Annotated in this window: 48 protein-coding genes, 6 tRNA genes and 1 rRNA gene (1 of these 55 running past the window's edge); 37 read left to right on the forward strand and 18 right to left on the reverse strand. The window is 40.0% G+C overall.

Annotated features, from left to right (window positions below; genetic code table 11):
• Positions 1-104 precede the first annotated feature (104 nt).
• Both PVK71_RS15745 and rrf read left to right on the forward strand, forming a co-directional pair.
• Positions 105-181: transfer RNA gene (locus PVK71_RS15745), tRNA-Thr, on the forward strand.
• A gap of 17 nt (positions 182-198) precedes the next feature.
• Positions 199-314: ribosomal RNA gene (rrf, locus tag PVK71_RS15750) — 5S ribosomal RNA — on the forward strand.
• 50 nt (positions 315-364) lie between these two features.
• On the opposite strand, the gene ilvY is transcribed toward rrf, so the two are convergent.
• On the reverse strand, positions 365-1,249 hold the full coding sequence (gene ilvY, locus PVK71_RS15755) for an HTH-type transcriptional activator IlvY (RefSeq protein ID WP_130045637.1): 885 nt from the start codon (positions 1,247-1,249) through the stop codon (positions 365-367).
• A gap of 127 nt (positions 1,250-1,376) precedes the next feature.
• On the opposite strand from ilvY, the gene ilvC reads away from it, so the two are divergent.
• Positions 1,377-2,861 carry a ketol-acid reductoisomerase gene (ilvC, locus tag PVK71_RS15760; protein WP_274419853.1) on the forward strand — a complete coding sequence of 495 codons (1,485 nt, stop codon included), beginning with the start codon at positions 1,377-1,379 and terminating at the stop codon, positions 2,859-2,861.
• Positions 2,862-2,941: 80 nt separating this feature from the next.
• On the opposite strand, the gene ubiK is transcribed toward ilvC, so the two are convergent.
• From ubiK to PVK71_RS15780, 4 genes are all read right to left on the reverse strand, one after another.
• On the reverse strand, positions 2,942-3,193 hold the full coding sequence (ubiK, locus tag PVK71_RS15765; protein WP_274419855.1) for a ubiquinone biosynthesis accessory factor UbiK: 252 nt from the start codon (positions 3,191-3,193) through the stop codon (positions 2,942-2,944).
• 110 nt (positions 3,194-3,303) lie between these two features.
• Positions 3,304-6,375 (reverse strand): multidrug efflux RND transporter permease subunit, encoded by a 3,072-nt coding sequence (locus tag PVK71_RS15770; protein ID WP_274419857.1) that lies wholly within the window; start codon positions 6,373-6,375, stop codon positions 3,304-3,306.
• An 11-nt stretch (positions 6,376-6,386) separates the two neighbouring features.
• On the reverse strand, positions 6,387-7,493 hold the full coding sequence (locus PVK71_RS15775) for an efflux RND transporter periplasmic adaptor subunit (protein WP_274419859.1): 1,107 nt from the start codon (positions 7,491-7,493) through the stop codon (positions 6,387-6,389).
• An 18-nt stretch (positions 7,494-7,511) separates the two neighbouring features.
• Positions 7,512-8,078, reverse strand: coding sequence for a TetR/AcrR family transcriptional regulator (locus tag PVK71_RS15780; protein WP_130048598.1), 567 nt, complete (start codon positions 8,076-8,078; stop codon positions 7,512-7,514).
• Between the two features lie 187 nt (positions 8,079-8,265).
• Between PVK71_RS15780 and rep the strand changes: the two genes are divergently transcribed.
• A complete protein-coding gene (rep, locus tag PVK71_RS15785) occupies positions 8,266-10,281 on the forward strand; it encodes a DNA helicase Rep (RefSeq protein ID WP_274419862.1) in 2,016 nt (671 codons plus the stop codon).
• Between the two features lie 74 nt (positions 10,282-10,355).
• Here the strand turns inward: rep and PVK71_RS15790 are convergent, their stop codons facing one another.
• Positions 10,356-10,763, reverse strand: a complete 408-nt coding sequence (locus tag PVK71_RS15790) for a c-type cytochrome (RefSeq protein WP_130048596.1) — start codon at positions 10,761-10,763, stop codon at positions 10,356-10,358.
• 280 nt (positions 10,764-11,043) lie between these two features.
• Between PVK71_RS15790 and PVK71_RS15795 the strand changes: the two genes are divergently transcribed.
• From PVK71_RS15795 to PVK71_RS15840, 10 genes are all read left to right on the forward strand, one after another.
• Positions 11,044-11,120, forward strand: a tRNA-Arg gene (locus PVK71_RS15795).
• Between the two features lie 33 nt (positions 11,121-11,153).
• Positions 11,154-11,229 (forward strand) — tRNA-His (locus tag PVK71_RS15800).
• Between the two features lie 72 nt (positions 11,230-11,301).
• Positions 11,302-11,378 (forward strand) — tRNA-Pro (locus PVK71_RS15805).
• A 43-nt stretch (positions 11,379-11,421) separates the two neighbouring features.
• A tRNA-His gene (locus PVK71_RS15810) sits at positions 11,422-11,497 on the forward strand.
• Between the two features lie 71 nt (positions 11,498-11,568).
• Positions 11,569-11,645 (forward strand) — tRNA-Pro (locus PVK71_RS15815).
• Positions 11,646-12,205: 560 nt separating this feature from the next.
• A complete protein-coding gene (locus tag PVK71_RS15820; protein ID WP_274419866.1) occupies positions 12,206-13,921 on the forward strand; it encodes a dipeptide ABC transporter ATP-binding protein in 1,716 nt (571 codons plus the stop codon).
• A 64-nt stretch (positions 13,922-13,985) separates the two neighbouring features.
• Positions 13,986-15,539, forward strand: a complete 1,554-nt coding sequence (locus PVK71_RS15825; RefSeq protein WP_274419869.1) for an ABC transporter substrate-binding protein — start codon at positions 13,986-13,988, stop codon at positions 15,537-15,539.
• 142 nt (positions 15,540-15,681) lie between these two features.
• Entirely contained in the window at positions 15,682-16,659 is a 978-nt protein-coding gene (locus PVK71_RS15830) for an ABC transporter permease (protein ID WP_274419871.1), read from the forward strand.
• 2 nt (positions 16,660-16,661) lie between these two features.
• Positions 16,662-17,603 carry an ABC transporter permease gene (locus tag PVK71_RS15835; protein WP_274419873.1) on the forward strand — a complete coding sequence of 314 codons (942 nt, stop codon included), beginning with the start codon at positions 16,662-16,664 and terminating at the stop codon, positions 17,601-17,603.
• A 237-nt stretch (positions 17,604-17,840) separates the two neighbouring features.
• A complete protein-coding gene (locus tag PVK71_RS15840; RefSeq protein WP_274419875.1) occupies positions 17,841-19,427 on the forward strand; it encodes a BCCT family transporter in 1,587 nt (528 codons plus the stop codon).
• A 57-nt stretch (positions 19,428-19,484) separates the two neighbouring features.
• Here PVK71_RS15840 and PVK71_RS15845 read toward each other — a convergent pair whose 3' ends face one another.
• Both PVK71_RS15845 and PVK71_RS15850 read right to left on the reverse strand, forming a co-directional pair.
• Complete coding sequence (locus tag PVK71_RS15845) at positions 19,485-20,201, reverse strand: 3'-5' exonuclease (protein ID WP_274419995.1); 717 nt, start codon at positions 20,199-20,201, stop codon at positions 19,485-19,487.
• Positions 20,202-20,210: 9 nt separating this feature from the next.
• On the reverse strand, positions 20,211-22,091 hold the full coding sequence (locus PVK71_RS15850; RefSeq protein ID WP_274419877.1) for a DUF294 nucleotidyltransferase-like domain-containing protein: 1,881 nt from the start codon (positions 22,089-22,091) through the stop codon (positions 20,211-20,213).
• Positions 22,092-22,278: 187 nt separating this feature from the next.
• Here PVK71_RS15850 and PVK71_RS15855 point away from each other — a divergent pair, with 187 nt between their 5' ends.
• The 6 genes from PVK71_RS15855 (at position 22,279) to PVK71_RS15880 (ending at position 28,043) form a co-directional block, all read left to right on the forward strand.
• Positions 22,279-23,160, forward strand: coding sequence for an SPOR domain-containing protein (locus PVK71_RS15855; protein ID WP_274419879.1), 882 nt, complete (start codon positions 22,279-22,281; stop codon positions 23,158-23,160).
• Positions 23,144-23,407, forward strand: a complete 264-nt coding sequence (locus PVK71_RS15860) for a hypothetical protein (protein ID WP_151655712.1) — start codon at positions 23,144-23,146, stop codon at positions 23,405-23,407. Before PVK71_RS15855 ends, PVK71_RS15860 begins: the two co-directional genes overlap by 17 nt.
• A gap of 174 nt (positions 23,408-23,581) precedes the next feature.
• Positions 23,582-24,172 (forward strand): hypothetical protein, encoded by a 591-nt coding sequence (locus PVK71_RS15865; protein ID WP_274419882.1) that lies wholly within the window; start codon positions 23,582-23,584, stop codon positions 24,170-24,172.
• 526 nt (positions 24,173-24,698) lie between these two features.
• Positions 24,699-26,795: a protein-disulfide reductase DsbD family protein gene (locus tag PVK71_RS15870; protein ID WP_274419885.1), complete on the forward strand. Its 2,097-nt coding sequence runs from the start codon at positions 24,699-24,701 to the stop codon at positions 26,793-26,795.
• Complete coding sequence (locus PVK71_RS15875; protein ID WP_060994030.1) at positions 26,795-27,292, forward strand: protein disulfide oxidoreductase; 498 nt, start codon at positions 26,795-26,797, stop codon at positions 27,290-27,292. Before PVK71_RS15870 ends, PVK71_RS15875 begins: the two co-directional genes overlap by 1 nt.
• A gap of 22 nt (positions 27,293-27,314) precedes the next feature.
• Positions 27,315-28,043 carry a DsbA family protein gene (locus PVK71_RS15880; RefSeq protein ID WP_274419888.1) on the forward strand — a complete coding sequence of 243 codons (729 nt, stop codon included), beginning with the start codon at positions 27,315-27,317 and terminating at the stop codon, positions 28,041-28,043.
• A gap of 105 nt (positions 28,044-28,148) precedes the next feature.
• Here the strand turns inward: PVK71_RS15880 and gorA are convergent, their stop codons facing one another.
• Together gorA and PVK71_RS15890 are read right to left on the reverse strand one after the other, a co-directional pair.
• Positions 28,149-29,504 (reverse strand): glutathione-disulfide reductase, encoded by a 1,356-nt coding sequence (gene gorA / locus PVK71_RS15885; protein WP_274419890.1) that lies wholly within the window; start codon positions 29,502-29,504, stop codon positions 28,149-28,151.
• A gap of 215 nt (positions 29,505-29,719) precedes the next feature.
• A complete protein-coding gene (locus PVK71_RS15890; RefSeq protein WP_061005491.1) occupies positions 29,720-30,559 on the reverse strand; it encodes a 23S rRNA (adenine(2030)-N(6))-methyltransferase RlmJ in 840 nt (279 codons plus the stop codon).
• A 152-nt stretch (positions 30,560-30,711) separates the two neighbouring features.
• Between PVK71_RS15890 and prlC the strand changes: the two genes are divergently transcribed.
• On the forward strand, positions 30,712-32,754 hold the full coding sequence (gene prlC / locus PVK71_RS15895; RefSeq protein WP_274419894.1) for an oligopeptidase A: 2,043 nt from the start codon (positions 30,712-30,714) through the stop codon (positions 32,752-32,754).
• Positions 32,755-32,855: 101 nt separating this feature from the next.
• Here the strand turns inward: prlC and PVK71_RS15900 are convergent, their stop codons facing one another.
• Together PVK71_RS15900 and cyaY are read right to left on the reverse strand one after the other, a co-directional pair.
• A complete protein-coding gene (locus PVK71_RS15900) occupies positions 32,856-34,007 on the reverse strand; it encodes an iron-containing alcohol dehydrogenase (protein ID WP_274419897.1) in 1,152 nt (383 codons plus the stop codon).
• Between the two features lie 400 nt (positions 34,008-34,407).
• Positions 34,408-34,722: an iron donor protein CyaY gene (gene cyaY / locus PVK71_RS15905; protein WP_274419899.1), complete on the reverse strand. Its 315-nt coding sequence runs from the start codon at positions 34,720-34,722 to the stop codon at positions 34,408-34,410.
• Positions 34,723-34,803: 81 nt separating this feature from the next.
• Between cyaY and lptM the strand changes: the two genes are divergently transcribed.
• The 5 genes from lptM to xerC all read left to right on the forward strand — a co-directional run bounded on the left by lptM (position 34,804) and on the right by xerC (position 38,759).
• A complete protein-coding gene (gene lptM, locus PVK71_RS15910) occupies positions 34,804-34,923 on the forward strand; it encodes an LPS translocon maturation chaperone LptM (protein WP_274419901.1) in 120 nt (39 codons plus the stop codon).
• Positions 34,924-34,992: 69 nt separating this feature from the next.
• The gene (gene lysA / locus PVK71_RS15915) at positions 34,993-36,246 is read left to right on the forward strand and encodes a diaminopimelate decarboxylase (protein ID WP_274419904.1); all 1,254 of its coding nucleotides are present in this window, start codon (positions 34,993-34,995) and stop codon (positions 36,244-36,246) included.
• An 80-nt stretch (positions 36,247-36,326) separates the two neighbouring features.
• Positions 36,327-37,157 carry a diaminopimelate epimerase gene (gene dapF / locus PVK71_RS15920; protein ID WP_274419906.1) on the forward strand — a complete coding sequence of 277 codons (831 nt, stop codon included), beginning with the start codon at positions 36,327-36,329 and terminating at the stop codon, positions 37,155-37,157.
• Entirely contained in the window at positions 37,154-37,855 is a 702-nt protein-coding gene (locus PVK71_RS15925; RefSeq protein WP_274419908.1) for a DUF484 family protein, read from the forward strand. The genes dapF and PVK71_RS15925 overlap by 4 nt, the downstream gene beginning before the upstream one ends.
• Positions 37,848-38,759, forward strand: coding sequence for a tyrosine recombinase XerC (gene xerC, locus PVK71_RS15930; protein WP_274419909.1), 912 nt, complete (start codon positions 37,848-37,850; stop codon positions 38,757-38,759). Before PVK71_RS15925 ends, xerC begins: the two co-directional genes overlap by 8 nt.
• A 47-nt stretch (positions 38,760-38,806) precedes the next feature.
• Here the strand turns inward: xerC and PVK71_RS15935 are convergent, their stop codons facing one another.
• A complete protein-coding gene (locus PVK71_RS15935; RefSeq protein WP_274419911.1) occupies positions 38,807-39,604 on the reverse strand; it encodes a Cof-type HAD-IIB family hydrolase in 798 nt (265 codons plus the stop codon).
• Between the two features lie 120 nt (positions 39,605-39,724).
• Positions 39,725-40,702 (reverse strand): alpha/beta fold hydrolase, encoded by a 978-nt coding sequence (locus PVK71_RS15940; protein ID WP_274419914.1) that lies wholly within the window; start codon positions 40,700-40,702, stop codon positions 39,725-39,727.
• Between the two features lie 340 nt (positions 40,703-41,042).
• On the opposite strand from PVK71_RS15940, the gene PVK71_RS15945 reads away from it, so the two are divergent.
• Positions 41,043-42,266 (forward strand): EAL and HDOD domain-containing protein, encoded by a 1,224-nt coding sequence (locus PVK71_RS15945; RefSeq protein WP_274419916.1) that lies wholly within the window; start codon positions 41,043-41,045, stop codon positions 42,264-42,266.
• A gap of 104 nt (positions 42,267-42,370) precedes the next feature.
• Here the strand turns inward: PVK71_RS15945 and PVK71_RS15950 are convergent, their stop codons facing one another.
• The 4 genes from PVK71_RS15950 to hslR form a co-directional block, all read right to left on the reverse strand.
• Positions 42,371-44,344, reverse strand: coding sequence for an AsmA family protein (locus PVK71_RS15950; protein ID WP_274419918.1), 1,974 nt, complete (start codon positions 44,342-44,344; stop codon positions 42,371-42,373).
• Positions 44,345-44,523: 179 nt separating this feature from the next.
• The gene (gene pckA, locus PVK71_RS15955; RefSeq protein ID WP_274419920.1) at positions 44,524-46,149 is read right to left on the reverse strand and encodes a phosphoenolpyruvate carboxykinase (ATP); all 1,626 of its coding nucleotides are present in this window, start codon (positions 46,147-46,149) and stop codon (positions 44,524-44,526) included.
• A 342-nt stretch (positions 46,150-46,491) separates the two neighbouring features.
• A complete protein-coding gene (gene hslO / locus PVK71_RS15960) occupies positions 46,492-47,367 on the reverse strand; it encodes an Hsp33 family molecular chaperone HslO (protein ID WP_274419922.1) in 876 nt (291 codons plus the stop codon).
• A 51-nt stretch (positions 47,368-47,418) separates the two neighbouring features.
• Positions 47,419-47,820: a ribosome-associated heat shock protein Hsp15 gene (gene hslR, locus PVK71_RS15965; RefSeq protein WP_274419924.1), complete on the reverse strand. Its 402-nt coding sequence runs from the start codon at positions 47,818-47,820 to the stop codon at positions 47,419-47,421.
• A 276-nt stretch (positions 47,821-48,096) separates the two neighbouring features.
• Between hslR and gspC the strand changes: the two genes are divergently transcribed.
• From gspC to gspL, 10 genes are all read left to right on the forward strand, one after another.
• Positions 48,097-49,005, forward strand: a complete 909-nt coding sequence (gene gspC, locus PVK71_RS15970) for a type II secretion system protein GspC (RefSeq protein WP_338000088.1) — start codon at positions 48,097-48,099, stop codon at positions 49,003-49,005.
• 32 nt (positions 49,006-49,037) lie between these two features.
• On the forward strand, positions 49,038-51,071 hold the full coding sequence (gspD, locus tag PVK71_RS15975; RefSeq protein ID WP_274419928.1) for a type II secretion system secretin GspD: 2,034 nt from the start codon (positions 49,038-49,040) through the stop codon (positions 51,069-51,071).
• Positions 51,071-52,570, forward strand: coding sequence for a type II secretion system ATPase GspE (gspE, locus tag PVK71_RS15980; protein ID WP_274419941.1), 1,500 nt, complete (start codon positions 51,071-51,073; stop codon positions 52,568-52,570). The genes gspD and gspE overlap by 1 nt, the downstream gene beginning before the upstream one ends.
• Positions 52,571-53,788, forward strand: coding sequence for a type II secretion system inner membrane protein GspF (gene gspF, locus PVK71_RS15985; RefSeq protein WP_274419943.1), 1,218 nt, complete (start codon positions 52,571-52,573; stop codon positions 53,786-53,788).
• Positions 53,789-53,852: 64 nt separating this feature from the next.
• Positions 53,853-54,305 carry a type II secretion system major pseudopilin GspG gene (gene gspG / locus PVK71_RS15990; protein WP_274419945.1) on the forward strand — a complete coding sequence of 151 codons (453 nt, stop codon included), beginning with the start codon at positions 53,853-53,855 and terminating at the stop codon, positions 54,303-54,305.
• Between the two features lie 23 nt (positions 54,306-54,328).
• Positions 54,329-54,931 (forward strand): prepilin-type N-terminal cleavage/methylation domain-containing protein, encoded by a 603-nt coding sequence (locus PVK71_RS15995; RefSeq protein ID WP_443111730.1) that lies wholly within the window; start codon positions 54,329-54,331, stop codon positions 54,929-54,931.
• Positions 54,921-55,298 carry a type II secretion system minor pseudopilin GspI gene (gene gspI, locus PVK71_RS16000; protein WP_274419947.1) on the forward strand — a complete coding sequence of 126 codons (378 nt, stop codon included), beginning with the start codon at positions 54,921-54,923 and terminating at the stop codon, positions 55,296-55,298. Before PVK71_RS15995 ends, gspI begins: the two co-directional genes overlap by 11 nt.
• Positions 55,285-55,962 (forward strand): type II secretion system minor pseudopilin GspJ, encoded by a 678-nt coding sequence (gene gspJ, locus PVK71_RS16005; protein WP_338000089.1) that lies wholly within the window; start codon positions 55,285-55,287, stop codon positions 55,960-55,962. The genes gspI and gspJ overlap by 14 nt, the downstream gene beginning before the upstream one ends.
• Positions 55,962-57,002, forward strand: coding sequence for a type II secretion system minor pseudopilin GspK (gene gspK, locus PVK71_RS16010; protein WP_274419997.1), 1,041 nt, complete (start codon positions 55,962-55,964; stop codon positions 57,000-57,002). Before gspJ ends, gspK begins: the two co-directional genes overlap by 1 nt.
• A protein-coding gene (gene gspL, locus PVK71_RS16015; protein WP_274419949.1) for a type II secretion system protein GspL crosses the window boundary here: on the forward strand, positions 56,971-57,671 show its 5' portion. It continues 565 nt past the right edge of the window; 701 of the gene's 1,266 nt are visible here — the first part of the coding sequence; it begins with the start codon at positions 56,971-56,973; its stop codon lies beyond the right edge, outside the window. Before gspK ends, gspL begins: the two co-directional genes overlap by 32 nt.

Below are 57,671 nucleotides of genomic sequence, written 5' to 3' on the forward strand. Positions count from 1 at the left end.
TAGTGTGGGGTTTCCCCATGTGAGAGTAGGACATCGCCAGGCTTGAATTTTAAAAAAGCCATCCAAAGGATGGCTTTTTTTCGATTACATAAGTAAATCGTATTGCTGATATAGCTCAGCCCGGTAGAGCGCACCCTTGGTAAGGGTGAGGTCCCCAGTTCGAGTCTGGGTATCAGCACCATTTACGAATAGATTTTGCTTAGCGACCATAGCGTTATGGACCCACCTGATCCCATGCCGAACTCAGAAGTGAAACGTAATAGCGCCGATGGTAGTGTGGGGTTTCCCCATGTGAGAGTAGGACATCGCTAGGCTCAAATTCTAAAAGGCTTCCCATTGGGAAGCCTTTTTTCGTTTTTAACCATCAAATAAATGTATTTTCGGCTACTTGCCATAGCGCCTGAATGACTGAGTCATTTAATTTTGACTTCTTACAGCATAAGCCCAATTTAAAAGGCGCTATTGGTGATATGTTTAAACGCTGAACCTTATCTTTTACTGGACTGTTATTTATTACTACGTCTGGTGCTATACCAATTCCACATCCTAATGCGACCATACTGACAATTGCTTCGTGTCCTGATACTTGTGCATAAATAGTTGGTTTAATCTTTTGATCTTTAAACCACTGATTCGCTCTATTTCTTGCAGTTCCAGATTCTGGAAGAATAAATGGTAACGATTTCCAGTTTGTTGTTTCTTTATTTATTTCACTAATAAAATGATTATTGCCTATTGGAGCGATGATGGAGAGTGGAATTTCACTAATAATTTCAAAAGCGAGTTTGTTTGATAATTTTTCAGGTAGTGCAGAAATAGCAATATCAACCTCAGAGGATTCAATTTTATCAATTGCTTGAGCAGGATCTCCAGTAGATAACTTAATATCAATGTGTGGATAGTTAACTTTAAAATCATTTAATAATTGAGGGAGGTGACTGTAGCTAGCTGTCACTGAACAGAATAAATTGAGTTGTCCTTTGAGGGTATTATTTACAATATTGGAACTTGCTTTGTAGCCACTCCATTCTGAACAGATATTCAAAGCTACCGGAATGAGTTGTTTCGCCGCAGTGGTTAATTCAACACTTCGATTATCTCTAATAAATAATGGGTGTCCAATTTCATCTTCTAGCTTTTGAACTTGTCGGCTTAATGCTGAAGGACTCAGGTGCATTGCTTTTGATGTCTGAGTAAAGCTATGACTTTCGCAAAGATGTAGGAATGTTTGTAAAAGTTTTATATTCATTTCGTGTTGTCATTTTTGCAATCATGTATTGCTAATATATCACTTTTGACAATGTTAATCTTTCGTTATTATATTTTTATACACAAGATCATCCTAATGGATTAAATGATATTTATGGAGTTTTATCATGGCTAACTACTTTAATACGCTAAATTTACGTGAACAACTGGATCAACTAGGTCGTTGTCGTTTTATGGATCGCGAAGAATTTGCAACAGAGGCTGATTACCTTAAAGGTAAAAAGGTAGTTATTGTAGGTTGTGGTGCACAAGGCCTTAACCAGGGTCTTAATATGCGAGATTCAGGTTTAGATGTAGCTTATGCATTGCGTCAAGCAGCAATTGATGAGCAGCGTCAGTCATATAAAAACGCTAAAGAAAATAATTTTGTAGTAGATAGCTATGAAAATTTAATTCCTCAAGCGGATCTTGTTGTTAACCTAACTCCTGATAAGCAACATACAAATGTTGTTGAGACTGTTATGCCTTTAATGAAGGAAGGTGCTGCTCTGGGTTATTCTCATGGCTTTAATGTTGTTGAGGAGGGTATGCAAATCCGTAAAGACTTAACAGTAGTTATGGTGGCTCCTAAGTGTCCAGGAACAGAAGTTCGAGAAGAATATAAGCGTGGCTTTGGTGTTCCAACACTAATCGCTGTTCATCCTGAAAATGACCCTAAAGGTGAAGGTTGGGATATAGCGAAAGCTTGGGCTGCTGGTACTGGTGGTCACCGTGCAGGTTGCCTTGAGTCTTCTTTTGTTGCTGAAGTTAAGTCAGACTTAATGGGTGAGCAAACTATCCTGTGTGGTATGTTACAAGCAGGCTCTATTGTATCTTATGAAAAAATGATCGCTGATGGCATTGAACCAAGCTATGCCGGTAAACTTCTTCAGTACGGTTGGGAAACTATCACTGAAGCACTAAAGTTTGGTGGCGTAACTCATATGATGGATCGTTTATCAAACCCTGCAAAAGTAAAAGCATTTGAGCTTTCAGAAGAACTAAAAGACTTAATGCGTCCTCTTTATAATAAACACATGGATGATATCATCCAAGGTGAATTTTCTCGTACAATGATGGCTGATTGGGCTAATGATGACCTAAACCTATTAGGTTGGCGTGAAGAAACAGGCCAAACAGCATTTGAAAATTACCCAGAATCGGATGTAGAAATCTCAGAGCAGGAATACTTTGATAATGGTATTCTTTTAGTTGCGATGGTTCGCGCTGGTGTTGAGCTTGCGTTCGAAGCAATGACGGCTTCAGGTATCATTGATGAGTCTGCTTATTATGAATCTCTACATGAGTTGCCGCTGATTGCGAATACAGTTGCACGTAAGCGTTTATATGAAATGAATGTTGTTATTTCAGATACTGCTGAATACGGTAATTATCTATTTGCTAATGTTGCAACGCCATTACTGCGTGAGAAGTTTATGCCTTCAGTTGAAACAAACGTTATTGGTCGTGGTTTAAGTGAAACATCAAACCAGGTAGATAATGCCACCCTGATTGCTGTTAATGATGCTATTCGTAACCATCCAGTGGAATACATCGGTGAAGAGCTACGTAGCTATATGAGTGATATGAAGCGTATTGCTGTTGGTGGCTAATTAATACCAAATGAATATAAAAATGGCTTAACCAGTGATGGTTAAGCCATTTTTTATGCGTAAATTATGCTTCTATCGAATTACTTTTCTGATAGTTTTTCTTCTAATTCAGTCAGTTTTTGTTCCATTGTGGTCAGCTTTTGGCGAGTGCGTAACAGAACTTGAGTTTGAACATCAAATTCCTCTCTACTTACCACATCAAGCTTGTTTAGTTGCCCTTGGATAACCTGACGTACTTTTTGCTCAACATCGCTACCTAACTCTTTTACTGGTTGCGGCATTGAATCATGAATTTGTTTTGCTACTTGTTCTAATTTTTTTGGATCAAACATCATTTACCCTTAATTGAATACTTTTCTTTATTCTAAGTAAAGCCTTGCCAATTGTCGCTAGTCAAATAAAAAAAAGGCTACCGAAGTAGCCTTTAATTTTTAAATCGCCATTAAGACTCTTTAATATCTTTACCTTCTTCAAAGACTGGTAATGGTTTATGTTCACTAGCTAAGTAGCTGTAGATGACAGGTAGTACGAATAGTGTAAATAACGTACCAATTGCTAAGCCAGCAACGATAACAATACCTATACTGAAACGCTGAGCAGCACCTGCACCTGAGGCGTACATCAGTGGGATTAGACCTGCAATCATTGCCGCAGTCGTCATTAGGATTGGACGTAGACGAACTTTAGCTGCTTCAGTTACGGCTTCCATACGATTCTTAAGGTGATGGAGTTGCTCTTCTTTTGCCACTTCACAAATAAGAATACCATGCTTAGTAATCAAGCCTACAAGCGTGATTAAACCAACTTGAGAGTAGATATTCATTGTTGCTGCGCCCCAAGCAAGAGCGATTAAAGCACCACAAATAGCGAGTGGAACAGAAACCATGATTACTAATGGATCTCGTACTGATTCAAATTGAATAGCAAGGACCAAGAAGATGATAGCTAGTGCCAAACCAAACGTAGCGTATAGTGCGCTGCCTTCAGTCACGTATTGACGTGCTTCACCCATATAATCATGATTATAGCCACTTGGTAGTGTGCTAGTCGCTAAATCTTCAAACCATACAATAGCATCACCCATCGCAATACCTGGAGAGGGTACTGCACCAATAGTGGCTGAGTTTAATTGGTTGAAGTGAGGTAGTGATCTTGGCTCAGCAACAACATCAATAGATATTAAGCTGCCAAGAGGAACGGCTTCACCGCTGGTTGAACGAACATAGTAGTTGTTCATTGATTCAGGGTTAAGACGGTATTTACGCTCTACTTGAGGAATAACCTCATACGAACGTCCACTAAGATCAATTCGGTTAACGTAACCATCTGCCATCATTGTACTTAGTGTAATACCAATGTCTTGCATGGTAATACCGTAAGCACCAGCTTTATCTTTATCTATGTTGATCTTCATTGTTGCTGAATCAAAATTCAAATCAAGATCAGAGTAAACAAACAGTGGGCTACCTTTAACGCTTGTTAGTACTTCAGTTGCGATTTGGAATAAGCTTTCAAAACTATTTGGTGTTGTAATAACAAATTGAATTGGAAGACCAGAACCAGCACCTGGTAGTTCAGGCATTTGGAAGGCTGTTACTGCCATTCCTGGAATATCCTGTACTAATTCACCAACACGTTTAGCTACTTCAGCCTGGCTTGTTGTTCGCTCACTCCAAGGAACCATTGATGCGATACCAAACGCTTGGTTTGCATTAGGCACACCTGTAAATACTTGAGCAAAGGCAACTTCTGGTTGATTTGACAAAATGTTATTTACATCATTCATCGTATTTTGCATGTAATCAAGGTTTGCTGTTGAAGGAGCTGTACCCATCAACATGATTACCCCTTTATCTTCCGATGGTGCTAGTTCACTTGGAATGAACTTAAATAACAATGGAAGGGTAACAAAAACAATAACAGCAAAACCAATAATTACAGGGCGGCGAGTCATGATTGTATTTAGCATAATCTCATAACGATCACTCATACCATCTAAAATATGATGTACTTTTTTCTCAAAGCGATTTGGCTCTTCATTTGCCACTAGCATTTTAGAACACATCATCGGAGACAGTGTTAATGCTACGATACCGGAAACAAATACCGAACCTGCTAGCGTTAGTGCAAACTCTTTAAATAGAGAACCTGTAATACCACCCATCATTGCGATTGGAGCATATACCGCACCAAGCGTTAATGTCATTGCAATAACCGGAACCGCAATTTCACGAGTACCGATAATTGCCGCTCGGAAAGGGGTTTCGCCTAACTTGATATGACGGTCGACGTTTTCTAAAACAACGATAGCATCATCTACTACCAAGCCGATAGCAAGAACCATTGCTAGTAGAGTCATCAAGTTCCAAGAGAATCCCATTGCTTGCATTACCATTGCCACACCAATAAGTGATAATGGGATGGTTACAATCGGGATGATAACTGCTCGGAAAGAACCTAAGAACAACGTAATTACGATCAGTACGATTAATGCTGCTTCAACGATGGTTTTGATTACTTCATGAATAGACTCATTAATCGCAATCGTAGAGTCATACATGATGTTCATTTTGATATTACTTGGTAAGTTCTTCTCTAATTGAGGAAGAAGCTCAAGTACATCAGCAGCAATGTTAATCGGGTTAGCACTTGGCGCGGCATTAATCGCTGCAACAACAGCTTCTTGTCCGTTAGCACTTGCACGGTAAACGTCATGACTCTTTTCAAGGGAGACTTTTGCAATATCGCTCAGGCGAACAATTTCCCCATTAGTCGTTCTGATAACAAGGTTCTCTAGTTCTTCAACATTAGAAACTTGAGTATCAGCACTGCCGTTATAAAGAACAAACTCACCGGTAGCTTGACCTGCAGCAGATTGGAAGTTATTAGCACTTAAAACGCCCATAACATCCGTTGCCGTCATATCAATAGCAGCCATACGTGCTGGGTCTAGCCAGATACGCAGTGCGTACTTCATACCACCATAAAGATCTACTTTTGAAACACCATTAACCGTAAATAGCTGAGGGTTAACCACTCGCTCTAAGTAATCGGTAATCTGACTTGATACTAACTCATCACTTGTAAAGCCAATATAAAGTACCGCAGTGGTTGAGCCTGTAGACATAGTTACTGTTGGATCTTCGGACTCTTTTGGTAGCTGAGAACGTACAGAGTTTGTCTTAGCCAAAATATCAGATAAGGCAGCATTTGGGTCAGTATTTAACTTCATAGTAACTGTAATGGTGGATTTACCCATTACAGATTGTGACGTCATAAAGTCAATGTTATCGGCTTGAGCTACCGCTTGCTCTAAGGGTTGAGTAATGAAACCTTGAATAAGGTCTGCACTCGCACCGTAATAGCTGGTTGTTACCGTTACAACGGTATTCGTCATTTCAGGGTATTCACGGACCTGCATTTTGAAAATTGCTTGAATACCAAGCAAAGCAATCAAAAAGCTGATCGATACCGCTAAAACTGGACGTTTAATAAAAACATCAGTAAAGCGCATAGTTCCTCCGATTACAGCATTGGTGTTTCAGCAGGTGGTGTTGTCGCGTCGCTCTCTACAATACGAACCTTCGCATCATTACTTAAACGAACTTGACCTGTAGTTACAACCACATCGCCAGGTTTAACACCTTCAAGAATATGAGCAATTGCTTCTGAACGCTCACCTACTTTTACTACGTGCTGTTGAACGCGTTTTACGCCATCTTTCTCAGTGACAAGATAAACGTTATCACCATAAAGCGTATAGGTAATTGCAGTTTGAGGAATTACCACTTGGTTTTCTAATGTAGGTAGAATAATTTCAGCACGAGCAAACATACCACTACGTAGTTTCCCACCGTTATTAGGAATATCAGCTTGAACTTCAATTAAACCACTTTGAATATTTACGGCAGGTTCAATAGCACTAATTGAGCCTTTGAAGATATCGGCAGGGTAAGAATCAATAGAAATATCGATTTCTTGTCCAATATTGATGCGTGAGATGTCTGTTTGAGGAACAGTAAAGCGTAAACGCATGATACTTGTGTCTTCTAAACGAACGATGTCAGTACTTGGTTGTAAATATTGACCAAGGTATACGTTACGAATACCAATTACACCGCTGAAAGGCGCTTTGATTTCACGACGATCAATAGATGCTTTCATACCTTCAATATCAGCAGCAAGAGAGAAGTAATTTGCTTCTGCTTCATCGTATGCTTCTTTTGAAATAGAACCTTTCTTGTATAGACCTTTATAACGTTTATATTTAGCTTCAGCTGCAGGAAGGCGCGCTTCAGTACTCTTTAAGTTTGCCTTTTCTACTTTAGAATCAAGAGAAACTAATACTTGGCCTTTTTTTACTTGGCTGCCAGAATCAAACGAAATTTTATCAATGATGCCATTAACTTCAGTTGTTAACGTGACACCTTGGTTAGGTTCAATAAAGCCGATAGCTTCAATAGTTGGAGTCCAATGAGATGAAGCAATGGTTTCTACCGTAACAGGGAACTCAGGTTCTGGTCGGTTAGCCATATATTCAGCGATTTTTTGTTGTTTAAACATGTTAAAACCAATCACACTACCGAAAAGAAGTAGTGCAAGAAGCAACATAAAGAAAGTCCACTTTTTCATTCTGATTAGAACTCCGAATTAGTGTTTGATAATTGCATCCCAGCTGGCTTCAATAGCCGCATCGAGATCATCGTTTGTTAAAGTAAAAAAACCTTGAGCATGCTTACGGGCTAAACAAACACTCGCTTCTAAGCTCAGGCCAGTTAATATTTCTACACTTAGAGGTTTAAATACGCCTTGCTCAAGTCCATCAATAAAGAGTTGGTTTACTTGGGCAAACATTTCTTCCTCTAGTTCCTTAAATTTTACTAGATCAGAAGAAGGGAGTGAGTCGTATTGATTACGATTCAAAAACGTATTCTTCTCTGAAATAGCAAAGTGCCAAATGTTAAGCCACATAGTACGAAATCGGACTTTAATTGGGTCTGAATCTTGTACATTTTCTTGGATAGCAAATGCAACACGTCGCATAACATTCAATTTTATTTCTTCGATTAATGCTTCTTTATCATCAAAGTAGCGATATATCGTGCCTGCAGCAACACCGGCTTGGTTAGCGACTTTCTGCATGGATAAACCACGAAATCCGTCAGTCGCTAATAATTGCTCAGCCGATTCAAGAATAAGCTGACGCTTTTCCTTCATAAACTGATCCTTATGAAATGAATGAACGTTCATTCATTATTTTAGGCTACGATGAATAAAATGTAATCTGTTTTTGTGTCAAGAAACGTAAAGATCACACTTTTTCCTCGATGGTTTGCATGGTATTCCATGAACGACAGCTTTATTATAGGCGCAAATATTCATTAACGATTTATATAGGTGATTAATGAGACTTAATCCACAGCAAGATGAGGCCGTAAAGTTTGTCTCTGGACCATGTTTAGTATTGGCAGGAGCTGGCTCAGGTAAAACTCGCGTAATTACCAATAAAATTGCCTACTTAGTTCAACAGTGTGGCTATAAGGCGAGAAATATCGCTGCTGTGACGTTTACCAATAAAGCAGCTCGAGAAATGAAAGAGCGCGTAGGTCAAACCCTTAGTAAACAAGAGTCTCGTGGATTAATGGTTTCAACCTTTCACTCGCTTGGGTTGGATATTATTCGTCGTGAATACAAAATATTAGGTTTAAAAGCTGGTTTTTCATTATTTGATGATCAAGACCAGCTTGCTCTATTAAAAGAGTTAACAGAAAAACAGATCGATGGAGATAAAGACTTATTACGTCAGTTATTAAGTAGTATCTCGAATTGGAAAAATGACATGCTGACACCAGCGCAAGTCAAAGGTTTTGCGCGTTCAGAGCAAGATCAGTTATTTGCTTTTTGCTATGAAATGTACCTCACTCAAATGAAAGCGTATAACGCTCTTGATTTTGATGATTTAATTTCACTTCCCGTTCTTCTACTTCGTAATAACCAAGAGGTACGAGAGCGCTGGCAAATGAAGATTCGCTATCTTCTGGTTGATGAATATCAAGATACCAATACAAGCCAATATGAATTAGTTAAGTTATTGGTGGGTGAAAGAGGGCGATTAACCGTGGTGGGTGATGATGATCAGTCAATTTACTCATGGCGTGGAGCAAAGCCTCAAAACTTAGTACTTCTAAATGAAGATTACCCGGCTTTGCGTGTCATAAAGTTAGAGCAAAACTACCGTTCAACGAGTCGAATTTTGCGAGCGGCTAATATATTGATAGCCAATAATCCACACGTATTTGAAAAACGTCTATTCTCTGAAATCCCAGATGGAGAGCAGATTAAGGTTTTAACCGCTAAAGATGATGAGCATGAAGCGGAGCGAGTTGTTGGTGAGTTGATAGCACATCGCTTCTTGAATCGAACAGATTACAAAGATTATGCGGTGCTATACCGAGGTAACCACCAGTCACGCTTGATTGAAAAATCATTAATGCAAAACCGAGTGCCCTATAAAATCTCAGGAGGTACTTCATTTTTTGCGCGTGCAGAGATTAAAGACATTATGGCTTATCTTCGTTTGCTAACAAACCCAGATGATGATAATGCTTTTTTACGAGTGGTGAATACGCCTCGTCGTGAAATTGGCCCTGTAACTCTAGAAAAATTGGGTACCTATGCCAATATGAGAGGAAAAAGCTTATTTGAAGCAAGTTTTGAACTGGGTTTAGAGCAAACGCTTTCTGGACGAGGTTTAGAATCTTTACGTCGATTCTCTCATTGGATAGTGTCTATTTCTGAAAATGCTGAGCGAGGTAATACAGTAGAAGCGGTGCGTTCGTTAGTAAAAGACATTCATTATGAAGATTGGTTGTATGAAACATCAACCAGTGCAAAAGCCGCTGAAATGAGAATGAAAAACGTCTCAGATCTCTATTCATGGATTGTTGCTGATTTAGAAGGTGATAATTACGATAATGAAAAGAAGACATTAAAAGAGGTGGTACAGCGCCTTACACTTCGGGACATGATGGAGCGAGGTGAAGACGAAGATGGTGCAGATCAAGTTCAGCTAATGACCTTGCATGCCTCTAAAGGTTTGGAATTTCCATACGTTTATTTAATTGGTGCAGAAGAGGGGATTTTGCCTCACCAAGTAAGCATTGATGAAGATAATGTCGAAGAAGAGCGACGATTGGCCTATGTAGGGATCACTCGAGCCCAAAAAGAGCTCACCTTTACATTATGTAAAGAACGTCGTCAGTATGGTGAATTGATTCGACCAGAACCAAGTCGATTCTTGGAAGAGCTTCCACATGATGATCTGGATTGGGAAATGAAAAAACCAAAGCCGACTCAAGAAGAAAGAATGGAAAGAGGAAAAGCAAACATCGCTAATCTTAGAGCCATGCTTAAGAAGTAAACAGACACAAAAATGCCCACTGATAATACAGTGGGCATTTTTTATGATTGAGCTAAATGAAGATAATAATCAGGTTATAAGCCTTTAATTAAATGCTCAACCGCCGCAATAACTTCATCATCAGAACAATTCATACAAGAGCCGCGAGCTGGCATTGCATTAAAACCATTAAGAGCGTGGTTATTGAGTGTATCGATACCCTTAGCTATACGAGGTGCCCAATCCGCTGCATCTTGTGTTTTTGGGGCACCAGCTGCGCCAGTGGCATGACATGCAATACAAAAAGTACTGTAAACTTGCTCGCCAGAACGAGGGCCCGTTGGCTCTTCAACCACAGGTACGTCACTTGCTAGATAAACTTGACCAACTGGCTTAATTCGCTCAGCAATTGCATCGTCAGAGTTACCTGCTGCAAAAGAGGTAGTTGAAAAAGTTAATGCAGCAACCGTTGCAATAATGATGTTACGAATAGATTTTTCCATAAAGCTCACTTTACACTCCCAGTTATTATTATTGGCTTAAGCCCGTTTTATTGTATTTACCGAGCAGAAAAACGAATTTAGTTAAACAGCTTCGTTAACTTCGTGTAAATATTGAGTGATTATATCTGCTTAAATTGTTGCAATAAACCACTATACCCAAAGAAAATGAGGATAAATACCAAGGAATTGTTGAAAAAGAGACCAAACGACAAAAAAAGTAAAAAAAACACTAGACGAAGGTCACGCAGATCCGTATTATTCCTCTCCGCCGATAGGGTATACGCCCGTAGCTCAGTTGGATAGAGCGTTGGCCTCCGGAGCCAAAGGTCGAAGGTTCGAATCCTTTCGGGCGTGCCATCCGGATTACAAATTAACGGCAAAAAAGTAGTGGTGGCTATAGCTCAGTTGGTAGAGCCCTGGATTGTGATTCCGGTGGTCGCGAGTTCGAATCTCGTTAGCCACCCCATTATTTTGGTAGCTTTTATAAGTTTCCAGTTTTGATTCAAGCAACATCCCAAGAATCGAGACAAAAACAAGTCGGTGAATAGCGCAGCTTGGTAGCGCATCTGGTTTGGGACCAGAGGGTCGGGGGTTCGAATCCCTCTTCACCGACCACTATTTCAATAATCGCGATAAGCGGTTATATAAAAAGTTAGTGGTGGCTATAGCTCAGTTGGTAGAGCCCTGGATTGTGATTCCGGTGGTCGCGAGTTCGAATCTCGTTAGCCACCCCATTAATTTATTGGTAGCTTTTATAAGTTTCCAGTTTGATTTAAGCAACATCCCAGAAATCAAACAAAAACATCGGTGAATAGCGCAGCTTGGTAGCGCATCTGGTTTGGGACCAGAGGGTCGGGGGTTCGAATCCCTCTTCACCGACCACATTAAAAGCCTCGTCAGAAATGACGAGGCTTTTTTCATTTCTGATAGATAGAAAATTCTCACCATCATCACATTATCGCTATTTTATTTTGCTCTTCTCTTCTTCTTATTTAATACGATTAAAGTAGTTATACCATCTTCTTATGTATATAAAATCCATTATATATATCGACACCTTACATATTTGCAAAATGAATTATTGAATAGTTATCTCATATTAAAATATCACACTGTTAAAAATGTTAAGATTAATTATGTAAATCATGCTGGTTTCTTGAATATTTTATCACTGTATGAGTATTTTTATTTTTGTCATTAAGTTGTTGTTTTAACTACATCAGTAATGAGTATTAAGAGTGAGATTGAATGCTTTACTTTTATTCTTCATGATTATTTATTCATTTAATTGGCATTAAATAGGTTAAAGCTCTTTAATTGTTGCTTTTATGTGAATAATTGACTACATTGGTTTCCTAGTTAAGTTACAACATTTATTGTTGTTTCGAATGGAATCAATGTGCAGACAGGGCAGGATGCTGCCGAGTAGTCGGAGTCTGATAATGTCACTTTTAGAAGTTAAAAATTTACGTATCGAATACCCATCTCGTCATGGAGTTCATGCTGCTGTTAAATCATTATCGTTTTCAATAGAACGTGGTGAGATTGTAGGGGTTGTTGGTGAATCTGGAGCGGGTAAATCAACAGTAGGTAATGCTGTTATTGACCTATTAAGCCCTCCAGGTGTTATTGCTAGCGGAGAGGTCTTTCTAGATGGAGAGAAAATATCTGGCCTATCTACAGAAGCGATGCGTAAAGTTAGAGGGTCTAAAATAGGATTCATCTTTCAAGACCCAATGACATCCCTAAACCCTCTATTTACAGTCGAACAGCAAATTACAGAAACCATTCACGCGAATTTAAAAGTATCAGCCGCAGAAGCTTATGAACGAGCTTTGTCTCTAATGAAGCAAGTAGGTATACCACAGCCTGAAAACCGCCTTAAGCAGTATCCACATCAATTTTCAGGGGGTATGCGTCAGCGTGTAGTTATCGCTATCGCTTTGGCAGGTGAACCTGATCTTATCATTGCTGATGAACCAACGACGGCACTTGATGTTTCTATTCAAGATCAAATTCTAACTCTGATCCGAGATCTCTGCATTGAGAAAAATGTAGGCTGTATGCTAGTAACTCATGATATGGGTGTGGTGTCGAACGTTACTGATAAAGTGGCGGTAATGTTCCGTGGTGATCTTGTCGAGTTTGGTAAAACCGAAAAAGTATTGGGAGATCCCGATCATTCTTATACTCGTAGCCTAATTTCTGCTGTACCACGTTCAGATATTAAATTAGATCGTTTTCCATTAGTAAGTTACATCGAAGAAGCCGTTGAGCATGAATGTATCGATGTAAAGACGCACTGGTTAGGGCAAAGTCAAGATCATCGTGAATATTCAGGCCCATTATTAAAAGTAGATAATGTTAGCCTTCGTTTTGTGACGAAAGATTCTATGTTTGAAAGTCGTCGTGAATACGTTCAAGCTTCAAATAATGTTAGCTTTGAGATCCATGAAGGCGAAACTTTTGGCCTTGTAGGGGAGTCTGGTTCTGGCAAATCAACCATTGCCCGTGTTATTGCTGGTTTATATCCGCCAAATGAAGGAACGGTTACCTTTGAAGGTATTGACCTGACCGCATTGAAATCAGAGAAAGAGCGTCGTCCGATGCGCCGTCAGATGCAAATGGTTTTCCAAAACCCATACACTTCAATGAATCCGCGTATGAAAATCTTCGATATTATCGCAGAGCCTATTCGTTTTCATAAGCTAACAGGCTCAGAAGCTGAAACGCAACAGATCGTGAATGATCTTCTTGATCACGTAGGTTTGGGGCGAATGGCTGCATTGAAGTATCCACATGAGTTTTCTGGTGGTCAACGTCAGCGTATTTCGATTGCTCGTGCATTAGCAACGCGCCCACGTCTATTAATTTGTGATGAACCAACCTCTGCATTAGATGTATCGGTTCAGGCACAAATCCTCAACTTATTAAAAGATTTACAAAGTGAGTTAAATCTAACTATGTTGTTTATCAGTCACGATTTACCTGTTATTCGTCAAATGTGTGATCGCGTTGGTGTGATGCAAATGGGAGCCTTATTAGAAGTGGCTCCAACAGAAAACCTTTATACCAACCCTCAGCATGAATACAGCAAACAATTAATTTCACTTATGCCTGAGTTTAAAGGTTTAAGAGAGAACGCAACTGCGGTGTAAACCGTCTAATAATAAGTACAAATACAACAAACTAGGGAAACATTCCCGCATAAGGAGTTATGCAATGAAAACCATGAAGACAAAATTAGCTATCGCATTGATGGCAGCAGGCCTAAGTTTTAGTGCGGCAGCAGCAGATATTACTGTTGCTTATGATGCCGATCCTGTATCGCTTGACCCGCATGAGCAATTATCCGGTGGTACGCTACAGCTTTCTCATATGGTGTTTGATCCCCTAGTTCGTTATACGCAGTCATTCGACTTTGAACCACGTCTTGCTGAAAAGTGGGAACGTATTGACGACAAAACCTTCCGCTTCAATCTACGTAAAGGCGTTAAGTTTCATTCAGGTAATGAAATGACAGCTGATGATGTTGTTTGGACTTTTGAACGTCTAAAAGACTCGCCTGATTTTAAAGCGATTTTTGAACCGTATGAAAAGCTAGTTAAAATTGATGATTACACCGTTGAGCTTGTTTCTAAAGGCGCTTATCCGTTAGTTTTACAGACAGCAACATACCTTTTCCCAATGGACAGTAAGTTCTATTCTGGAAAAACAGAAGAGGGTAAAGATAAGTCTGAAATCGTAAAACACGGTAATTCATTCGCTTCAACGCACATCTCTGGTACCGGTCCATTTGTCGTTAAATCTCGTGAACAAGGCGTAAAAGTTGTTTTTGATCGTTTCGATGGTTACTGGGATACAAACTCACCTGGTAACGTAGATGAATTAACTCTTGTTCCAATAAAAGAAAATGCAACACGTGTTGCTGCTTTACTTTCAGGTGATGTAGATATTATCGCTCCAGTGGCTCCAAATGATCACAAACGAGTGAAAAATACCAAAGGTATCGATTTAGTTACGCTACCTGGTACTCGTATTATTACTTTCCAAATGAACCAGAACAGTAATGAAGCACTAAAAGATGTCCGTGTTCGTCAGGCAATCGTTCATGCAATCAATAATGAAGGTATTGTTAAGAAGATCATGAAAGGTTTTGCAACAACCGCTGGTCAACAAGGCCCTTCTGGTTACTCAGGTTACGATGCTGATTTAGTGCCACGTTACGATCTTAAGAAAGCAAAACAACTAATGAAAGAAGCGGGTTACGAAGAAGGCTTCAAACTTAGCATGATGGCACCAAACAACCGTTATGTTAATGATGCAAAAATTGCTCAAGCAGCAGCAGCGATGCTATCGAAGATTGGTATCAAGGTTGATTTAAAAACATTACCAAAAGCGCAGTACTGGCCAGAATTTGATTTGTGTTCTGCTGACATGATGATGATCGGTTGGCATTCAGATACTGAAGATTCAGCAAACTTCTCTGAGTTCCTAACAATGACTCGTAATGAAGAAATAGGTAAAGGTCAGTACAACTGTGGTCATTACTCAAACCCAGAAGTTGACCGTTTAGTTGAAGCGGCAAATGTGGAAACGGATCCTGCAAAACGTAGCGCAATGCTAAAAACAGTAGAAGATACACTGTATAACGATGCGGCGTTTGTTCCACTGCATTGGCAAAATCTTGCGTGGGGTGCGAAATCTAATATTGATATCAAACCAATCATAAATGCAATGGAGTACCCATACTTTGGCGATTTAGTCGTTAAGTAACTGTTTGTAAAAAGGTTGTCCTGATATTCAGGGCAACCTTTATTCGTCATAAGATATTCATTGATAAAAAAGTAATACCAACAATTTGTTAGATATGGATATATTTTCTATATCATTTTTAGGATTAAGAAGGGGACAAGGAATGTTTACGTTTCTGGTCAAGCGCCTGTTTCAGGCACTGATAGTGATGTTTGTGATCAGTCTGGTTGCGTTTTCCATCCAAGATAATTTGGGTGACCCGTTACGTGAATTGGTTGGGCAATCCGTTTCAGAAGCTGAGCGTCAAGCTCTGAGAGACGATCTAGGGTTAAATGACCCATTTATCACAAAGTACACTCGTTTTATTACTAATGCGGTTCAAGGTGACTTGGGCACGTCATATTTTTTCAAAAAACCAGCGGTAGAAGTGATTCTTGATAAATTAGTAGCGACCCTAGAATTAGTATTAGGGGCGGCAATTATTATTATATTTCTTTCGATACCTCTTGGTGTTTATTCGGCTATTCATCCAAAAAGTATTTTCACAAAAGCGATAATGGCATTCAGTAGTGTTGGTATATCGATACCTGTGTTCCTAACGGCAATTATGTTGATGTACGTATTTTCTATCGAATTAAATTGGCTACCGTCTTATGGACGCGGTGAAACCTATAATTTATTAGGTTGGGAATCAGGCTTTTTTACCATTGATGGATTGGCTCACTTGGTATTGCCTTGTATTTCTCTTGCTTCAATCATGCTTCCTCTTTTTATTCGTTTAGTTCGCTCTGAAATGCTAGAAGTGCTGAGCTCTGAATACATTAAATTTTCTAAAGCAAAAGGCATTGCAACAAATAAAATTTATTACCAACATGCTCTTAAAAATACCATGCTGCCAGTATTAACTGTAGGTGGTGTTCAGATTGGTACCATGGTGGCTTATACCATCCTTACTGAAACCGTATTCCAGTGGCCGGGAACAGGCTTCTTATTCTTAGAGGCTATTAACCGTGTAGATACGCCATTGATTACCGCTTACGTTATCTTTGTGGGCTTAATCTTTGTAGTAACAAACACCATTGTTGATCTGTTATATGGATTAATTAACCCAACGGTAGATATTACAGGGAAAGGAGCGTAATCATGGATACCACAGCAAACCACGTCCCAACACGTTGGGAACGATTTAAGTCATCGGATTTTCTGTATTACTTCTTGCGCGATAAAGTCGCCATGTTTAGCTTTGCCGTATTTTTAACTTTTGTACTTGGGGCGCTATTGTCCCCCGTCATTGCGCCAACCAATCCATACGATTTAAGCGCAATTGATATCATGGATTCAGAACTTCCACCGTCTTGGATGGAAGAAGGTGATGAACGATTCCTTCTTGGAACGGATGACCAAGGGCGTGATGTACTATCAACTATTTTATACGGTTCACGTTTATCATTGACGATTGGCTTCTTAGCGGTAGCGGTACAGTTAACTCTCGGTATTATTATCGGATTGTCTGCAGGCTATTTTGGTGGACGAATTGATAGCTTTTTAATGCGCTTTGCCGATGTGCAATTATCATTTTCAACCATGATGGTAGCGATCATTGTTTCTGCTATCTTTAAGGCCAGCTTTGGAACTGAGTTTTTCAGTCAATATGCTGTTGTGATGCTAGTGGTTATTATTGGTGTTGCTGAATGGCCACAGTATGCACGTACTATCCGAGCATCGGTACTGGCAGAGAAAAAGAAAGAGTATGTAGAAGCAGCAAAAGTGATGGGGTTTCGTTCTCCACGCATTATGTTCCGTCATATTCTACCTAACTGTTTATCCCCCATTTTGGTTATTTCAACGGTACAGATTGCGAATGCGATCATGTCAGAAGCGGCACTCTCTTTCTTAGGGTTAGGTTTGCCAGTTGATCAACCCTCGTTAGGATCATTAATCAGTATTGGATTTAACTACATTTTCTCTGGTTCGTGGTGGATTACCGCTTTCCCAGGGCTTGTTTTGGTGACGTTAGTGTTAGTTATTAACTTGCTTGGTGACTGGTTAAGAGATGTGTTTAACCCGAAAATTTATAAAGGCTAAATAGTATAAAATGAATAAAAAAGCGGTGATTTACTCATCGCTTTTTTTATTTGTAAAACATAAACAATGTCTTACAGATAAGGAAATTTCGCTTGTTTTTCTGTTTTTCTGGCTAATTTACCGCTTTTACTGGTAATAATTTGCTCAGTTGTTAGGATCTAAAGGTGTGTTTAAATATTTTAAAGTGAGTATTTGAATTAAACCAAAACAGAGAGTATTAACTCGAAGTGAGGAATAATGAGTAGAAATAAGGACAAATACAGTATAGATAATACGGACTATACTGTTGGACAGGATAACGTTCAAAAATGGGGGTTTGATGTTCACAATCCCGTCTTCGGCATCAGTGCTGGTCTGATCGCCCTCTTTTTAGTTGCCGTTGCGGTAACTGACCCAGAAGCAGCAAAAACGGTTTTAGATGGCTTTAAATGGAAAATCATCAACGCATTTGATGGTTTGTTTATGTGGTCAGCAAATATCTTTGTTATTTTTTGTTTAGCCTTGATCGTATCACCATTTGGTAAGATTCGTCTTGGTGGGGATAAAGCAAAACCTGACTATTCTATGGTTTCTTGGATAGCAATGCTATTTGCTGCTGGCATGGGTATTGGGCTTATGTTCTGGGGAGTAGCAGAGCCTGTTGCTTACTTTACTGGTTGGTTTGAAACGCCATTAGGTGTTGAAGCAAATACACCTGAAGCTGCAAAGCTTGCGTTAGGTGCAACCATGTTCCACTGGGGTCTTCACCCTTGGGCTATTTATGGTGTTGTTGCTTTGTCGTTAGCATTCTTTGCTTATAACAAAGGTCTACCGCTTTCAATGCGTTCAATTTTCTATCCAATTCTTGGTGATAGAACTTGGGGTATCCCAGGGCATATCGTCGATATTTTAGCGGTATTAGCTACCTTATTTGGTTTGGCGACCTCATTAGGTTTAGGTGCACAACAAGCAGCAAGTGGTTTTCACCATGTATTTGGTATTGATGGTGGTCTAGGGCTTCAAATTGCGATTATTTTTGTTGTTACTTTATTAGCTGTTATCTCGGTAATGCGCGGTATTGATGGTGGCGTTAAAGTGATCAGTAACATTAATATGATCATTGCGATTGTATTGGTGGCTTTTGTTGCCCTAGTAACGTTTGCGGTATCTATGGGTACCATTCCAACAACCATCATGGGGTATGTTGAAAATATTATTCCTCTAAGTAATCCTCATGGTCGTGAAGATGAAGCGTGGATGCACGGTTGGACTGTATTCTACTGGGCGTGGTGGATTTCATGGTCCCCATTTGTAGGTATGTTTATCGCTCGCGTATCTCGTGGTCGTACCGTTCGTGAATTCTTGACTGCTGTCTTGATTGTACCAACGATATTTACTGTGTTGTGGATGTCTATCTTTGGTGGTGTTGCGATTGATCAAGTTGTGAATAATATTGGTACATTGGGCTCTGAGGGCTTAACTGATGTATCTTTAGCAATGTTCCAAATGTTTGATGCACTGCCTATGGGTAATATTCTTTCTATGATCGCGGTTGTTCTTGTTTTGGTGTTCTTTATTACCTCATCAGATTCGGGTTCACTTGTTATCGATAGCATTACTGCTGGTGGTAAAGTGGATGCGCCAATTCCACAGCGTGTATTCTGGGCCTTCATGGAAGGTGCTATTGCAGTCGCTCTGTTATGGGTTGGTGGTACTCAAGCAATTCAAGCATTACAAGCTGGTGCAATCTCAACAGCTCTACCATTCACCGTTATTTTATTAGTAATGTGTGTCAGCTTACTTATGGGTATGAGAACAGAGAAGCACAACAGTTCTTCATATTAAGTAAAAACGAAATAAAAAGCCGATGAAGAATAACTCTCTTCATCGGCTTTTTTGTGTTTATAACCACAGCTTTTTAATTGGGTCACCCGGTGAGAAGTGATAATGAACTTGTGCTTGAAATAGTTCGGCGGTTGCAATTGCATCTGTTAATGCATGATGAGGAGGGTAAGCCGGTAAGCCATAGCGTAAGCGAGTTGTTGCCAAGCGTATTGACTCTGGTCGTCTTCCTTTAAGCCAATTGATTAGGCCCTTTGATTGCTCTTGTTGGTAATTACCTTCGATTTGCATCGTATCAACAACAGGGAAGACAATGCCCTCACCAATCAAATTTTTTAAGTTAATATCAAAGAAATCACGTTCAATTCGTCGATAATGTACCACGACGACTTTTCCAGCCAAGGCGTCGAGTACTTTAACTAAAATACGGCGTAAATCAGGGGCATCTTGTAAATCAGAATGAGTAATACCGTGAATTACCACTGATTCTTCCTCTAAGCTATCTTGTGCTTTTACAAACCAATGTTGCGATTCACGGCAACGAATACGCTTTAGGGTAAAAGGAACAAGGCCAATACTAATAATACTATTTTGATTGGCATCTAACCCTGTGGTTTCAAAATCCAGTGCCACAAAATCAATCTCACTGAGTGGTGTTTCTTCATCGTAAGTACCAGCCTTATAGAAGTTCTTCAGCCTTTTATCTTTACTGATTTGAAATTTGTGATCAAAAAAAGAAGACCAATTTAAAATTTCTTGAGGAGAATGGGGAAACATCATTAACTCCTAAAATTTATTCGCGCTATAGCGATATTTTAAAAAGTTTTGAGCATTACTCAGTACCTGAAACGCATCTTTTAAGTTTCGACGCTCAAAATCCGACATGTTTTCAGGCTCAATATTATTATCTGGCTCATTACCCGCTTCTACATCTAATGCTTGGTGTCGTAAACGAACTAACGAAATTAACTCCATGGCATGGTGAAGATCGCTGCCTTTTGATTTTGGTAAAATACCCGCTTCAATAATATCGTCTAAACGCTCAAATGAGTTTTGAGCTTGAGAGCCAATCGCCAAGGCATGAACACGGATTAAATCCGCTAGCGGAGCAGTACCACGACGTTTTAGATTGATAGAGTTATTATGACGACCATCTTTTTCCATCACAAAATCCTTAAAGAACCCTAATGGTGGTGTTCGACGCAATCCATTTCTAGCAAGACAGGCAAGGAAGCGATTATTCTTTTTCGCTCGACGAACAATAAACCCATTAAGTTGCTCTGCCCATTTTGTACGACCATAAACGCCATTTAAATCAAAGAAAATAGAGCTATTCAATAAGGCTTGAGGATCTGGATTATCAATCCAATCAGCAAAGCACTCTTCCCATTCTGACTGAGTTTTACGCCATTCAGGGTTGGTTGCCATGATATCGCCAGTACAATAGGTGTAACCACAAGCCGCTAAGCCATCGCAGACAAAAGCAGATAACGCTTTGAAGTATTCACCATGTTCTTTTTCGTTGTAGTCATTATCTAAAATAATTGCGTTGTCTTGGTCGGTAACAATTAACTGTTCATCACGGGCCATAGAACCAAGTGCTAAGAAACAATAAGGTATAGGTGGTGGACCAAGCTCTTCTTCAGCGAGTTCTAATAGGCGTTGCTTAAAGCTTCGACCAATCTCAGACATTGCACTGCCAACCATGTGAGAGTTAGCGTCTTCATTTACCATTCGGATAAAGCAGTCTTTAAGCTGAGTCGATAGAATCACCAAGTCTTCAATGGTTTGTTGTTGGAAGATGCTACTTACAAACAACAGACTGTTTTGAGACTCATAGCGAACAATATCGGACACTTCAAGAACACCAATAGGCTGTTTATTTCGTAATACAGGAAGGTGATGGACGTTGTAGCGAAGCATCATCAGCATCGCTTCAAATACATAGGCATTATGGTCGAGTGAGATAAGCTCTGTCGACATTACCTCAGAAACTGGTGTGTTAGAATCCAAACCACAGGCCAATACTTTTGTGCATAAATCTCGATCGGTAATGATGCCCACAAAGTCATTATCTTCTTCGTCAGTATCGATTTCAGGATCGGTAATTAACACCGCAGAGACATTCTCTTCAGCCATGGTTTTTGCGGCAGATTGAATGGTTTCATATTTGGTGATCATAACTGCTTCACGAGTCAGTAAGGTTTTTACTTTCGAAGTGGTTAAATCATTCGCATCATCATGGTTACTTTCTACTGCTTGCTTTAGGCGAGTTGCATCTTCAACTTCCACAAAGTCAGAGAACTCGTCATAACGCTCGCAAAAATCATCAAATACCGACTCGGGGATGCAATACAATAGAGAATCGTTTAGAGCCTTAGCTGGAAAACGAACTTTATTATTCATCAATAGCCCCATTTGGCCAAAGATACTGCCTTCATCTAACCGATTATAGAGCTCGCCGTTTCGACGGTAGACTTCGATAATGCCACTGCGAACCATGTATAAATCTTTGATCTCATCACCAAAGCCAATCACCATGCTTTCTGCACGATAATAAGAAATTTCGACACTTTGGGCCGCTTCTTTTATCGCCTCTTCAGGCAGTAAATTAAAAGGAGGGTATTGGGATAAAAAGTGTTGGATCTCTAGCAGTTCAACTTCCATGTAGGGCTCGATAGTAATATAGAAAGTAAGGATTTAGTGTAGTTTATCATCATGATGATATCTATCTGAATTGCGTTTATATTTTGAAAATAAGCGTGATTTTTAAACAAAAATACACAGTAGAATCTCAGATTTTCAACTGGCTTTTTGCTAACATTAATAGATACATTTCTTTTAAGGTGCTTCCATGATGGCAATCGTTAAAAAAACAAATACGTTAGTAATGCCGTTAATGTTATTGGCGACAATATCTCAAGCCAAGGCGGCTGATGAGTTAACTCAGTATCTTGAGAGTAATAATAGTGCGCTCACTTCTGTTTGTTCCACATCGGGTTATTTGCCTGATTCTTGCCCTATTGGAGAAGCACTTTGGGGTAATCAAGGTGCAAAATTAGCACAAGGTGAGAGTGAGTTTTGGATCCAATGTGGTGTATTTAGTAAACCACTTGGCGCCGAGAAGGTGAATCGAATTCAATCGAAAGTTGATGCGCCAATAAATATGAAAGAAGAAAGTAAAGGTAAGCGTTGTTTAATCGGGCCGTATAACAATTTTTCGGTCGCTAAAAAACAGCTAAAAGCATTACAAAAAGATCCACTATTTAGACAGGCAGCATTAAGAGAAGTCGCTCTTGCTTCGTTGCCTAAGATTGCGTTGAAAGTTGAAAAAAGTGAATTACCTAAAATAGCCGTTGAGCCAACACCTGATCCTGTTACTATTCGCAAACAAGTCATTATTAATGGCGAGCAATTTGCAGTGCCATTTATTCAGAGTGATGATTATGGTTTTTATATGGAAGATTCTCAACCTTGGCTGCGAGCAAGCTCAAAAGGCAGCCAAGAGGTTTGTCAGCGTATAGATATGAATTTAGTATCAAAAGAACAATGGCAAATATTGATTGATTCCAACATCATGAAAGAAGATAAATGGCCAATATTATTACCTTATTGGGGCGCTGATAATTTAGGCCTCTTTAAAGACGGTGCAACAAGAGAATTAAAAAATGCATCCATGTTGAATGTGATGTGTACGAAAAAAGCAGAGGATAAAGTCGTTGGAAATCCAATTTAAAGGTCGCTGGGACAGTAAGTCTCTGGCGGAAAATCTACAAGAAGCATTAGAAACATTAGAAGATGAGTTTGGGGTAAAAGCGCTATCAAATATAACGCTGAATATTTGTTTAGAAGATGAACATAAAGAAGAGTTAGCGTTATTAAGCCCAACAGGAAGAGCATTGGATTTTTTGGTTATTAATAATCCAAAAGACGTCAATGATGGTGAAAAGGCCCCTGTGTTGGAGTTTAAGCCTCGCGGTTAAACATGGTTTTTAACCGTTTGAGTTTGTAGATAAAAGAAACCCCAGCGTGCGCTGGGGTTTTTTATTATTACACTCTCGTAATAGTCATTTGCCCTTTACTGGGATAGTCATTTCTCAAATAAAGATTACACTTATCTCATCAAATCAAGTTAAGAATCTAATAAGGTAATCATTATGGCTGAACACAAGACTCCGCAATTTCAAGTTGGACAAACGTTTACAGATCACCCATTTCAAGAAGGTGATGGCGCAATGCTTGAGCTGTTCCGTAATGACTTACCAAACATGCTGTATGTTGGCTTAGGTAATATTACCGCCGACGAGCAAGCGATGTTAAGTCAAACTGGCGCGCAGCTAGGTTTGGTTTCTTCTGAGAAAGGCGGCTGTTTAGTCGTGGTTAGCTTTGGTGATTTAGCGTTTGAAATGCAATTAAACTCAGCAGCTATTCCTGACGATTACTTCACTCTGACTGAAGATAAAACATTGTCTGTTTCGATGATTGCAGTAGATACAACAACCAATTTGTTATGTGCGATTCGTGAATTTAAGCTACCTGAAGAGTTAAGCTGCCAGTTTATTGAAGTAACTAAAGCACAACGTGAGTTGGGTAATGTGGATGTGGTGAATATGGAAAATATGCAGTTAATTAATTCACTAACGCCTGAAGCGCTACAAGCAAGGATGGCGTTTCATCCACTACAAAGTGTGATCGCAGCCCCAACGTGTGGCTGTGGTCATCACCATCATCATGATCACTCGCATTAAATTTAAATAGGTAAACTAGGAAACTATTTAAAAGAGCGTGTGTCCTAATTGCACTCGTTCCTTATTATTTGTAGTTAACCGGTTGATGAAATCTACGTTTCACAGACATAAATTTTTTAGATGGCCCCTCATTCTCGTATGTTGGGTTATCTTTGTCTGTGCGGCAAATAATATTGGTTTCTTGAATTCATGTTCTTTGCCGTTAACTGATTCGGCGTCTACTTCTGTTCAGCAGGAATCAAAAGTAGATCAAGATAAAAACGGATTAAGTGATAAATGCGAATTATCAGATCATTTAGTCCATTTTGAACAACATCAAGTTGGCGAACATGCGCTGATTATGCAAATATTTACAGTCCTCCTAGTGATAGGATTGCTGTTATCTTTTAGTTATACCTCCTTATTTACAGAGCCAATTCTCCATAAAGGAAGGCGGCTTCACCTCAAGTTATGTGTTTTTAGAGAATAAATAATCGAATGTTTTTATCGACATTCGACGTATATTTATTTTTTAAAGGAAACACAAATGCAAAAATCAGTAATGACAGCACGTATAGTCCTTTTTGGGCTATTAGCGATGTTGTGCAGCGTATTTATATCCGTTGCTCAAGCAGAAACTCCGAATACTGGATGGCTTAAAAACCCAAATCATACCCCGATTGAAACTCGTTTTGTTCTTACAGGGCAAATCAATAAAGTTGATCAAACCGTTGCTGGATTCTTAGAAATTCGTCTTTCGGGCGATTGGAAAACCTATTGGAGAAGCCCTGGCGAAGGGGGAATAGCCCCTAGTATGGATTGGGATGACTCTCAAAATATCCGTAATATTGATTGGTATTGGCCTTACCCAAAACGTTTCGACCTACTTGGTATTGAAACCTTAGGTTATAAAGGAAGTGTTATTTTTCCGATGACGCTCCATATTGACGACCTCAATAAGCCAGTTACTTTTAAGGCTGATCTCACCTTGTCATCTTGTACCACTATCTGCGTACTGACTGACTATCCATTTGAACTGACGTTCACTCCTACCGATTTAACGCTTTCTAAAGAAGCGATGCACGTTTATGCCCAAGGGCTAAGTCAGGTTCCGAAAGAATCGGCATTGATCAGCGATGTGAAAACGGTGTGGGATGCGACAAAAATGCAGCTTCAGGTTACAGCAACCAAAAAAATGGGGTGGATTGCGCCTGATGTCTTGGTTGATGGCCCTTCCGATGAAATGCAGGATGATAATTTCTCCCGTCCAAAGATTGATGTGGATGGCGATAATATTACCGCAACTTTTGATGTGAGTAGTTGGATGGGTACCCCCGACCTAACCGGTGAAGATATCAGTGTTACCTTAAAAGATAAGGAATTCATTGCTGAACAACCTGCAAGTATTGCTGATGGAATGATCACAAGCAGTAATGGACTCCAATCCATCGTAAAAATGATTCTATTTGCTTTATTTGGAGGTTTACTTTTAAACGTAATGCCATGTGTATTCCCTGTACTGGGAATGAAGTTAAGTAGTGTTATTTCAGCTCAAGGCCTTGAGAAAAAACAGATTAAATTGCAGTTTTTAGCTTCTGCAAGTGGGATTATTTTCTCTTTTTGGCTTCTTGCCTCTTTCTTAGTTGTGCTCAAGTTATCGGGGAGTGCCATTGGGTGGGGGATTCAATTTCAGAGTGCGTGGTTTATTGGCATTATGGCTCTAATTACGGTGCTATTTGGTGCCAATATGCTGAGCTTATTTGAAATCCGATTATCATCAAATACAAATACTTGGATAGCATCAAAAGGGAATAACTCCTATTTTGGTCACTTTATTCAAGGAATGTTTGCCACCTTACTTTCTACTCCTTGCTCTGCGCCTTTCTTAGGTACAGCCGTTGCTTTTGCCTTAGCAACAAATATTCCAACCATGTATGGCATATTCACCGCGTTAGCGCTTGGTATGGCGTCTCCGTGGATATTGGTTGCTATCTTCCCATCTATAGCTCTTTCGTTACCAAAACCCGGACCATGGATGAGTAAGCTGAAATATCTCTTTGGTGGAATGATGTTAGTTACCAGTATTTGGTTGTTGAATTTACTTTCTAATCATCTACCCGAACTTTGGATTTATGGTATTGCAGTGATAGCGGGAGGCGTAATTTTACTGCGAACCGTTCAAATTCACAGTAAGAAAGCGGCGGGGTGGTTGAGTATTTTATTTGCGGTCGCGTTTAGTTTTGGCACGCTAATAGACAGTGTGACTTCAACTGATCTCCTTCCTGCTGAACCTCAATGGGTCCCCTTATCGAGTGAATCTATTCAGCAATATGTCGATGAAGGGAAAGTGGTATTTGTTGATGTTACCGCTGATTGGTGTGTGACCTGTAAGGCGAACAAAATCGGTGTGTTGCTTCAAGAGCCGGTTTATAGCGAGTTAAACAGCGCCAATATTATTCCTATGCAGGGAGATTGGACGGTTCCGAGTGAAAAAATTACGGCTTACCTACAAGAGCATGGACGATTTGGAGTGCCATTTAACGTGGTTTATGGCCCTAGTGCACCAAACGGCATCGAACTTCCGGTTATTTTGAATGAAAAAGTCGTTATGGATGCGATTAAAAAAGCGGGAAGTAAGCAGTAATGAGAAAGAAAATGAAACGTTGGGGTAAAGAGACACTTATTTATCTTGTTGTGATCATTGTTCTTAGCATTGCTGTTGATGCATGGAGAACCAAAGATATGCCAGTTAATACCGCCCCTGTTCTTGAGGGGATAAGTACTACCGGAGAGGTTATTGATGTCATTGCTATGAGTCAAAAGAAACCAGTCATCGTTTACTTTTGGGCGACGTGGTGTGCAGCGTGTCGATTTGTGACGCCAACGATTAATTGGTTCAGTGATTCTTATCAAGTTGTAGGAATAAGTACAAGTTCAGGAGAAGACAGAAGAGTATCTGGCTACATGGCATCTCATAATTATACCTTCACCAACATTAATGATACGTACGGTGATATTTCAAGAACGTGGGGTATTCGAGTAACCCCAACGATCGTCATTATCGATAAAGGCGAGATAAAAAATATCACCACGGGGATAACAACACCTCCGGGCTTACTTGCTCGCTTATCACTTATTTAACGAATAAATTTGGACAATGAATATGAACTTTAAAACGAAATTAATCACAACACTGGTAATGGCATGCTTATTTTCTCCTTTTGCTTCTGCAATGACTCAGTCGGAGAAAATTGAAGATATTAATGAGATGCTTAAAGGAAATCCTACGATTATTGATAGTCTTCATGAAAGTTTAGCGATGTATATTGTTCAACAAGGTAACTATCAAAAAACATTGGCGGATTATCATGATTATATGTACAACAACCCAGACCTTCCGTCGTTTGGTGCCAAAGAACCCAAGTTAACTATTGTGGTGTTAACTGATTTAAGTTGCCCGTGGTGTAAAAAATTAGATCCAGTTTTAATGAAACTGGTCGATGAGCATCCTGATGACCTTAAAGTTATAAACATTTATGTGCCACTTAAAGAGGGGTCAAATCCGACGAACTCGGCAACCTTTGCAATGAGAGTATGGAAGGAAAGCCCTGAGAAATTTAATAAGATCAATGAGACCTTATTAAGTAAACCGGGAATCCACAATATGCGCTCTATTATGAAGGTCGCTAAAGCAAATAGTGCAGAAAAATACGTATCAACTAATAATGAAGTGAAAGATATGGTGGCGAAGAACTACCAACTATTTATGGACTTAGGTGTGCGAGGGACACCTGCTATGTTGATCGATGGTCAACTTCTTCCGGGCTATTTACCTTATGAAAAATTAGCGCCAATGGTTGAAGCTAAAATCGCAGAAAAGTCGGGTAAGTAATGTCACTAACTGCTTAATCGAGTTAAACATGATTCAATAAAACAAAAACGCCGCCAGTATTAACTATTGGCGGCATTTTTATTGTTAAAACAGTCTAAAAATAGACTATCTCATAGTAACAAATTCTTCAGAACCTGTTGGGTGGATAGCAACAACTGCATCGAAATCAGCCTTAGTTGCGCCCATCTTCATTGCAACTGCAAAACCTTGGATCATTTCATCAACCGTGAAACCGATACCGTGTAGGCCAACAACTTTCTCGTCTTCGCCCGCACAAACCAGTTTCATCTTACAAGGTTGACGGTGCTTAGTTACCGCTGTGTACATCGCTGTGAAGCCTGATGTGTACACTTTTACGTTGTCTTTGCCATATTGCTCATCAGCTTCTTGTTCAGTAAGACCAATCGTGCCAATCGGTGGATGGCTAAATACAACAGTAGGAACTAATGAATAGTCCATTTTTGCGTTTGTTTGACCGTTGAATAGACGCTCAGACAATAAACGACCGGCTTTAACCGCGATAGGTGTTAACTCAATGCCGCCTTCCATAATGTCACCTACACAGTAGATGCCTTTCACGTTAGTCTCTTGGTATTCATCAACCTTGATGTAACCGCGATCGTTAGTAGCTACGCCTGTTTTTTCTAGGTTGATAGCGTCAGTCGCAGGGTGGCGACCAATTGCCCAAATTAGGGTATCAACGTTTTGTGTTTCACCATTTTCTAGGTGAAGCGTCAGGCTGCCATCCGCTTCTTTAACCACTTCTTTTGGTACAGAGTGAGTATGAAGTGTAGGGCCTTCTGTATTCATTACTTCAACTAGTGTCTCGATGATCATTGGGTCAAAGCTACGAAGAGGAGATTCTTTACGGCAGAATAGGTGAGTTTCAGTGCCTAGAGAGTGAAGAACGCCAGCGATTTCAACTGCGATGTAACCTGCACCAATAACAGCAACACGTTTTGGTTGCTCCATCAGTTCAAAGAAACCGTTTGAATCGATACCGTGCTCAGCACCTGGAATATTTGGGATTGATGGACGGCCGCCAACAGCAATAAGGATATGGTCGGCTGTGTAGTGTTCGCCATTCACTTCAACGGTTTTTGCATCAACAAACTTTGCAAAGCCTTTAATTACATTGATTTTATTGTTACCAAGAACGCGATCGTAAGATTCATGAATACGACCAATGTACGCTTGGCGGCTTTCAATCATTTTGCCCCAGTTGAATTTTTTCAGTTCAACATCAAAGCCATAATCTTCAGCGTATAAATTAATTGCTTCAGCAACTTGAGCGCCGTGCCACATCACTTTCTTAGGAACACAACCTACGTTTACACACGTGCCGCCTAGATCTTGCGCTTCAATAAGAGCAACTTTTGCGCCGTGCATAGCCGCACGGTTTGCTGATGCGATACCGCCAGAACCACCGCCGATACAGATATAATCAAAATGCGTAGCCATTACTTTCTCTCCAATAATTGGTATTAATTCTTTTTACATACTATGTATGAAATGCGACCAAATTTTTCTTTTTCAAGGTCTACGAGGTTCAAGAGCTATGAGAATTCAGATCGCTTCGCTTGCAGAGTTCAGAGGTGTTTGTTGAGAGTGAGCGCCTCCCGCTACCTATTCTGAACTCTTTAAGGGAGCTTGCGACCGATCTGAATTCTTAGATCTTATTCCGGAACAATCCACTCGACTTTAAAGTGACCTGTTGCTGGTGCAATTGCTTCTTTTAAGAAAGGCAAAATAGTGTTCATTTGGCTTTCTAATTTCCACGGTGGGTTAATGACGATCATGCCAGATGCTGTCATGCCACGCTCGTTAGTATCCGCAGAAACACCCAACTCAATTTGTAGAATGTTACGGATATCTAATTTTTTAAGCCCTTTAATCATATCGTCGATGTCACAACGATTAACCACTGGATACCAAATCGCATAAATGCCTGTTGCCCAACGCTTGTGGCTTTGGCCAATAGCGTTAACTACATCGTAATATTCTTTTGCAAGCTCATAAGGTGGGTCGATTAGGACTAATCCTCTGCGCTCTTTTGGTGGAAGGCTTGCTTTTAATCGTGCAAAGCCGTCTTCTTTATAAATAGACACTTGGCGATCACGATGAAACTCTTGCTCAAGCAGAGGGTGATCGGCAGGGTGAAGCTCGGTTAATACCATGCGGTCTTGACGACGCAGGTGAGCACGACCAACACGTGGTGAACCTGGGTAGTAACGCAGTTCTTCACCGTCGTTTAATTCAGTGATGGCATTTAGGTAGCTTGTGATCTCTTCAGGAAGATCAGTTTGTTCCCAAATACGTGCGATACCTTGCTTGTATTCGCCGGTTTTTTCAGACCATTCATGCGTTAAATCGTAGCGACCAACCCCAGAGTGGGTGTCGTGATAAACAAATGGCTTATCTTTTTGCGTTAATGAATCAAGGATAAGGCTTTGTACAATGTGTTTAACCACATCGGCATGGTTGCCTGCATGAAAACTGTGACGATAACTTAGCATGGATGAACTCTCACTATTGGAATCACATGATTATACCCAAGTTTATAGCTCAATGTGTGTACTCTTGCATCAGCCATTGAAATTTTATCCATTAAGCACCATCTTTAAGGGATAAGCCGATCCTAAAAACGAAAAATAGAAAAGGAATGAATATGTCTAATCCGTTACTTACCTTTACTGATTTACCGCTGTTTTCTCAAATTAAGCCTGAACACATTCAGCCAGCGGTAGAACAAGCCATTGCTGATTGTCGCGCTAAAGTAGAAGAAGTATTAGCCTCTGATGCAGAACCAAGTTGGGAGAGCATTATTATTCCTCTGGCAGAAACTGATGATCGCCTAAGTCGTATTTGGTCACCAGTGAGTCATTTGAATTCAGTGCAAAACAGTGAAGAATTACGCGAAGCGTATGAAGCGTGTTTACCTGCATTATCTGAGTACGGTACGTGGGTTGGTCAAAATAAAGGACTATACGAAGCGTATAAATCAATTAAAGAGAGCGAGGCGTTTGCAACTCTGTCTCAAGCTCAGCAAAAAACAATTGTCGATGAGCTGCGTGATTTTGAGTTATCAGGCATTGGATTACCGGCAGATCAACAAAAGCGCTACGGTGAGATCAGTAAACGAACTTCAGAATTAAGCTCAAACTTCAGCAATAATGTGCTTGATGCAACCATGGGTTGGTCAAAACACATTACTGATGAAGCTGAATTATCAGGTTTACCAGAATCAGCAATGGCAGCAGCAAAAGCAGCAGCCGAAGCAAAAGAGTTAGACGGTTGGTTACTAACACTAGAAATGCCCTCGTACATTCCGATCATGACTTATGCTGATAATAAACCACTGCGTCGTGAAATTTATGAAGCGTTCGTTACTCGTGCATCGGATCGCGGTCCAAATGCCGGTAAATGGGATAACACCGATTTAATTTCTGAAGAGTTGCAACTTCGTCATGAAGTATCACGTCTATTAGGTTTTGCTTCTTATAGTGAAAAGTCACTAGCAACCAAAATGGCGGAAAGCCCAACTCAAGTCCTTGGTTTCTTAAATGACTTAGCAGCGAAAGCGAAACCACAAGGCGAGCGTGAAGTACAAGAGCTAAAAGCCTTTGTAAAAGAAGAGTTTGATATTGATGAGTTAGATCTGTGGGATGTGACTTATTACTCTGAAAAGTTAAAACAAAAGCTGTACCAAATCTCTGATGAAGAGCTACGCCCTTACTTCCCTGAATCAAAAGCAGTATCTGGCCTATTTGAGGTCTTAAACCGTCTATTTGGTATGACAGTGGTTGAACGTGAAGGCGTTGACGTATGGCATGAATCAGTGCGTTTCTTTGATATCTTTGATTCTACCAATACATTGCGTGGTAGCTTCTACCTAGATTTATACGCGCGTGAGCACAAACGTGGTGGCGCATGGATGGACGAGTGTCGTGTGCGTCGTATTACTGAAAATGGTGAACTACAAACGCCAGTGGCGTACCTAACCTGTAACTTCAGTAAGCCTGTTGGTGGTAAGCCTGCATTGTTTACTCACGATGAAGTGGTTACTTTATTCCACGAATTTGGTCATGGTATTCATCACATGCTAACGCAAATTGATGTTGCGTCAGTGTCTGGTATCAATGGCGTGCCTTGGGATGCGGTTGAATTGCCAAGTCAGTTCTTAGAAAACTGGTGTTATGAAGAGGAAGCGTTGGCGTTTATCTCTGGTCACTATGAAACGGGTGAGCCGCTACCAAAAGAGATGCTAGATAAAATGCTTGCTGCGAAAAACTTCCAATCAGCGATGTTTATTTTGCGTCAACTAGAATTCGGCATGTTCGATTTCACGCTGCACACAAATTACGATCCTGATTTAGGTGCAAAAGTATTAGAAACGTTAGCTGAAGTAAAAGCGAAAGTGGCGGTATTACCAAGTGTTGAGTGGAACCGCTTCTCTCACAGCTTCGGTCATATTTTTGCGGGCGGTTACGGTGCGGGTTATTACAGCTACCTATGGGCAGAAGTATTATCAGCCGATGCGTTCTCTCGTTTTGAAGATGAAGGCATTTTTAATACAGAAACGGGGCAAAGTTTCTTGAATAACATTCTTGAAATGGGCGGCAGTGAAGAGCCAATGGAATTGTTCAAACGCTTCCGTGGTCGTGAGCCGCAAGTAGATGCAATGTTACGTCATGCAGGTATTGGTGCGTAATTAATATGCTTTCATAGGTGAAAATAGAAGGGCCTCAATATGATATTGAGGCCTTTTTTATAACATTAGATATTCAATGAGTACCATTATGTGTTGATGAATTACATACGAGCTTTAAAGATCGTTACGATTTCATCTAGGTTTGCTTTACGTGGATTAGTTAAAGAACACGCATCGTTTAAGGCATTTTGTGCCATGAATGCTAGTTTATCTTCAGTAACACCAAGATCAGCTAAGTGTTGTTTAGTTCCTACCTTTTCAGATAGTAAGTCAATGGCTTCAAGCGCTGCATTTACTGCATCGTCTTGAGTCATGTTAGCGACATCAACACCCATTGCTTTTGCTATATCAACGAAGCGTTCTGGTACTAATTTAGCGTTAAAACGAGATACTTCAGCTAATAGGATAGCATTACATAGACCGTGAGATAGGTCATAAACACCACCTAATTGGTGTGCCATTGAGTGAACATATCCTAGTGAAGCATTTGAGAATGCCATACCAGCAAGATATTCACCATATTGCATCGCATCACGAGCTTCGCGATTTTGACCATCATTTACTGCCGTTTCTAAATTATTAACAATCAATTCAATTGCTTTAATTGCTGATGCATCAGTAATTGGTGTTGCAGCAGTAGATACATAAGCTTCAATAGCGTGAGTTAATGCATCCATACCTGTTGTTGCAGTTAAGAACTTAGGCATTGCAACCATTAGTTCTGAGTCATTTACAGCAATGATTGGAGTGAAGTGTTTATCAACTACTGGGTATTTAGTCTCATCCTCTTGGTTAGTAATAATTGCAAAGACTGTCATTTCTGATGCAGTACCAGCAGTTGTATTAACCGTTACTAGTGGTAGTTGAGGTTTTTTCGATAAGTGTACACCTTTAGAGTAGTCACGAATGTGTCCACCGTTTGCAGCAACTAATGCAATACCTTTTGCTGTATCGTGAGATGAACCACCACCAAATGAGATAACAAAATCAGATTTGCTTTCAGCGAGTAGCTTAAGGCCATCTTCAATATTTTTTTCTGTTGGATTTGGTTGTACGCCATCGTAAATAGCGAAATCTAGATTGTGTGCTTTTAATTCGTCAGTCAGTTTACTTACTAAACCAACCTCGACTAATACACCATCAGTTACGATCAGTGCTTTTTTAAGCTCTTTTGACGCCAGTTCAGTTCCTAGTGATTGGATTGCATTAGGACCCATAAGTGTTACAGGTGGCATGTAAAATACATTACTCATAATATTTTTCCTTTCATAGTTATTAAATTTTTATCAGCCATAGGAGATTATCGTGAATAACGATACCCCTTGCGTCGGTATGAAATTCAGTCTATGCCTATCCAGAAAAGAGACAATAACCATTAATGGCAAAATACTATTACGAATTTGTAATAATATGATCTGTTCTTATATTGAAGTAAGAAATGTGAAAAATATTAATGTTTGTTAGTTTTGTCTTTTATCTTATTGATATTTAAGGGCTGTTTGTTTTGTGGCGATTTCTGAGTGATGAGAGCTATGGAGGTGGTTAAAGTCTCTGGGATATTTATAAATTATGGTGTATTTAGGTGGGTGTGAGGGTTGTTTTATTTTTTAAGCTCCTTTGTATGAGTAAAGGAGCTTGTTGTTGAGAGGTTTTTTAAACCCACTCAATCTCTTCATCTGCGTGCTTCTGGCACTCTTCTTTTACCATTTCGATAAATTCCATACCTGTTTTAGAGCATGTCCATTTCTCATCGGTATAAGCAAAGTGGAAGCCACCAGATTTTGATGCTAACCAAATTTCGTGCATTGGTTCTTGTTTGTTAATTACGATTTGGCTGCGGTTTTCAAACTCTAGTGTTAATACGTTTCCAGTAATAACCGGTTCAATATCAGCACCAGAATCATCGATCATATCTTCGATTAATTGCAGTTTTTCATCGACTAGTTCGTGAAATTCAGTGTTATTCATCTTGTTTATCCTATTGCTTTTCTTGGCTGTGGTGCGATTATAGAGAGCATAACCAGATATTAACACTAATGGTAAAATCTTATGCAAAAAAGAGTGATGGCGTTAATGCTATTGAGTGCCTTAACATTGGCTGGCTGTGGTCAAACAGGGGCGTTATACATGCCAGCAGATGACGCACCAAAAACAAAAGTAGCAGAATAATTTATTTGTAGTCAGTGTATTTGAATCATCACTGGCTAATAAACACTGAACTAGACAAGGAAGATGACATTGGATTATTTCAATTATAAGGATGATGGACAACTTTGGGCTGAAGAGTTACCCGTTGCACAATTAGCTAAACAGTATGGCACGCCATTGTATGTGTATTCTCGTGCGACATTAGAGCGTCACTGGAATGCGTTTGATAGTTCTGTGGGTGAACAACCTCACCTTGTGTGTTATGCCGTTAAAGCAAACTCAAATATTGGTGTGTTGAATGCACTTGCCCGTCTAGGCTCAGGTTTTGATATTGTCTCTCAAGGTGAGCTTGAGCGCGTTGTGGCAGCCGGTGGCGACCCAACTAAAGTCGTCTTCTCTGGCGTTGGAAAAACTGCCGTTGAAATGCGTCGAGCGTTAGAGCTTAATATTAAATGTTTTAATGTGGAATCAGAGCCAGAGCTTGAGCGCTTAAATGCGGTTGCTGCTGAGATGGGGGTTATAGCGCCTATTTCCTTACGTATTAACCCCGATGTGGATGCAAAAACACACCCGTATATCTCAACAGGTTTGCGTGATAATAAATTTGGTATCGCGTTTGATCGCGCACCTGAAGTATATAAATTTGCACAAACTTTATCGAATCTAGATATTCAAGGTATTGATTGCCATATTGGTTCTCAGCTGACTGACATTGCCCCATTTATCGACGCAACCGATCGTCTACTTACCTTAATTGATGATTTAAAAGCGCAAGGTGTCAATATTCGCCATCTTGATGTGGGTGGTGGCTTAGGTGTGGTTTATCGTGATGAGTTACCGCCGCAGCCATCAGAGTACGCAACCGCATTGTTAAGTCGTTTAGCGGGTCGTGAAGATCTTGAGCTGATTTTTGAACCGGGTCGTGCCATTGCTGCAAATGCCGGTATTTTAGTGACTAAAGTTGAGTTCCTAAAACATACAGAACATAAAAACTTTGCCATTATTGATGCCGCAATGAATGACTTAATGCGCCCAGCGTTATATCAAGCGTGGCAAGATATTGTGCCGGTAACGCCTCGTGAAGGAGAAGCTCAAAGTTACGATTTAGTTGGCCCTATTTGCGAAACCGGTGATTTCTTAGGTAAAGACCGTGACTTAGTTCTCGAAGCGGATGACTTACTTGCCGTTCGTTCGTCTGGAGCCTATGGTTTTGTTATGTCATCAAACTATAATACGCGTACGCGAGCAGCAGAAATTATGGTGGATGGCGAGCAAGTACATCTTGTTCGTAAAAGAGAAGAGTTAAACTCACTCTGGGAGCTAGAATCCATCTTACCGAATTAACTTAGATTTAAAGAGCAGGGAACCTAAGGCGACTTGCTCTTTTGCTATTCAACCTAAAAGAAAAAATAAGAAGAACAACTATGCACTTTCATTTTTCTAAAATGCACGGGCTAGGCAATGACTTTATGGTTGTTGATTGCTTAACTCAAAATATTTTCTTTTCGCCAGATCTGATCCGTCGCTTAGCCGACCGTAACCGTGGTATTGGTTTTGATCAGCTCTTGGTGGTTGAAGCCCCTTATGATCCAGAAACTGATTTCCATTACCGAATTTTTAATGCGGATGGCACTGAAGTAGAACAGTGTGGCAATGGTGCGCGTTGTTTTGCTCGTTTTGTACGAATGAAAGGCTTAACTAATAAAATCAGTATTTCGGTCAGTACCAAAAAAGGCAAGATGACCTTAAAAGTTGAAGATGATGATCAAATTACGGTAAACATGGGTGAACCAGTATTTGAACCAAATAAAATCCCTTTTAAAGCGACTCAAGCTGAAAAAACTTACTTATTACGCGCCGATGATAAAACGCTTTTTTGCGGTGCAGTAAGCATGGGTAATCCACATTGCGTCACCGTAGTGGATAATGTCGATAATTACGATGTTGATAAATACGGCCCATTAGTTGAAGGTCATGAACGCTTCCCTGAGCGTGTTAATGCAGGCTTTATGGAAATTGTCTCACCAAATGAGGTAAAGCTGCGCGTTTATGAGCGTGGTGCTGGCGAAACTCAAGCGTGTGGAAGTGGTGCGTGTGGCGCGGTTGCTATCGGTATCATGCAAGAATTATTAGCTGAAGAGGTTAACGTCTCTCTGCCTGGTGGTGATTTGCAGATCTCATGGAAAGGCCCTGGTTATCCGTTGTTTATGACAGGCCCTGCAACCCATGTTTATGATGGCCAATTATCAATATGAATAAAGTGACATCAATAGAGCCGCAGCCAACACAAATAACGGAAGATGTTGTGGCTCAATTTTTAATGGACCACCCTGATTTTTTTCAGCAATATCCAGAGTTACTTGGACGAATTAAAGTCGATATGCCTGAACGAGGCGTGGTTTCTTTAGTTGAAGTACAAGTCAGTAAATTGCGTGATCGCATTGGTGATTTAGAGGAAGAAATCACTCAACTAATGTCATTGGCCGCAAAAAACGATCGTCTATTTCATGATTTTGCGAATGTACAAAAACAATTACTGATGTGCGAAGATTTTTCTCAAGCAGCGAAAGTGATTGAGCAAAAAGCTCAATCTCTTAATTTAACTGCGCACATAAAGATCATTGGTCATTCTCATCCTAAATACCATATCGAGAAAATGGCACTCGATAATTTCAGTAAAAAGTTTTTGAATGGGCACTCTGCTTACTTAGGGCGTTTACGTCAAGCAGAGCGTGATAAGTTACTGGTTTATGGTGGGCTTAATCATTCAAGTACCGAACTTGGTTCATTTGCTGTTCTTCCATTAGGACAATCGACGCCAATGGGGATTATTGCGTTTGCTAGCCATGATGGCGGTCACTTTGAACCAAATATGGACACGTTGTTTTTAGAGCAACTGGTTAGTGTGTTTCATTATTTATTAACGCAATGGTTGAAATCTTCTCATGAGTGATGTATTACCTGCTCAATACTCCAAACATCTTGATGTCTTCTATGAGTTCTTACGTAACGAAAAAGGCTTAAGCATTTACACCCAACGCAGTTATAAACGCCAACTTACCACGATTGCTGAGCAATTGATTGAGCTGGGCGTTGAATCTTGGCAAGAGGTTGATGCGGGCTGGGTGCGTCAAATTACCAGTAAAGGTATGCGTGAGGGGCTAAAAGCGAGTAGCTTATCCACTCGATTATCTTCACTACGCAGTTTTTTTGATTTTTTGGTATTACGTAATGTATTAACCGCTAACCCTGCGAAAGGGGTGTCAGCACCCCGTAAGTCACGCCCATTACCAAAAAATATCGATGTTGATGAAATGGGGCAATTGCTCGAAGTAAATGAGGATGACCCATTATCGATTCGAGATCGTGCCATGATGGAATTGATGTATGGTGCAGGTTTACGTTTGGCTGAATTAGTGGGTATTGATGTTCGTGACATTCAATTACGCCAAGGTGAATTGCGAGTGATTGGTAAAGGGAATAAAGAACGTAAAGTTCCTTTTTCGGGTCAGGCGAAAGAGTGGTTAGGGCATTGGTTGCAAGTTCGAAATCAACTCGCTAAACCAGAAGAAACCGGATTATTTGTTTCTAAATTGGGTGTTCGTATTTCGCATCGAAATGTGCAAAAGCGAATGGCTGAGTGGGGAATGAAACAAGGAGTCAATAGTCATATTAGCCCGCATAAATTACGTCACTCATTTGCGACACACATGCTGGAGTCGAGTGGTAATTTACGTGCTGTTCAAGAGTTACTTGGGCATGAAAATATTTCTACTACGCAAATTTATACCCATTTAGATTTTCAACACCTTGCTCAAGCGTACGACCAAGCGCATCCAAGAGCAAAGAAAAAATAAATAGTAGTTAACTACTTGGCCTATGATAGGCCAAGTGATCTGTATGCTTATTTTAATAGTAGGTTTTCTAAGTAATGAGCAACCGCTTCATCTGCAGATGAGCCAATAACTTCATTATTTGGCAGGGCTTTTTTCACTTTTTCATGCGATGTTCCCATCACAATCCCTTTGCCAGCCATGCTTAACATTTCGTAATCGTTCATGCCATCACCAAAAGCGATGCAGTTCTCTAACGTTTTACCAAGTAACTTAGCAACCGCTTCTAATGCGGCACCTTTAGAGACTTCAGCGGCCATTACTTCTAAACACCAAGGCGTAGAAAAAGCCACCATTAACTCATCACCAAATTGTGCTTTTAGCTTAGTCTCATATTCTACCAAGTAGTCATGCTCTGGCATGGTCACAAAGATTTTTGCGATATTCTCAACAGGGGGGGTATTTGCATCAAATAAGGTGTAAGTGAATCCATTATCATGAAAATCTTTTAGGCTTTCGTCTTCTTTATGCATAAACCATTTATCGTCTGAGTACATATGAATAGATAAAGATTCATCGTCTTTTAATAGATTTAGTACTTGTGGGATAAAAGTTTCAGGAAGATTTTTACTGTAAATAAGATTGTCATCGGCATCATGAACACGAGCGCCGTTAGAAGTGATCATGTAAGCCGGGATGCCGACATCTTTACGAATATTACCGACATCAATGTGGTGACGACCTGTTGCAAAAATAAAAGTAAGGTCTTGTTGGTGCAGTTTATTTAGTGTTTTTTTAGTAAAGTCTGCAATTTTATGCTCAGGTGTAAGTAGTGTGCCGTCAAGATCAGATGCAACGATAGTAATCATAAAGCCTCAGGAATAAAGAATAGATTCAAAAATAACTGAGTTCAGTTTACGTCACTTTATAAAGAAAAAAGAGGGTAAAGATAACAATATTGCTTTTCCTCTTTTTACTTTAGCTAGGCATCACACTTCTAATGGCGATCTATGTTGCTGAAAGAAGTTGAGAATATTTGAGAGCGCTTGATTTCGGCAAACATCAGATTCAAAAAGCAGTTCGTGTTTTGCATTTTTAATGGTGATTAATTGGCAATCGGGGGCATTTTTTTGAAAAGTAGTATGCGCATTATTATCCACAATACGGTCGTTTTCTCCCTGAAGTAATAACACAGGAGCAGAGCAAGAAGCGGCTTGTTCTACGCAGAGTTTTGAGCCTTTTAAACTTTGATTTACCCAGTGATTACTTGGGCCACCTATCTGAAGCTCGGGTTTTAGATCGTATAACTCACGGAACCATTGATAGCGAATTTCACAGGAGGTTAATGTGTTATCTAAAAAGGGTTTTGCATGATAGGGAGCTTGCCCTAAAGCATAAGAGGGTTGTGAGGCCCAGCGACTTAAATAACGACTTATAGGACCCGCAATGGGTTTTAACCAAGGTTGAATATGAATACCGTGCATTGGTGCGCTTAATGCTACTGCTGAATATGGGTGTGAATGAGTTTCCACATATTGAGTTGCAATTGCCCCTCCCATAGAGTGCCCAAGTAAATAGCAATCTTGGTAATCTTCAGGCGCAATTAAGTGCTGAGTCATGCTGTTTAGGTCAAGAATGTAATCATTAAACTCTTCAATATGACCGATATCGCGATTGGTAGTCAGTCGATCTGAAAGTCCCTGCCCACGGTGATCAAAGGAATAAATATCATAACCTTGGCAAAATAGGTCATAAAACAGTTCTTGGTATTTATAAACACTTTCAATACGACCATTAACCACCATGATGGCTTTACGGTTCGCAGGGCTAGTAAAACTCACCCAATGCAGTTGCGTCTCTTTTTCGCCTTGATAAAAACCGTGCTGACGTCTTTCCCAAAATGGTGTGACGTGCTTTTGCATTGTTTCAAGATAATGCGATTCTTGAGTAAAGGCGATTTTGTTCATTGGGCTCACTACATGGCTGTAAATGGTGGGTTGATATTATTATATACTAAGTTCCCTTGAGGAGGAGAAATGGGCACCTTACCCTTCTATTATTATTTAATAAAAAGAGTGAATTTTCTTATTCGCTATCTTACTCATTTATTTTATCTTGTCATAATCACATATTCTGTCTATTTCTTGGGTGTTAATTAACCAAATGTATGTTTTTTCTTATGCTATTGGATTATCATGCGTATAAATAAACTTACCATTTGTCGTTCTTTTTCTTAAGAATATGATGATTGTGCCGATAATAATCTTTATGACATTTGTACTTGTAATAGGATATTGCTTTTAAGTTATGTATGCATACGTTGCCCGACAACCGATCCTGAGTCGGAAGAAACAAACGATAGGCTACGAACTACTTTTCCGTGACGGTGAAAGTAATGCGTTTCCTAATATAGAAGCAAATCAAGCAACGAGTCGGCTGCTAGTTGAAAACTTTATGTCGACAGGTTGTAACCCTGCGCTAGAATCTCCTCGTAGTTTTATAAATTTCCCCCAAGAGTCATTAATATCTTTGGTTCCAACGGCATTCCCTAAAAAGAAGATTGTCATTGAGGTTCTTGAAACCTGCATTCCTAATGATGAGTTATTTAGTGCGATTAAGCATTTGCACAGAATGGGGTATGTGATTGCGCTTGATGACTTTAGTTTGGATGCCGTTTGGGATCGATTTTTACCCTATTCACACATCGTTAAGTTAGACATTATGCAATTAGGTATTGATGTGGCATGTGAATACGTTAAACAACGTAAGCAGCAGGGATGTAAGCGACATTATTTAGCAGAAAGAGTTGAGACTAATGATGAGTTTCAACAGGCCTTTGAAGCTGGTTTCCATTTTTATCAGGGCTACTTTTTTAGTAAACCGGAGATCATAAAAAACCGAGTTGTAAAACCAGAAGAACTTCTTACGATGCAGCTATATCAAGAAGTGTGTCGTGAAAACGTGGATTTTTCTCGAATAGAGCAGTTGATTGCACAAGACGTCTCTTTATCTTATCAGTTATTGAAGTTTGTAAATACAGCATCGGTACGACTTGAAAATCCCATTTCATCATTTAAGCAAGCATTAGTTTATCTTGGTGAAGAGCAAATAAAAATGTTTGTGACTTTAATTGCTACTGCACATGCAGCGATCAATAAGCCCAAGGAGTTGTATAAACAATCTTTAGTGAAAGGGCGTTTTTGTGAGTTGATGATTTGCCGTATTCAAAATGGCACTCCAGGACAGCAAGCATTTATTGTTGGATTATTTTCTTTACTTGATGTTTTACTCGATCGTAAAATTGATGAGGTTTTAGAGCAGTTATCATTAGATCGAGAAATAGAACAAGCTATCCTGCTCAGAGAAGGCTTATTGGGTTCCATGCTAGAACTGTATGAAAGTATTGATAAAGGAGACTGGAAAAGTATTGACCAAACCAGTCGACTGCTTGGGTTCTCTCCAAAAACGGTAGAGAAAACGTATCAAGATGCAGAGAAGTGGTATCAAATGATCTTATGTCAATCTAACTAGCCATAGAATTTAAGCTAGAATAAAAAGCCCCATTAAGTGCATCGCTTATTATCGTAAGGTCAGTATTTGATGGGGCTTTTTATTGTCAGAAATACTGATTGTAATTACTGACAATAGTTGATGATATAGACTTCTTCAGAGAACAGCTTTTGTTTTATTTGGTGACATTCTTGAGTAATGGAAGTGATGGCTTCGCCTTGCTCTGGGTTAACCAAGTCGTAATCACCTTCAATATTGTAATTAAAGCCCTCTCCAATAATCGTAATGGGTTCAATAGAAATACGCCCACGGTTGGCGGTTACTGTTATTGGGTCAACGTGTATTGGGTATTGCGCAATAAGTTCTTTTTTCTTAGTTCTATCGGTTGTTATTGTTGATGTGTTAGGGCGTTCGTTATCCGGAATCAATCCTAATTTATATTGCCACAGTTCTTGAGCTGTTTTGGTGGTAGTCATGTCTCTTGGAGTCATGTTTAGTTCACCATTAAAGCTATAGTTAAAGCTGTCTTGATTTGCTGCTAACCCATTACCGTTAAAAGTAAACTCAGTAATACCATCAATAGGAATAGGGTTTGGAAAGAAACGACTTAGGTAGCTGATAGGCAATCCATCACCATAAGCCTCAAACTGCCAAGGTTGGCTATCCTGAGTTAAGTGAATGCTGCCATTAAAACCAACAAGCCCTTCAGATAAAGGCAGCAGTGCTCGCTCTACTGTCCACAAACCATCTTCGGTTTTCATTTCTACTAATAATTGTTGGCTTAATAGATAATTAAAACTCGCATTAGAGGCGCTCATCGAAAGTGTGCCATCCCATAATCCCCATTGCTCTAAGCGCAGTAAATCGAGGTCATGACCTTCCATATTTACCCCTGATAATTGATATGGGTACTGACCATTCAATTGAATTAATTGAGTATTATTAACATCTAGTTTGGCTATTTTTACTTGCTCTAATTGATTTACGTATTGAGTTAACACTCTCGCTTCTTCATTAGTTATGGCCCATTTGACTTGGTCAATACTCAACGAATTTAAATTTATGCTCGTTGGTGATAGTTTGCCAGTAAGTTGAATGTGACCATCAAAAATTTCGAATGAAAGCGTCGATATATCTGCTTTTTGACCATTAAGCGTTAAGCTAAAAATGGGGTTATTAATAGTATGTTCATTCCAGACCAAATTGTCGGAATTAAACGATATATTTGCGTTATTTTGCTGCCATAAATGGTAAGGAAGCAGTACGTTTTCAGCAGATAAACTTAAGTTATTAACCACAAATTGTGGTAGTTCAATATTGATATCTAACAGATCAATACGTTCAAATTGATAAGTGAAATTGTGTTGAGATAGCCATTCGATTGGCTTGTTAATAATGTCCGCATTACTTGATTCTAAATTAAATTTACGCAATGTGAATTGTGGAATAACCCATAATTTATTTTCTTTAAGCTCTGCTTGTGCGGTAATTGTACTGCCGCGCCAAGTAAGAGAAATACCATGAAGAGCGGTGTAGTGTTGAGTGTAATAGCCATCAACTAATACCTCATCTAGGGCCTCACCCTGCCAATACAGTTGTTTGGCCGAGAATTGAAAATCGCCCTCAAAAGGTAACGAACTTTCTTTTTGTATTGCCCAATTTTCTAATTGAATTTGAGCATCACGCAGCACTATGTCGTCATTGGCAAAATCTAAATTTGAAACACTAAATTGATCAATAGAAATCCAATCGATACTTTGTGTATCAGGCAGTCCTTTTTGTAGACTAAGACCATCGACTTTGATGCTATCAAACGCTAATTTATTATTTTGAATTGGGTACTGAGAGAGCCAAAAATCGACGGTTTGAATGTTTAATTCACTCTCGGTTTGAATAGCAACATCTGAAAGAGTTAGGTGTAAAGGTGATTGGATTGAGTAATGAATATCTCCAAATGAGATCTTTTGATGCGTCAGTTTTTGCACCAATGGATTTAGCATTGGTTGTGCGTAAGGTGTATGTAAAAGGGATAAAAATGCGACCACAAATAGCAGGCAAAAAGAGATAAGCCAACCAAGGCTTTTCAGTGTGGTATACATTGTTAACTCCAAAAGAAAAATAGGAACAGAAAGAGTGGAGTAAAAACCAGATGCAATCAAGTGATTGTAGTGGTTTACTCAGAGGTAATCACTGTTTTGCGCTCATGTTTGAATTGATTGCATAAAAAAGCCCTTCACAAGGGAAGGGCTTGACGTTATCGGTGTATAACCTTGCTCACTTAGCTAAGTTGAGGGCCTGCTTTAACAAGCGCTTTCCCTTCGTCATTATCTGTGTATTGAGCGAAGTTTTTAATGAAGCGTTGAGCCAGATCTTCTGCCTTGCTGTCCCATTGTAGTGGGTCAGTGTAAGTATCACGAGGATCTAGGATTGAAGTATCAACACCAGGTAGTGATGTTGGAACTTCTAAGTTAAATACTGGGATATTTTTGGTTTCAGCGTGGTCAATAGAGCCATCTAAAATAGCATCAATGATTGCTCGAGTATCTTGGATAGATATACGCTTGCCTGTGCCATTCCAACCCGTATTAACAATGTACGCTTCTGCGCCAACCGCTTCCATTCGTTTAACCAGTACTTCTGCATACTGTGTTGGATGTAATGTTAAGAATGCGGCACCAAATGCAGCAGAGAACGTTGGAGTTGGCTCTGTGATCCCACGTTCTGTACCCGCAAGTTTTGCCGTAAAGCCAGATAGGAAGTGGTATTTGGTTTGCTCTGGCGTTAGTTTAGCAACGGGTGGTAGCACACCAAATGCATCAGCCGTTAAGAAGATCACTTTATTTGCATGACCCGCTTTTGATACCGGTTTAACGATATTATCAATATGATAAATAGGGTAAGAAACACGCGTGTTTTCTGTTTTCGAACCGTCATCAAAATCAATGGTGCCGTCACTACGAACAGTAACGTTTTCTAGTAGTGCATCACGACGGATTGCATTGTAAATATCAGGTTCAGCTTCTTTAGATAGGCGAATGGTTTTAGCGTAACAACCACCTTCAAAATTGAAAATACCATCGTTATCCCAACCGTGCTCATCATCACCAATTAGCTGGCGTTTTGGATCGGTTGAGAGTGTTGTTTTTCCGGTTCCTGATAAACCGAAGAATACTGCAACATCACCATTTTCACCTACATTGGCAGAGCAGTGCATTGAAGCAATGCCTTTTAGCGGAAGAAGGTAGTTCATCATTGCGAACATGCCTTTTTTCATCTCGCCGCCGTACCAAGTACCACCAATGATTTGCACTCGCTCTGTTAAGTTGAAGGCAATAAAGTTTTCTGAATTTAATCCGTGCTCTACGTAGTTAGGGTTAGTGGTTTTCGCACCGTTCATTACTACAAAATCGGGTTCAAATGTTGCAAGTTCTTCTTCTGTTGGTCGAATAAACATGTTTTTTACGAAGTGTGCTTGCCATGCTACCTCAGTAATAATACGAACACTTAATCGTGTATCTGGGTTCGCACCACAATAACCGTCGATAACAAATAGACGTTTACCAGAGAGTTGTTTTGTTACTAAGGATTTTAGATCATCCCAAACTGCAGGAGTGATAGCTTTATTGTCGTTTTTACCTTGATCTGACCACCATAATGTATCTTTGGTTGTCTCGTCTTTTACGATGTATTTATCTTTTGGTGAACGACCAGTAAAAATACCAGTATCTACCGCAACTGAGCCGAGCTCTGTCATTACTCCACGCTCATAACCTTCTAAATCTGGGCGTGTTTCTTCTTCAAACAATTGTTCATAACTAGGGTTACGGAGTACTTCAGTAACATCAGTTAAGCCATGTTGAGTAAGATCAAGTTGTGCAGCCTTTTTGTGTTCCATAACAGTCATAGGTGCTCCTTAGAGGAATTTTTTGTAGGGACTTTTAATTTATTTGTAATTATTTGTGTTCTGCTAAGCATGCTAACAATGCGGTAAATTGAAAACAGGGAGATGAATCATAAAATAACCATAAAGTGGTAGTGGTTATTTTATCGCCATCACAAAATAGCAATAGTCTTATTCTACTCTTAATGAAATCGTTTGCGCTAGATGTAATTGATTATTATTTAAGCAAAATTAAGTGTGGATAAGTGGAATAAAAAGTGTGGTTTATATCAAATTTAGTTATAAAAAAAGCCAACCTAGCGGCTGGCTTTGAGACAAAATAAGAGACTTATTCTATGCGGTAAATTAATGAACGGTGTCATTACCTTTTGTTGCTTCTTCAAAAAGATTTGCAACATCAATACTGTCAAAATCGTAACTTGTTCCACAGTAATCACAATGAAGAGAGATTTTCCCTTCAGTTTTGATGATGTCATCAACTTCTGCTTTTTCAATTGTAATGATTGCACCGCCACTGCGTTCACGCGAACAGCCACAGAAAAATTCAACGTGTTGAGGTTCAAACAGTTGTACTTTATCTTGGTTGTATAAACGATACAGAACGTCTTCACCTTCTAAGCCAAACAGCTCTTCATTTTTAATGGTGTCAGTTAATTGCTCTAGGTGCTCGAAGTCATCAGCAGAGCCAGTACCATCAGGCATTACTTGTAGAAGCATACCCGCAGCATGAGGTTTACCTTCAAACTCACCAAGGCGAAGCCATAAACGTGTTTTTAGTTGCTCTGAACGCTCAAAGTAGCCTTCAAAACACTGTGCTAAGTTTTCACCTTCTAGTGCAACAACGCCTTGGTAACGCTCGCCATCTTTTGGCGTGATAGTGATAACTAGGTAACCTTTACCCATTAGTTGATGCAAGGTTGCGTCTTCTGCAATATCACCATCAAAACGAGCTACACCACGTACTTTCTGGTTGTTATCGCCATTGATAACCGCTAGAGATACTGGGCCATTACCTTGTAATTGAAGGGTAATTGAACCTTCAAATTTTAGTGTTGCAGTTAATAGAGTCGTTGCAACCAATAGCTCACCCAATAAGTTTTGAACTGGCTTTGGGTATTCCTTGCTAGAAATGATTTGTTGGTAAGCATCATCTAGTTGAACTAATTCACCACGAACAGATAAATCTTCAAATAGGTAACGATACAGTGTGTTATTTGCCATGAAATACTCCAGCAATTGTATTAAGGGTTGTCATTACGCACAGTATAGCGGTTATTGTTGCTTGAATCTCATGATATCACGTCGTTGTTTTTTATCTGGACGCTTATCAGGATGTGGGCTACCAAGTGAATTAAGTTTGCGTAGCTTTGCATTCTCTTCACGATGCTTGATGCTGATTGGGGTTTCTTTGTAAAGTGTTTGCGCAATAGGTGCGCCACGACGTTGATCGGATACGATCTCGATGATCACGATGATTTCTTCGTTGTTGCCTTGGCGAAGTTTTATTTCAGCGCCCACTTCAACCAGTTTACTTGGCTTTGAGCGTTGACCGTTATATTGAACTTTTCCGCCATCAACCATGTTGCGAGCAATGGAACGGGTTTTATAAAAACGAGCTGCCCAGAGCCACTTATCGAGTCTGATGCCATCGCTAGTATTGGATTTGGAACTCATTATGTATACCTAATGTCTTACTTATCTGCTTATTTAATGGTGTCTGGAATCTTTTTTTCAATCTTTTGAGGAGAATTAATCAAAATTCATTACCAACTAGAGTCATTAATGAGGAATAATGCTCTAATATGAGTTCTTTTCTCTGAATTACGTGATATGCCTGCGAGTAATGCAAGAAAACGGCATTATTTACAGCAATAATGCCGTGTTAATTTATAATTTTTAAAGACTTCAAACAGTTAATAGCCCTTAAAGTAAAAGGAAGATCTGGCCCTAATGATAGCTAATATGAAAATCGAAAAAATTTCTCAATATTGGTCAATATATCAATCTGCGATTTCAAAAGGGGTAACGGTTGTTTTAGTTGCGTGTTTTGCGTGGATTTGTGGCTCTCTTTTTTGGGCGATGCTCGTACCGCAAACGTCGGTTCCTCAATGGCAACCAAAAGCGATAGCCATCATTAATAAACAAAAAAACAATGAAGGTGATTCGTTATCTGATTTATTAAATAGCCAAGTGTTTGGCCACTTTAATACCGAGAAAAAAGTAGAGCAACCAAAGATCGTAGAAGTAAAAGATGCACCAAAAACACGATTGAATTTAACTTTATCGGGTATTGTTGCTAGCTCTAATCCATCACTGAGTCTTGCTGTTGTCGCTAACCGAGGCAAACAGAATACTTATGGTATCGATGAGACCATTGATGGAACGCGAGCAACCGTAAAAGCGATTAGTGTGGATCGCATTATTATTTCCAATAATGGTCGTGATGAAACATTAATGTTGGAAGGGGTTAAATACACCAAGATATCAGCAGAAAGAAATGCGACTGGTAGTTCTGGTACGGTGTTAGGAAATAATCGCCAAAATTCAAATCAAGACGAACTGGATAAGATCCGTCAAGAGATGGCTAAAAATCCACAATCAGTATTGAAATATATTCGCCTTTCTCAAGTGTCTAATGATGGGAAAATTACGGGTTATCGAGTGAATCCGGGTAAAGATCGTCAATTATTTGATTCTGTTGGCTTAAAGCCAGGAGATATTGCCACTAGTTTAAATGGGATTGATTTAACCGATCCTGCTGCAATGAGTGCATTGTGGAAGAATATGTCAGAAATGACAGAGCTTAATTTAACCGTTCAACGTGACGGACAACTACATGACATCTTTATCGGTTTATAACGGGTATATGAGAACATGAATAAGGGTATATTGTGAAAAAGTGGACAGGCAAAGGAGCCTTATTGCTTGCGGGTAGCATGATGTGGACATCAGCACTGGCAAATGACTTTAGCGCGAGCTTTAAAGGTACGGACATTCAAGAGTTCATCAATATTGTCGGTCGAAACTTAGAAAAGACGATTATTGTTGACCCATCTGTTCGTGGCAAAGTGGATGTGCGTAGTTATGATTTATTAAATGAAGAGCAATATTATCAGTTCTTTTTAAGTGTACTTGAAGTTTATGGATATGCGGTTGTTGAAATGGACAACGGTATTTTAAAAGTCATCAAAGATAAAGATGCAAAAACTTCAGCCGTTCCGGTATTGGGAGCAAAAGATAACATCACTGGCGATGCGGTAATTACTCGAGTTATTGCGGTTCGTAATGTATCGGTACGTGAATTATCTCCTCTACTACGTCAACTTAATGATAATGCTGGCGCGGGTAACGTTGTCCACTATGACCCTGCAAATATAATTATGATCACCGGTCGTGCTGCGGTGGTAAATCGTTTAGCTGAAATCATCGAGCGTGTTGATCAGGCAGGTGATAAAGAAGTTGAAGTGGTTGATTTAAAAAATGCTTCGGCAGCAGAAATGGTACGAATTGTTGATGCGTTAAATAAAACCACCGACGCCAAAAACACCCCTGCTTTTTTACAGCCTAAATTGGTTGCAGACGAACGCACCAACTCAATTTTAATCTCGGGTGATCCTAAAGTACGTCAACGCCTTAAAAAGCTGATTAAACAGCTTGATGTTGAAATGGCAACCAAAGGTAATAACCAAGTTGTTTACTTACGTTATGCCAAAGCAGAAGACCTGGTCGATGTACTTAAAGGGGTATCGGATAACTTAACGGCTGGCAAGAGCTCAAGTTCAAAAGGAAGCTCTTCTAATAACCGTAGTGATGTGATGATTTCTGCACATGCAGATACCAATGCTTTAGTCATTACTGCACCGCCTGACGTGATGCGAGCGATGCAAGATGTGATTGCTCAGTTGGATATTCGTCGTGCACAAGTATTGATTGAAGCCTTAATTGTTGAATTAGCTGAAGGCGATGGCGTTAACTTAGGTGTGCAATGGGGTAACCTAGAAACTGGTGCGATGATCCAATACAGCAACACAGGCGCCTCAATCGGCGCCACTATGGTTGGTTTGGAAGAAGCGAAAGGATCTACAACGACTGAAAAAATTTATGATTCAGCAGGTAACCAGACAGGCTATAAAGATATTACAGAAGAAGGTGATTATACCGCGTTAGCTTCGGCGCTTGGTGGCGTTCAAGGTGCGGCGGTTAGTATCATGATGGGAGATTGGGCTGCATTGGTAACGGCAGTATCGACCGATTCCAACTCAAACATTCTTTCCTCTCCAAGCATTACGGTTATGGATAATGGTGAAGCGTCATTTATTGTTGGTGAAGAAGTTCCGGTATTAACGGGTTCAACATCAGGCTCAAATAATGACAATCCATTCCAAACTGTTGATCGTAAAGAAGTCGGTATCAAGCTTAAAGTTGTGCCTCAAATAAACGAAGGTAACTCAGTTCGTTTAGATATCGAGCAAGAAGTGTCTAACGTATTGGGTGCTAATGGTGCGGTTGATGTGCGTTTTGCTAAACGTCAGCTAAATACATCAGTGATGGTTGAAGATGGCAAGATGCTTGTTCTTGGTGGTTTGATAGATGAGCGAGCACTAGAGAGTGAATCAAAAGTTCCGTTTTTAGGGGATATCCCTATTTTAGGCTACTTATTCAAATCAACCAGTACACAAGTTGAGAAGAAAAACCTAATGGTGTTCATCAAACCAACCATTATTCGTGATGGCATGACAGCAGATGGAATTACTCAGCGTAAATACAATTACATTCGAGCAGAGCAACTGTATAACGCTGAGAAAGGCTTGAAGTTGATGGATGATGCCAACATCCCGGTGTTGCCTAAATTTGGTAAAGATATTAATCACCCAGCAGAGATCCAAGCGTTCTACGAACAGTTTAGTGAAAATAAGGAAAAATAATGGCGGATACCTTATTTCCTGATTATCCTGCAATACTGCGTTTGCCTTTTTCTTTTGCAAAAAGGCATTCGATTGTTATAGAAGCAAGTTCTGAGGGCTGGGTGTTGTATTATGCAGTTATCCCTTCGCCAATGGTACTGTGTGAAATTCGTCGAGTATGCAAATCAGGCTTTTCGTTAATTCAGTTAACCAAAGAAGAATTTGATACCAAGGTAACTCAAGTGTACCAACGTAATTCATCAGAAGCGCAACAACTGATGGAAGATATTGGTGCCGATAACGACGACTTTTTCTCATTGGCTGAAGAGCTGCCCGATAATGATGATTTATTAGAATCAGAAGACGATGCCCCCATCATTAAATTGATCAACGCCATGCTAGGCGAGGCAATCAAAGAGGGTGCATCTGATATTCATATTGAGACTTTTGAAAAAGTGCTGTCGATCCGTTTTCGTGTCGATGGCGTTTTGCGTGATGTATTGAGTCCAAGTCGTAAATTGGCACCACTGTTAGTTTCGCGTGTAAAAGTAATGTCGAAGCTTGATATTGCGGAGAAGCGTGTTCCGCAAGATGGTCGTATTTCACTACGTATTGGTGGCCGAGCAGTTGATGTTCGTGTCTCTACTATGCCGTCTTCCCATGGTGAGCGTGTGGTAATGCGTTTATTAGATAAAAACGCGACTCGTTTGGACTTAAACAGCTTAGGCATGTCGGCTGAAAACCATAAAAACTTTCAACATATCATCAAGCGCCCTCATGGCATTATCTTGGTTACTGGCCCTACGGGTTCAGGTAAATCAACCACGTTGTATGCCGGCTTAGGTGAATTAGACAGTTCTCAATCGAATATTTTAACCGTAGAAGATCCAATCGAGTTTGATATCGATGGCATTGGTCAAACTCAAGTAAACCCTAAAGTCGACATGACGTTTGCGCGTGGGTTACGTGCCATTTTACGTCAAGATCCCGATGTGGTGATGATAGGTGAGATCCGTGATTTAGAAACCGCAGAAATTGCCGTTCAAGCGTCACTTACCGGCCACTTAGTAATGTCGACGCTTCACACCAATACGGCTGTGGGGGCGATAACGCGTTTACGTGATATGGGAATTGAACCTTTCTTAATTTCCTCCTCTCTACTTGGTGTACTGGCTCAACGTTTGGTTCGTACTTTATGTAAGGAATGTAAAACACCATATCAAGCCGATGACGAGCAGAAAAAATGCTTTAATTTATCCGCTTCGGATAGCTTAGTCCTTTATAAACCAAATGGTTGTGAGCACTGTAATGGTAAAGGGTACCGTGGCCGAACAGGTATTCATGAATTACTGGTAGTGAGTGAAAAAGTTCAAGAGTTGATCCACAAAGAAGCAGGCGAACAAGAAATTGAAAAAGAAGTTCGCAAGAGCACTCGTGGAATTCAGCAAGACGGTTTATTAAAAGTACAGCAAGGGATCACAACACTGGAAGAGGTGATGCGAGTCACTCGGGAAGGGTAAATGGCAGCCTTTGAATACAAAGCATTAGAAAAAACAGGCAAGCAGAAAAAAGGCGTTATGGAAGGCGATAATGGTCGCCAAGTTCGTCAGCGTCTAAAAGAACAAGGTCTTATTCCGGTTGAAGTGATTGAAACCAAATCAAAACAACAGAAAAGTGCCTCTCAAGGGTTAAGCTTTAAGCGCGGAATTAGTGTTAATGATTTATCGTTAATTACTCGTCAATTAGCTACTTTAGTTCAAGCAGGTATGCCTTTAGAAGAGTGTTTAAAAGCGGTCGCAGAACAAGGTGAGAAAGCACACATTCGAAGCATGATGATGGGGGTTCGCTCTAGAGTGATAGAAGGATATCCATTAGCAGAAAGCTTTGCTGATTATCCTCATGTTTTTGATGAATTGTTTTGTTCAATGGTTGCTGCGGGTGAAAAATCTGGTCATTTGGATACGGTGTTAAACCGCTTGGCTGATTACGCTGAAAATCGTCAAAAGATGCGCAGTAAATTACAACAAGCGATGATTTATCCTATCATGCTGACGTTAATTGCTATTGCGGTGATTGCTTTTTTACTTGCGACGGTTGTACCTAAAATTGTCGATCAGTTTGTGCAAATGGGACAAGGCTTACCGACTGTCACCGAGGTATTATTAGCGGCCAGTAATTTTGTGGTGAACTGGGGCCTTGTTGTTGTAATTGTCGTTGTTTCATTGATTGTTGGTGTGAAGTGGTTACTTACTAAGCCGCATTTACGCTTAGCGTGGGATAAAAAAATCTTACGCTTACCTGTTGTTGGTAAGGTGGTTCGTGGGTTAAATACGTCGCGTTTTGCACGTACGTTATCGATCTGTACATCAAGTGCGATTCCATTATTGGATGGGATGAAAGTTGCAGCGGATGTAATGAGCAATCAATACTTTAAACAGCAGGTGTTAGAAGCGGCAGATAATGTGCGTGAAGGGGCGAGCTTACGTATCTCGTTAGAACAAACAAAGTTATTTCCGCCAATGATGCTTCATATGATCGCCAGTGGTGAACAAAGTGGTGAATTAGAACAAATGCTAACGCGTTCGGCTGATAATCAAGACCGAGATTTTGAATCTTTGGTTAATATGGCTTTGGGCATTTTTGAGCCTTTATTGATTGTTTTTATGGCCGGCATCGTACTTTTCATTGTTGTTGCGACCTTAATGCCAATCATTGAATTAAATAATTTAGTCGGGTAGTGAGTAGTTACTGTCCTTTTTTCTTCTTATTAATATATTGATTTTTAATCTCAGGAGTCATTCCATGCAAGTCAATTCAGCTCAACATAAACAAGGTGGCTTCACCCTATTAGAAGTGATGGTTGTTATCGTTATTCTTGGTGTTTTAGCCAGTTTAGTCGTACCAAATTTACTTGGTAACAAAGAGAAGGCCGATCAACAAAAAGCGATCACTGATATCGTGGCATTAGAAAATTCATTAGATATGTACAAGCTAGATAGTAGTGTTTATCCAACCACAGACCAAGGGTTAGAAGCATTAGTTACTAAGCCTACATCAAGCCCTGAGCCTCGTAATTACCGCGCTGATGGTTATATTCGTCGTTTACCAAATGACCCATGGGGTAATGAGTACCAATACCTAAGCCCTGGTGATAACGGCACAATTGATATCTTCTCATTAGGTGCAGATGGTCAAGAAGGCGGTGAAGGTGCCAATGCTGATATTGGTAACTGGAACATGCAAGACTTTCAATAAGTCATAAGCGCTAGATAAGAATAATGATGAAGATAAAACGTGAGGTTGGGTTTACCCTAATCGAAATTATGTTGGTATTGGTATTGCTATCGGTCAGTTCGATGGCAGTCATCATGAGCCTTCCTGATAGTCAAGATGACCAAATGGAAGAGCAAGCCTCACGTTTTTATCAGTTAGTTCAGCTTCTTAATGAAGATGCTTTGCTCAATGGGATGGATTACGGTATTTACTTTAACCAAGAGCGACAAGAATATCGCTTTATGACGTTAACGGTAGATGGCTGGCAGCCTCTTGAGAAAAACCGCTTTTTTACCGAAGTGAAAATGGAAGATAGCTCCGTTGAATTTGAGATGGAGCTAGGTGGTTCAGCATGGGCTGATGATGATCGCTTATTTGAGCCGGGATCCTTGTTTGATGAAGAGATGTTTGCTGATCTTGAAGAAGATAAAAAGCCAATACCACCGCAAGTGATGGTGTTATCGAGCGGAGAAGTGACGCCTTTTGTCGTGACTTTTTTTCCTGGAAATGAACGCGGTAATCTTGATGATAAAACATGGGAAGTAAAAGTTAATGAATCTGGTGTGATCCATTTGTTTGCACCGGGAGATGAGCGAGATGAAGAGTAACTTTTCTTTACGAAAAACCAAGCAAGGTATGACTCTATTGGAAGTACTCGTGGCTCTTGCTATTTTTGCGACCGCTGCTTTGAGTGTTTTACGATCTGTGACTCAGCATATTAATACCTTAGGCTACTTAGAAGAAAAAACATTCGCGGGAATGGTAGTAGATAATCAAATGGCGCTGATGATGTTAGATAAACCACCGACAGTGACCAAAAAAGGGGAAACAGAATTAGCTGGACGAACGTGGTATTGGGCGGTATCTCCGGTAAAAACAACCTCTGATATTTTAAAGTCTGTGGATGTATCTGTATCGACCAGCAAAGATCAACAATCCCCATTAATCACGGTACGAACGTATGTTGCGCCATAATGCCTCCCACTCTTTAACTAAAGGCTTTACGTTGATTGAAGTAATGGTCGCCATTGCGGTCTTTGCAACCTTGAGCTTTTCAGCGTATCAAGTCGTAAATCAAGTTCAGCGTAGTAATGAATTATCTTTAGATAAAAGCGATCGCATTAAACAACTTCAACGCAGTTTGGTTTTTTTAGATAACGATTTTCGTCAAATTGTAGCTCGTCCATTTAGAACCAATGGTGAAAAAGCGTCAGATAAATTATTGTCGGCGGGTGAATATCTATTGGATTCTGAATCTCAAGGTATTTTATTCGTTCGTTTAGGGTGGAAGAACCCACAACAGGCTTTTCCTCGTGGTGAAATCACCAAGGTCGGCTATCGCTTAGTTGAAAATACCATTGAGCGTTTGTGGTGGCGTTATCCTGATACGCCAGTAGGACAAGAGCCGGTGGTTACGCCATTAATTGATGGGGTCGAAGCGCTTAAATTTGAATTTTATGATGGTAATAAATGGCTAAAAATATGGGACGTTAAGAAGCAATTACCTAAAGCAACGAAGGTTATTATGACCTTTAAAGATTATGGTGATGTCGAACGAATCTACTTAACCTCAGGATTTAAAGTCGAAGAAAACGCAAACCAAAATGACAGTACATCACAAGATCAAGGTGAGTCATGATGAGAAATAAAAGAAACTATTTAGCTCATCATTCAAGAAAACAGCAAGGCGTTGCGTTGATTGTGGTTTTGTTGTTGCTTGCGATTATGGTGAGCATTGCGGCTCAAATGTCAGAACGTTTGTTTATTCAGTTCCATCGGGCACAAAATCAAGTAAATCATCAACAGGCCTATTGGTATTCTGTTGGGGTTGAAGCATTAGCAAAAGCGGGCATTGAAGAGGCTTATAAAGATGGTGATACCATTAATTTAAGCCAAGCGTGGGCAACGGAAGATACGACTTATCCACTTGATTATGGCGAAGCTTTTGGTGGCGTGAAAGATAAGCAAGCCTGTTTCAACTTGAACGCATTAAGCAGTATAAAACCAGACAGTGACCCCTCTCAGCGTCCCTTCTTGGTTAAAGTGTGGATGAATTTATTAGAGTCGGTTGAGGTTGAAAATTATCTTGCAGAAGTGATTGCGGATTCTACATGGGAATACATGGATGAGAATGATACGGTACAGTCAATTTCAGGCGTAGAAGACAGTACTTATCAATCATTCAAGCCTGCTTATTTAGCTCCAAATGGTTGGATTGGTGATGCCAGTGAGTTGCGAGCTATTAATGGGGTAACCGCTCAAGTCGTTGAGGCCGTTTTGCCTTTAGTTTGTGCAATACCAAGCAGTAATTTTTATTTGAATGTAAATACCGTGGCTCCTGAACATGCCAATATTTTAGTCGCTCTGTTTTCTCCTGGATTAAGCGAAGATAACGCTCGGGAAGTATTAGAGAGCAGACCTTTTGATGGTTGGAGTAGTATTGATGATTTTTTAGCTGAAGGGCCAATGAGTCAAGTAGATGCCAATACTCGTAAACAGGCAAAAGCGTATTTATCGATAGACAGTCAGTTTTTTGAGTTAGATGCTCAAGTATTAGTAGAAGATTCGCGCGTACGTGTGCGTTCTTTATTGCATAGTAGTGATAAAAAAGTGGTGAACGTTATCCGTCGCCAGTATGGAGGAATGAATGAGCGAACATCTGATAATAAGGCTGAATAGTCAGCCATCAGATCCCATTCAATGGATAGTCTGGTCACCAGAAAATAAAGAAGTGATAGCGTCTGGAGAGTTAAACTCTGCGGAAGAACTGTCTTCGTTATCGCAATACAGCGATCAACGTACCGTTTCAGCATTATTGCCAAGCAGTGATGTATTATTGCGTGAGGTAGCAATACCAGAAGGCGCAGCTCGACAATTTTCCTCTATGCTCCCTTTTATTGTTGAGGATGATTTAGCGCAAGATGTGGATGAGTTACACATTGTTATCTTGCAGAAAACCAACAAAATCGCTCAGGTTGCGATTGTTGAACATCAAAAAATGGAGCGGTGGTTAGAACAATTAACTGAAGCGGGTATCCACACAAAACGCTTCTTGCCTGACGTATTAGCTCTGCCTTTTCATCATGATGGCGCAAGTATGGTTGAGTTTAATCAACAATGGTTACTGCGTTTTAGTGAGTATCAAGGCGCGATTGCTGAGCAAGAATGGTTGCCGATGTTATTGGATGGCCTCGTTGCTGATGCCGCTAAATTCTCTGCTGGTGACAAAGAAAAAGAAACGAGTGAAGAAGAGTCGGATGAAGATTCATGGACTTATACGCTTCATAGTTATTCGCCTTGTGAGATCGATGTAGCGAATACCAAGCACATTAAAGAGTCACCTGAATT

The sequence above is a fragment of the Aliivibrio sp. S4MY1 genome (assembly GCF_028765545.1).
Lineage (GTDB): Bacteria > Pseudomonadota > Gammaproteobacteria > Enterobacterales > Vibrionaceae > Aliivibrio.

Excerpts from the sequence above, each read along its gene's own strand:
- ilvY (WP_130045637.1), bottom strand. The coding sequence starts at position 1,249 with ATGAATATAAAACTTTTACAAACATTCCTACATCTTTGCGAAAGTCAT.
- ilvC (WP_274419853.1), top strand. The coding sequence starts at position 1,377 with ATGGCTAACTACTTTAATACGCTAAATTTACGTGAACAACTGGATCAA.
- ubiK (WP_274419855.1), bottom strand. The coding sequence starts at position 3,193 with ATGTTTGATCCAAAAAAATTAGAACAAGTAGCAAAACAAATTCATGAT.
- PVK71_RS15770 (WP_274419857.1), bottom strand. The coding sequence starts at position 6,375 with ATGCGCTTTACTGATGTTTTTATTAAACGTCCAGTTTTAGCGGTATCG.
- PVK71_RS15775 (WP_274419859.1), bottom strand. The coding sequence starts at position 7,493 with ATGAAAAAGTGGACTTTCTTTATGTTGCTTCTTGCACTACTTCTTTTC.
- PVK71_RS15780 (WP_130048598.1), bottom strand. The coding sequence starts at position 8,078 with ATGAAGGAAAAGCGTCAGCTTATTCTTGAATCGGCTGAGCAATTATTA.
- rep (WP_274419862.1), top strand. The coding sequence starts at position 8,266 with ATGAGACTTAATCCACAGCAAGATGAGGCCGTAAAGTTTGTCTCTGGA.
- PVK71_RS15790 (WP_130048596.1), bottom strand. The coding sequence starts at position 10,763 with ATGGAAAAATCTATTCGTAACATCATTATTGCAACGGTTGCTGCATTA.
- PVK71_RS15820 (WP_274419866.1), top strand. The coding sequence starts at position 12,206 with ATGTCACTTTTAGAAGTTAAAAATTTACGTATCGAATACCCATCTCGT.
- PVK71_RS15825 (WP_274419869.1), top strand. The coding sequence starts at position 13,986 with ATGAAAACCATGAAGACAAAATTAGCTATCGCATTGATGGCAGCAGGC.
- PVK71_RS15830 (WP_274419871.1), top strand. The coding sequence starts at position 15,682 with ATGTTTACGTTTCTGGTCAAGCGCCTGTTTCAGGCACTGATAGTGATG.
- PVK71_RS15835 (WP_274419873.1), top strand. The coding sequence starts at position 16,662 with ATGGATACCACAGCAAACCACGTCCCAACACGTTGGGAACGATTTAAG.
- PVK71_RS15840 (WP_274419875.1), top strand. The coding sequence starts at position 17,841 with ATGAGTAGAAATAAGGACAAATACAGTATAGATAATACGGACTATACT.
- PVK71_RS15845 (WP_274419995.1), bottom strand. The coding sequence starts at position 20,201 with ATGTTTCCCCATTCTCCTCAAGAAATTTTAAATTGGTCTTCTTTTTTT.
- PVK71_RS15850 (WP_274419877.1), bottom strand. The coding sequence starts at position 22,091 with ATGGAAGTTGAACTGCTAGAGATCCAACACTTTTTATCCCAATACCCT.
- PVK71_RS15855 (WP_274419879.1), top strand. The coding sequence starts at position 22,279 with ATGATGGCAATCGTTAAAAAAACAAATACGTTAGTAATGCCGTTAATG.
- PVK71_RS15865 (WP_274419882.1), top strand. The coding sequence starts at position 23,582 with ATGGCTGAACACAAGACTCCGCAATTTCAAGTTGGACAAACGTTTACA.
- PVK71_RS15870 (WP_274419885.1), top strand. The coding sequence starts at position 24,699 with ATGCAAAAATCAGTAATGACAGCACGTATAGTCCTTTTTGGGCTATTA.
- PVK71_RS15875 (WP_060994030.1), top strand. The coding sequence starts at position 26,795 with ATGAGAAAGAAAATGAAACGTTGGGGTAAAGAGACACTTATTTATCTT.
- PVK71_RS15880 (WP_274419888.1), top strand. The coding sequence starts at position 27,315 with ATGAACTTTAAAACGAAATTAATCACAACACTGGTAATGGCATGCTTA.
- gorA (WP_274419890.1), bottom strand. The coding sequence starts at position 29,504 with ATGGCTACGCATTTTGATTATATCTGTATCGGCGGTGGTTCTGGCGGT.
- PVK71_RS15890 (WP_061005491.1), bottom strand. The coding sequence starts at position 30,559 with ATGCTAAGTTATCGTCACAGTTTTCATGCAGGCAACCATGCCGATGTG.
- prlC (WP_274419894.1), top strand. The coding sequence starts at position 30,712 with ATGTCTAATCCGTTACTTACCTTTACTGATTTACCGCTGTTTTCTCAA.
- PVK71_RS15900 (WP_274419897.1), bottom strand. The coding sequence starts at position 34,007 with ATGAGTAATGTATTTTACATGCCACCTGTAACACTTATGGGTCCTAAT.
- cyaY (WP_274419899.1), bottom strand. The coding sequence starts at position 34,722 with ATGAATAACACTGAATTTCACGAACTAGTCGATGAAAAACTGCAATTA.
- lptM (WP_274419901.1), top strand. The coding sequence starts at position 34,804 with ATGCAAAAAAGAGTGATGGCGTTAATGCTATTGAGTGCCTTAACATTG.
- dapF (WP_274419906.1), top strand. The coding sequence starts at position 36,327 with ATGCACTTTCATTTTTCTAAAATGCACGGGCTAGGCAATGACTTTATG.
- PVK71_RS15925 (WP_274419908.1), top strand. The coding sequence starts at position 37,154 with ATGAATAAAGTGACATCAATAGAGCCGCAGCCAACACAAATAACGGAA.
- xerC (WP_274419909.1), top strand. The coding sequence starts at position 37,848 with ATGAGTGATGTATTACCTGCTCAATACTCCAAACATCTTGATGTCTTC.
- PVK71_RS15935 (WP_274419911.1), bottom strand. The coding sequence starts at position 39,604 with ATGATTACTATCGTTGCATCTGATCTTGACGGCACACTACTTACACCT.
- PVK71_RS15940 (WP_274419914.1), bottom strand. The coding sequence starts at position 40,702 with ATGAACAAAATCGCCTTTACTCAAGAATCGCATTATCTTGAAACAATG.
- PVK71_RS15945 (WP_274419916.1), top strand. The coding sequence starts at position 41,043 with ATGTATGCATACGTTGCCCGACAACCGATCCTGAGTCGGAAGAAACAA.
- PVK71_RS15950 (WP_274419918.1), bottom strand. The coding sequence starts at position 44,344 with ATGTATACCACACTGAAAAGCCTTGGTTGGCTTATCTCTTTTTGCCTG.
- pckA (WP_274419920.1), bottom strand. The coding sequence starts at position 46,149 with ATGACTGTTATGGAACACAAAAAGGCTGCACAACTTGATCTTACTCAA.
- hslO (WP_274419922.1), bottom strand. The coding sequence starts at position 47,367 with ATGGCAAATAACACACTGTATCGTTACCTATTTGAAGATTTATCTGTT.
- hslR (WP_274419924.1), bottom strand. The coding sequence starts at position 47,820 with ATGAGTTCCAAATCCAATACTAGCGATGGCATCAGACTCGATAAGTGG.
- gspC (WP_338000088.1), top strand. The coding sequence starts at position 48,097 with ATGATAGCTAATATGAAAATCGAAAAAATTTCTCAATATTGGTCAATA.
- gspE (WP_274419941.1), top strand. The coding sequence starts at position 51,071 with ATGGCGGATACCTTATTTCCTGATTATCCTGCAATACTGCGTTTGCCT.
- gspF (WP_274419943.1), top strand. The coding sequence starts at position 52,571 with ATGGCAGCCTTTGAATACAAAGCATTAGAAAAAACAGGCAAGCAGAAA.
- gspG (WP_274419945.1), top strand. The coding sequence starts at position 53,853 with ATGCAAGTCAATTCAGCTCAACATAAACAAGGTGGCTTCACCCTATTA.
- PVK71_RS15995 (WP_443111730.1), top strand. The coding sequence starts at position 54,329 with ATGATGAAGATAAAACGTGAGGTTGGGTTTACCCTAATCGAAATTATG.
- gspI (WP_274419947.1), top strand. The coding sequence starts at position 54,921 with ATGAAGAGTAACTTTTCTTTACGAAAAACCAAGCAAGGTATGACTCTA.
- gspJ (WP_338000089.1), top strand. The coding sequence starts at position 55,285 with ATGTTGCGCCATAATGCCTCCCACTCTTTAACTAAAGGCTTTACGTTG.
- gspK (WP_274419997.1), top strand. The coding sequence starts at position 55,962 with ATGAGAAATAAAAGAAACTATTTAGCTCATCATTCAAGAAAACAGCAA.